Source organism: uncultured Campylobacter sp. (assembly GCF_937959485.1).
Classification (GTDB): Bacteria; Campylobacterota; Campylobacteria; order Campylobacterales; family Campylobacteraceae; genus Campylobacter_B.
In genome coordinates, this window is the sequence record NZ_CALGPY010000006.1 from 57,672 (window position 1) to 113,684 (window position 56,013).

The 56,013-nt window shown below is 46.4% G+C and carries 62 protein-coding genes, 4 tRNA genes and 3 pseudogenes (2 of these 69 running past the window's edge); 25 read left to right on the forward strand and 44 right to left on the reverse strand.

From position 1 onward, the window contains the following. The 4 genes from Q0380_RS05115 to Q0380_RS05130 all read left to right on the forward strand — a co-directional run. On the forward strand, positions 1–903 hold the 3' portion of the coding sequence (locus Q0380_RS05115; RefSeq protein ID WP_298960958.1) for a ComEC/Rec2 family competence protein. It extends 351 nt beyond the left edge of the window; only the last 903 of its 1,254 coding nucleotides appear in the window; the start codon falls outside the window, past its left edge; it ends in the stop codon at positions 901–903. 79 nt (positions 904–982) lie between these two features. Next, positions 983–1,273: a YciI family protein gene (locus Q0380_RS05120; RefSeq protein WP_298960960.1), complete on the forward strand. Its 291-nt coding sequence runs from the start codon at positions 983–985 to the stop codon at positions 1,271–1,273. Between the two features lie 173 nt (positions 1,274–1,446). Next, positions 1,447–2,211, forward strand: a complete 765-nt coding sequence (locus Q0380_RS05125) for a GNAT family N-acetyltransferase (RefSeq protein WP_298960963.1) — start codon at positions 1,447–1,449, stop codon at positions 2,209–2,211. A 15-nt stretch (positions 2,212–2,226) separates the two neighbouring features. Then, entirely contained in the window at positions 2,227–3,030 is an 804-nt protein-coding gene (locus Q0380_RS05130) for a hypothetical protein (RefSeq protein ID WP_298960966.1), read from the forward strand. Positions 3,031–3,292: 262 nt separating this feature from the next. On the opposite strand, the gene Q0380_RS05135 is transcribed toward Q0380_RS05130, so the two are convergent. From Q0380_RS05135 to Q0380_RS05230, 20 genes are all read right to left on the reverse strand, one after another. Further along, positions 3,293–3,685 carry a phytanoyl-CoA dioxygenase gene (locus Q0380_RS05135; RefSeq protein ID WP_297963224.1) on the reverse strand — a complete coding sequence of 131 codons (393 nt, stop codon included), beginning with the start codon at positions 3,683–3,685 and terminating at the stop codon, positions 3,293–3,295. Beyond that, positions 3,675–4,103 carry a hypothetical protein gene (locus Q0380_RS05140; protein ID WP_298960968.1) on the reverse strand — a complete coding sequence of 143 codons (429 nt, stop codon included), beginning with the start codon at positions 4,101–4,103 and terminating at the stop codon, positions 3,675–3,677. The genes Q0380_RS05135 and Q0380_RS05140 overlap by 11 nt, the downstream gene beginning before the upstream one ends. Positions 4,104–4,195: 92 nt before the next feature. Next, positions 4,196–4,498: a colicin immunity domain-containing protein gene (locus Q0380_RS05145; protein WP_298960970.1), complete on the reverse strand. Its 303-nt coding sequence runs from the start codon at positions 4,496–4,498 to the stop codon at positions 4,196–4,198. Beyond that, entirely contained in the window at positions 4,491–4,763 is a 273-nt protein-coding gene (locus Q0380_RS05150; RefSeq protein WP_298960973.1) for a hypothetical protein, read from the reverse strand. Before Q0380_RS05150 ends, Q0380_RS05145 begins: the two co-directional genes overlap by 8 nt. A 46-nt stretch (positions 4,764–4,809) precedes the next feature. Beyond that, on the reverse strand, positions 4,810–5,289 hold the full coding sequence (locus Q0380_RS05155) for a hypothetical protein (RefSeq protein WP_298960975.1): 480 nt from the start codon (positions 5,287–5,289) through the stop codon (positions 4,810–4,812). A 92-nt stretch (positions 5,290–5,381) separates the two neighbouring features. After that, the gene (locus Q0380_RS05160) at positions 5,382–5,942 is read right to left on the reverse strand and encodes a hypothetical protein (RefSeq protein ID WP_298960978.1); all 561 of its coding nucleotides are present in this window, start codon (positions 5,940–5,942) and stop codon (positions 5,382–5,384) included. Between the two features lie 25 nt (positions 5,943–5,967). Next, the gene (locus Q0380_RS05165) at positions 5,968–6,342 is read right to left on the reverse strand and encodes a hypothetical protein (protein WP_298960981.1); all 375 of its coding nucleotides are present in this window, start codon (positions 6,340–6,342) and stop codon (positions 5,968–5,970) included. A gap of 16 nt (positions 6,343–6,358) precedes the next feature. Then, complete coding sequence (locus Q0380_RS05170; protein ID WP_298960984.1) at positions 6,359–6,970, reverse strand: hypothetical protein; 612 nt, start codon at positions 6,968–6,970, stop codon at positions 6,359–6,361. A gap of 32 nt (positions 6,971–7,002) precedes the next feature. Next, complete coding sequence (locus Q0380_RS05175; RefSeq protein WP_298960986.1) at positions 7,003–7,341, reverse strand: hypothetical protein; 339 nt, start codon at positions 7,339–7,341, stop codon at positions 7,003–7,005. A 24-nt stretch (positions 7,342–7,365) separates the two neighbouring features. Continuing rightward, complete coding sequence (locus Q0380_RS05180) at positions 7,366–7,761, reverse strand: phytanoyl-CoA dioxygenase (RefSeq protein ID WP_298960987.1); 396 nt, start codon at positions 7,759–7,761, stop codon at positions 7,366–7,368. A gap of 33 nt (positions 7,762–7,794) precedes the next feature. After that, the gene (locus Q0380_RS05185; RefSeq protein ID WP_298960990.1) at positions 7,795–8,136 is read right to left on the reverse strand and encodes a hypothetical protein; all 342 of its coding nucleotides are present in this window, start codon (positions 8,134–8,136) and stop codon (positions 7,795–7,797) included. Positions 8,137–8,202: 66 nt separating this feature from the next. Continuing rightward, positions 8,203–9,366: a hypothetical protein gene (locus Q0380_RS05190; RefSeq protein WP_298960993.1), complete on the reverse strand. Its 1,164-nt coding sequence runs from the start codon at positions 9,364–9,366 to the stop codon at positions 8,203–8,205. Between the two features lie 68 nt (positions 9,367–9,434). After that, entirely contained in the window at positions 9,435–9,830 is a 396-nt protein-coding gene (locus Q0380_RS05195; RefSeq protein ID WP_298960996.1) for an Imm41 family immunity protein, read from the reverse strand. Between the two features lie 4 nt (positions 9,831–9,834). Further along, a complete protein-coding gene (locus Q0380_RS05200) occupies positions 9,835–10,221 on the reverse strand; it encodes an Imm41 family immunity protein (protein WP_298960998.1) in 387 nt (128 codons plus the stop codon). Between the two features lie 74 nt (positions 10,222–10,295). Beyond that, complete coding sequence (locus tag Q0380_RS05205; RefSeq protein ID WP_298961000.1) at positions 10,296–10,631, reverse strand: hypothetical protein; 336 nt, start codon at positions 10,629–10,631, stop codon at positions 10,296–10,298. 8 nt (positions 10,632–10,639) lie between these two features. Further along, entirely contained in the window at positions 10,640–11,101 is a 462-nt protein-coding gene (locus Q0380_RS05210; RefSeq protein ID WP_298961003.1) for a hypothetical protein, read from the reverse strand. A gap of 1,978 nt (positions 11,102–13,079) precedes the next feature. Beyond that, entirely contained in the window at positions 13,080–14,306 is a 1,227-nt protein-coding gene (locus tag Q0380_RS05215; protein ID WP_298961005.1) for a tyrosine-type recombinase/integrase, read from the reverse strand. A gap of 238 nt (positions 14,307–14,544) precedes the next feature. Next, positions 14,545–14,620, reverse strand: a tRNA-Lys gene (locus Q0380_RS05220). Positions 14,621–14,632: 12 nt separating this feature from the next. After that, positions 14,633–14,709, reverse strand: a tRNA-Asp gene (locus Q0380_RS05225). Between the two features lie 60 nt (positions 14,710–14,769). Beyond that, positions 14,770–14,845 (reverse strand) — tRNA-Val (locus Q0380_RS05230). Positions 14,846–14,973: 128 nt separating this feature from the next. Here Q0380_RS05230 and Q0380_RS05235 point away from each other — a divergent pair. The 5 genes and pseudogenes from Q0380_RS05235 to Q0380_RS05255 all read left to right on the forward strand — a co-directional run bounded on the left by Q0380_RS05235 (position 14,974) and on the right by Q0380_RS05255 (position 17,949). Further along, positions 14,974–15,561 carry a transglycosylase SLT domain-containing protein gene (locus Q0380_RS05235; RefSeq protein WP_298961006.1) on the forward strand — a complete coding sequence of 196 codons (588 nt, stop codon included), beginning with the start codon at positions 14,974–14,976 and terminating at the stop codon, positions 15,559–15,561. A gap of 51 nt (positions 15,562–15,612) precedes the next feature. After that, positions 15,613–16,035 (forward strand): annotated as a pseudogene (locus tag Q0380_RS05240) (3-deoxy-8-phosphooctulonate synthase); the annotation flags it as partial. Then, a complete protein-coding gene (locus Q0380_RS05245) occupies positions 16,021–16,767 on the forward strand; it encodes a hypothetical protein (protein ID WP_298961440.1) in 747 nt (248 codons plus the stop codon). The pseudogene Q0380_RS05240 and the gene Q0380_RS05245, both read left to right, overlap by 15 nt. Positions 16,768–17,275: 508 nt before the next feature. Continuing rightward, positions 17,276–17,713 (forward strand): PH domain-containing protein, encoded by a 438-nt coding sequence (locus tag Q0380_RS05250; protein WP_298961009.1) that lies wholly within the window; start codon positions 17,276–17,278, stop codon positions 17,711–17,713. A 159-nt stretch (positions 17,714–17,872) separates the two neighbouring features. Then, positions 17,873–17,949: transfer RNA gene (locus Q0380_RS05255), tRNA-Glu, on the forward strand. A gap of 55 nt (positions 17,950–18,004) precedes the next feature. On the opposite strand, the gene Q0380_RS05260 is transcribed toward Q0380_RS05255, so the two are convergent. The 6 genes from Q0380_RS05260 to Q0380_RS05285 are packed head-to-tail and all read right to left on the reverse strand — an operon-like array spanning position 18,005 to position 22,148. After that, a complete protein-coding gene (locus Q0380_RS05260; protein ID WP_298961010.1) occupies positions 18,005–18,781 on the reverse strand; it encodes an ABC transporter ATP-binding protein in 777 nt (258 codons plus the stop codon). Further along, entirely contained in the window at positions 18,778–19,425 is a 648-nt protein-coding gene (locus tag Q0380_RS05265; RefSeq protein ID WP_298961013.1) for an energy-coupling factor transporter transmembrane component T, read from the reverse strand. The genes Q0380_RS05260 and Q0380_RS05265 overlap by 4 nt, the downstream gene beginning before the upstream one ends. After that, positions 19,422–20,045 (reverse strand): hypothetical protein, encoded by a 624-nt coding sequence (locus Q0380_RS05270; protein WP_298961016.1) that lies wholly within the window; start codon positions 20,043–20,045, stop codon positions 19,422–19,424. Before Q0380_RS05270 ends, Q0380_RS05265 begins: the two co-directional genes overlap by 4 nt. Further along, positions 20,042–20,641, reverse strand: coding sequence for a cobalt transporter CbiM (gene cbiM / locus Q0380_RS05275; RefSeq protein WP_298961019.1), 600 nt, complete (start codon positions 20,639–20,641; stop codon positions 20,042–20,044). Before cbiM ends, Q0380_RS05270 begins: the two co-directional genes overlap by 4 nt. Beyond that, positions 20,631–21,386, reverse strand: a complete 756-nt coding sequence (locus Q0380_RS05280) for a hypothetical protein (protein WP_298961022.1) — start codon at positions 21,384–21,386, stop codon at positions 20,631–20,633. The genes cbiM and Q0380_RS05280 overlap by 11 nt, the downstream gene beginning before the upstream one ends. Positions 21,387–21,398: 12 nt before the next feature. Further along, complete coding sequence (locus Q0380_RS05285; protein ID WP_298961027.1) at positions 21,399–22,148, reverse strand: DUF4198 domain-containing protein; 750 nt, start codon at positions 22,146–22,148, stop codon at positions 21,399–21,401. Between the two features lie 140 nt (positions 22,149–22,288). On the opposite strand from Q0380_RS05285, the gene serS reads away from it, so the two are divergent. From serS to Q0380_RS05310, 5 genes are all read left to right on the forward strand, one after another. Beyond that, entirely contained in the window at positions 22,289–23,539 is a 1,251-nt protein-coding gene (serS, locus tag Q0380_RS05290) for a serine--tRNA ligase (RefSeq protein WP_298961029.1), read from the forward strand. Between the two features lie 7 nt (positions 23,540–23,546). Beyond that, on the forward strand, positions 23,547–23,954 hold the full coding sequence (locus Q0380_RS05295; protein WP_298961032.1) for a hypothetical protein: 408 nt from the start codon (positions 23,547–23,549) through the stop codon (positions 23,952–23,954). Next, complete coding sequence (gene rsfS, locus Q0380_RS05300; protein ID WP_298961035.1) at positions 23,951–25,315, forward strand: ribosome silencing factor; 1,365 nt, start codon at positions 23,951–23,953, stop codon at positions 25,313–25,315. The genes Q0380_RS05295 and rsfS overlap by 4 nt, the downstream gene beginning before the upstream one ends. Positions 25,316–25,324: 9 nt before the next feature. Further along, positions 25,325–26,692 carry a sodium-dependent transporter gene (locus Q0380_RS05305; RefSeq protein WP_298961038.1) on the forward strand — a complete coding sequence of 456 codons (1,368 nt, stop codon included), beginning with the start codon at positions 25,325–25,327 and terminating at the stop codon, positions 26,690–26,692. A gap of 524 nt (positions 26,693–27,216) precedes the next feature. After that, a complete protein-coding gene (locus Q0380_RS05310) occupies positions 27,217–27,798 on the forward strand; it encodes a LysE family translocator (protein WP_298961041.1) in 582 nt (193 codons plus the stop codon). Between the two features lie 306 nt (positions 27,799–28,104). On the opposite strand, the gene sodB is transcribed toward Q0380_RS05310, so the two are convergent. After that, positions 28,105–28,728 carry a superoxide dismutase [Fe] gene (gene sodB, locus Q0380_RS05315; protein WP_298961044.1) on the reverse strand — a complete coding sequence of 208 codons (624 nt, stop codon included), beginning with the start codon at positions 28,726–28,728 and terminating at the stop codon, positions 28,105–28,107. 153 nt (positions 28,729–28,881) lie between these two features. On the opposite strand from sodB, the gene Q0380_RS05320 reads away from it, so the two are divergent. The 7 genes and pseudogenes from Q0380_RS05320 (at position 28,882) to Q0380_RS05350 (ending at position 33,775) form a co-directional block, all read left to right on the forward strand. Then, on the forward strand, positions 28,882–29,193 hold the full coding sequence (locus Q0380_RS05320; protein ID WP_298961047.1) for an SMR family transporter: 312 nt from the start codon (positions 28,882–28,884) through the stop codon (positions 29,191–29,193). Between the two features lie 53 nt (positions 29,194–29,246). Next, positions 29,247–29,717 (forward strand): 6,7-dimethyl-8-ribityllumazine synthase, encoded by a 471-nt coding sequence (gene ribH, locus Q0380_RS05325; protein WP_298961058.1) that lies wholly within the window; start codon positions 29,247–29,249, stop codon positions 29,715–29,717. 1 nt (position 29,718) lies between these two features. Further along, positions 29,719–30,093, forward strand: a pseudogene (gene nusB, locus Q0380_RS05330) (transcription antitermination factor NusB); the annotation flags it as partial. 644 nt (positions 30,094–30,737) lie between these two features. Continuing rightward, positions 30,738–31,424 carry an orotidine-5'-phosphate decarboxylase gene (gene pyrF / locus Q0380_RS05335; RefSeq protein WP_366806633.1) on the forward strand — a complete coding sequence of 229 codons (687 nt, stop codon included), beginning with the start codon at positions 30,738–30,740 and terminating at the stop codon, positions 31,422–31,424. A gap of 630 nt (positions 31,425–32,054) precedes the next feature. Then, a pseudogene (locus tag Q0380_RS05340) lies at positions 32,055–32,307 on the forward strand (helix-hairpin-helix domain-containing protein). 115 nt (positions 32,308–32,422) lie between these two features. Next, positions 32,423–32,554 carry a hypothetical protein gene (locus Q0380_RS05345; RefSeq protein WP_298961061.1) on the forward strand — a complete coding sequence of 44 codons (132 nt, stop codon included), beginning with the start codon at positions 32,423–32,425 and terminating at the stop codon, positions 32,552–32,554. A gap of 363 nt (positions 32,555–32,917) precedes the next feature. Then, the gene (locus Q0380_RS05350; protein ID WP_298961064.1) at positions 32,918–33,775 is read left to right on the forward strand and encodes a DUF3108 domain-containing protein; all 858 of its coding nucleotides are present in this window, start codon (positions 32,918–32,920) and stop codon (positions 33,773–33,775) included. 28 nt (positions 33,776–33,803) lie between these two features. Here Q0380_RS05350 and Q0380_RS05355 read toward each other — a convergent pair whose 3' ends face one another. The 4 genes from Q0380_RS05355 to thiH all read right to left on the reverse strand — a co-directional run bounded on the left by Q0380_RS05355 (position 33,804) and on the right by thiH (position 37,921). Then, positions 33,804–34,820 (reverse strand): pentapeptide repeat-containing protein, encoded by a 1,017-nt coding sequence (locus Q0380_RS05355; RefSeq protein ID WP_298961067.1) that lies wholly within the window; start codon positions 34,818–34,820, stop codon positions 33,804–33,806. 178 nt (positions 34,821–34,998) lie between these two features. Further along, positions 34,999–36,225, reverse strand: coding sequence for a thiamine phosphate synthase (locus Q0380_RS05360; RefSeq protein ID WP_298961070.1), 1,227 nt, complete (start codon positions 36,223–36,225; stop codon positions 34,999–35,001). A gap of 12 nt (positions 36,226–36,237) precedes the next feature. Continuing rightward, complete coding sequence (locus Q0380_RS05365; RefSeq protein WP_298961072.1) at positions 36,238–36,795, reverse strand: hypothetical protein; 558 nt, start codon at positions 36,793–36,795, stop codon at positions 36,238–36,240. Continuing rightward, entirely contained in the window at positions 36,788–37,921 is a 1,134-nt protein-coding gene (thiH, locus tag Q0380_RS05370) for a 2-iminoacetate synthase ThiH (RefSeq protein ID WP_298961075.1), read from the reverse strand. The genes Q0380_RS05365 and thiH overlap by 8 nt, the downstream gene beginning before the upstream one ends. A gap of 300 nt (positions 37,922–38,221) precedes the next feature. Between thiH and Q0380_RS05375 the strand changes: the two genes are divergently transcribed. After that, a complete protein-coding gene (locus Q0380_RS05375; protein ID WP_298961078.1) occupies positions 38,222–38,839 on the forward strand; it encodes a tetratricopeptide repeat protein in 618 nt (205 codons plus the stop codon). A gap of 577 nt (positions 38,840–39,416) precedes the next feature. Here Q0380_RS05375 and Q0380_RS05380 read toward each other — a convergent pair. The 13 genes from Q0380_RS05380 to thiC all read right to left on the reverse strand — a co-directional run bounded on the left by Q0380_RS05380 (position 39,417) and on the right by thiC (position 52,839). Further along, positions 39,417–40,178 (reverse strand): thiazole synthase, encoded by a 762-nt coding sequence (locus Q0380_RS05380; RefSeq protein ID WP_298961080.1) that lies wholly within the window; start codon positions 40,176–40,178, stop codon positions 39,417–39,419. 274 nt (positions 40,179–40,452) lie between these two features. Further along, entirely contained in the window at positions 40,453–41,247 is a 795-nt protein-coding gene (gene thiF, locus Q0380_RS05385; protein ID WP_298961082.1) for a sulfur carrier protein ThiS adenylyltransferase ThiF, read from the reverse strand. A 980-nt stretch (positions 41,248–42,227) separates the two neighbouring features. Then, entirely contained in the window at positions 42,228–42,431 is a 204-nt protein-coding gene (gene thiS / locus Q0380_RS05390) for a sulfur carrier protein ThiS (RefSeq protein ID WP_297946360.1), read from the reverse strand. Continuing rightward, positions 42,424–44,016: an ABC-F family ATP-binding cassette domain-containing protein gene (locus tag Q0380_RS05395; RefSeq protein ID WP_298961086.1), complete on the reverse strand. Its 1,593-nt coding sequence runs from the start codon at positions 44,014–44,016 to the stop codon at positions 42,424–42,426. The genes thiS and Q0380_RS05395 overlap by 8 nt, the downstream gene beginning before the upstream one ends. A 206-nt stretch (positions 44,017–44,222) precedes the next feature. After that, positions 44,223–45,350, reverse strand: coding sequence for a cation diffusion facilitator family transporter (locus tag Q0380_RS05400; RefSeq protein ID WP_298961089.1), 1,128 nt, complete (start codon positions 45,348–45,350; stop codon positions 44,223–44,225). A 20-nt stretch (positions 45,351–45,370) separates the two neighbouring features. Beyond that, on the reverse strand, positions 45,371–45,757 hold the full coding sequence (locus tag Q0380_RS05405; RefSeq protein WP_298961092.1) for a hypothetical protein: 387 nt from the start codon (positions 45,755–45,757) through the stop codon (positions 45,371–45,373). A gap of 115 nt (positions 45,758–45,872) precedes the next feature. Then, complete coding sequence (locus tag Q0380_RS05410) at positions 45,873–46,025, reverse strand: hypothetical protein (RefSeq protein ID WP_298961097.1); 153 nt, start codon at positions 46,023–46,025, stop codon at positions 45,873–45,875. A 91-nt stretch (positions 46,026–46,116) separates the two neighbouring features. Continuing rightward, positions 46,117–47,310, reverse strand: a complete 1,194-nt coding sequence (locus tag Q0380_RS05415) for a tetrahydrodipicolinate N-succinyltransferase N-terminal domain-containing protein (protein ID WP_298961100.1) — start codon at positions 47,308–47,310, stop codon at positions 46,117–46,119. A gap of 152 nt (positions 47,311–47,462) precedes the next feature. Next, entirely contained in the window at positions 47,463–48,509 is a 1,047-nt protein-coding gene (locus Q0380_RS05420) for a hypothetical protein (protein WP_298961104.1), read from the reverse strand. 84 nt (positions 48,510–48,593) lie between these two features. Next, on the reverse strand, positions 48,594–49,619 hold the full coding sequence (locus Q0380_RS05425; protein ID WP_297901187.1) for a hypothetical protein: 1,026 nt from the start codon (positions 49,617–49,619) through the stop codon (positions 48,594–48,596). Continuing rightward, a complete protein-coding gene (locus tag Q0380_RS05430) occupies positions 49,510–49,815 on the reverse strand; it encodes a hypothetical protein (protein ID WP_298961107.1) in 306 nt (101 codons plus the stop codon). Before Q0380_RS05430 ends, Q0380_RS05425 begins: the two co-directional genes overlap by 110 nt. 625 nt (positions 49,816–50,440) lie before the next feature. After that, positions 50,441–51,535, reverse strand: a complete 1,095-nt coding sequence (locus Q0380_RS05435; protein ID WP_298961110.1) for an Mrp/NBP35 family ATP-binding protein — start codon at positions 51,533–51,535, stop codon at positions 50,441–50,443. After that, on the reverse strand, positions 51,532–52,839 hold the full coding sequence (thiC, locus tag Q0380_RS05440) for a phosphomethylpyrimidine synthase ThiC (protein WP_298961113.1): 1,308 nt from the start codon (positions 52,837–52,839) through the stop codon (positions 51,532–51,534). The genes Q0380_RS05435 and thiC overlap by 4 nt, the downstream gene beginning before the upstream one ends. 218 nt (positions 52,840–53,057) lie before the next feature. On the opposite strand from thiC, the gene ispF reads away from it, so the two are divergent. The 3 genes in view from ispF to Q0380_RS05455 are tightly spaced (each overlapping or abutting the next) and all read left to right on the forward strand, a layout consistent with a single transcriptional unit that may run on beyond the window. Then, on the forward strand, positions 53,058–54,380 hold the full coding sequence (gene ispF, locus Q0380_RS05445; RefSeq protein WP_298961116.1) for a 2-C-methyl-D-erythritol 2,4-cyclodiphosphate synthase: 1,323 nt from the start codon (positions 53,058–53,060) through the stop codon (positions 54,378–54,380). Next, a complete protein-coding gene (locus Q0380_RS05450) occupies positions 54,377–55,240 on the forward strand; it encodes a response regulator (RefSeq protein WP_298961119.1) in 864 nt (287 codons plus the stop codon). The genes ispF and Q0380_RS05450 overlap by 4 nt, the downstream gene beginning before the upstream one ends. Continuing rightward, positions 55,218–56,013: the 5' portion of a hypothetical protein gene (locus Q0380_RS05455; protein WP_298961122.1), read on the forward strand. Its footprint extends 1,094 nt past the window's final position; 796 of the gene's 1,890 nt are visible here — the first part of the coding sequence; the start codon lies at positions 55,218–55,220; the stop codon falls past the right edge of the window. The genes Q0380_RS05450 and Q0380_RS05455 overlap by 23 nt, the downstream gene beginning before the upstream one ends.

Consider the following 56,013-nt stretch of genomic DNA (forward strand, 5'->3'; position numbering starts at 1 on the left):
GGAGACGAGACCGCGCCCTCCGGGGCAAAATGGCGCGCTATAGAATTCATTCGCGCTCAACACGAAGATGAGATGACGGCAGATCTTTACTCCGCGCTGTATTTTGCGACCGAGATTTCAAAACCGCTGCGCGCTAGCGTGACAAACTGGGGCATAGCGCATATCATCTCGATCAGCGGCTTTCACCTGGGCATTATCTTTAGCACGGTCTTTCTGCTCGCGATGCCGATCTACCGCTATTTTCAGGATCGCTACTTTCCGTACCGCAGCGCTAAGCGCGATCTTAGCGTATTCGTGATCGTGCTGATGAGCGGATATCTCTTCGTGCTTGATTTTACGCCGAGCTTTCTGCGCTCGCTTGCGATGTGCTGCGTGGGGTTTTTCCTCGCGATGCGAAATTTCTACGTCGTGAAATTTGCAAATCTCTTCTTAACGATCGCGCTTCTGCTTGCGTTTTTCCCGCACTTAGCTTTTTCGATCGGACTTTATTTCTCCTGCCTAGGCGTGCTGTATATTTTCCTCTACCTGCACCACTTCGCGCCCAAATTTAAGCTCTGGCAGAACGTCGTACTTTTTAACCTCTACGTTTGGCTCAGCATGAACGTAGCGGTCTATTATTTCTTCCCGACCGCGAGCTTGCAGCAGCTTAGCGTAATGCCGCTGGGATACGTTTTCGTGATCTTTTATCCGCTAAGCATCTTTTTGCATCTATTCGGATTCGGCGGCGCGCTCGATACGCCGCTGCTTGCGTTTTTAAATTTTACTTTGCCGAGCTTTCAAGCGCAAATTCCGCCGCTTCTTTTCGCGCTCGCAAACATCTGCGCGCTCGCTGCGATAAAGCTTCGCTACGCAGCGCTTGGCTGCGCGATAATCGGAATTTCGCCGATATTTTTTATAACGTAGCGCGCGAAAATTCCAGCAGGAATTTTATCCGTTGGAATTTTATGCTAAAATCGCGCTTCAAATCTCACAAAGGATCAAAATGTTTATTGCAAACCTCACTTACGTTAAAGAAATTAGCGAAATCGATCGCTTTATCAACGAGCACAACGCGTTTTTAGACCGATTTTATGCGGCGGATAAATTTATCTGCTCTGGGCGCAAAGTCCCTCGCACGGGCGGCATCATCTTAATCAACGCCAAAGACCGCGCGGATCTTGATGAGATCATCGCGCAAGATCCGTTCTTTCAAAACGGCGTCGCAAAATACGAGATCATAGAATTTGCGCCGACGAAATTTGCGCCCGAGTTTTGGCGACTTTTCGGCGAATAGAGGGCTTGCGCGGGTTAAATTTTAAAATTTACGCGCTCAAACACCCCTCTGAAATTTAGCCGTTTTGCGCGCGAGATAAAATTCCCGCTAAATTTAAAAGCCGGTCGCGGCGGTAAATTTAGATAAGCTTAAAACCGAAATTATACAAAACGGCTAAATTTAAAGGAGATTTTATGCAGGTAAAACTGCGGCTCGCAACGCCGCAAGATGCGGAGGCGCTGCTTGAAATTTACGCGCCTTACGTAAAACAAACGGCGATCAGCTTCGAATACGACGTGCCCAGCGCCGCGGAATTTGCGGAGCGCATCGAGCAAACGCTGCAAAGATACCCCTATCTGCTCGCTTACGCAAGCGACGAGGCGGCAGGCGCAAACGATGAACGGGATGAAAATTTTAAAATTTCTGCGGGCGCAGAGAGTGAAATTTCGCCCGCAGACGAAGCGCGAGATCGCACAAACGCCGCGACGAAACAAAATGGCGCAAATTTAATCGTCGCGGCAAAGCAAAGCGGCGCAAATTTAAAACCGAATCAAATCCTCGGCTACGCCTACGCTTCGGTTTTCAAAGAGCGGGCGGCATACGATTGGTCGGCGGAAAGCTCGGTCTATGTATCGCAAAACGTGCGCGCTCTGGGTATCGGCAGGCTGCTCTACGAGACGCTACAGCGCGCGCTCAAGGCTCAAAACATCGCAGATATGAACGCTTGCATCGCTTGCGGAGATGACAAATATCTAAACGACGCTAGCGTGCGATTTCACGAGCGTATGGGCTTTCGCTTCGTCGGCAGATTCGAGCGCTGCGCCTATAAATTCGGCCGCTGGTACGATATGGCGTGGATGCAAAAGCCGATCGGCGAGCATCTGCAAAATCAGCCCGCAATGAAGCCTTTCGCGCGCTTTAGAGATGAAATTTGCGCGGGCGCGGGCATTAAAATTTAATTTAAAGGAAAAACTTTGACGCACTTTATCATAGACGACGAAAATATCGACGTCGATAATATCTTCGACGTCGTAAATCTAAAAGAGGGCGACGAGCTAAATATCGTCTCCAACACCGCTAAAAAGATCGGCGCCTTGACCCTTGCGCGCCTATCCAAGATGGGCGTTAGCATAGGCGAGGTTTTTACGATCGGTAAGCAAAGAAAGGACTTCGCCGATAAGATCATCGTGTTTTTGATGGGCAAGCTCTGCGGGCAGGAGGGCAAGATCGGCATCGTCAGCAACGACAAATTTTACGACGACGTGATAGAATTCTTTAACAATCTAAACTACCGCAAAAATCCTAAATTTGAAAAGATCAGTCTAGCCTCGCACGCCGCAGGAGCGAGCGCAAAACAAAGCAAAGCAAGCGGCGCAGCGGAGAAAAAAGCCCAAAAAGCGGAGCCGAAGGCCGTGCAACAGGAACAAAAGGCTGCAAATTCTAAAATCGCCAAAGCAGACCTCGCCGCGGCGGAGGCGCTGATCCCGCAGTGCGTGAGCCTGCAAGCCCTCTATGCCGCGTGCGTCGCAAAGCTCGGCAGAGCCAAAGGCTGCGAAGCCTACCGCGAGATCAAGGACGGCGCGCGGACGCGATACGCGAGCATCGCCTACGATAGCGACTTAAAAGACGGCGCCGTAAGGCGAAACGCGATCAAACTCTACCGCGAAAGCGGCGGCGATATGGCGGAATTTCACAATAAGCTGACGAGCGAATACAAACACGCGGGACCTGAAATTTATAAAGAATTTAAAGAAAAACTCGTCGGAAAGATGATCTAGGTGCCTCGGCGCAAGGGTTTGAGGCGCAGCGATAGTATGCGTCGCGACGTAGCGGCGAAGCGTGGCCTGGCGGCGTTAAGATGCGTCGTTGCGGCGTGCGGTATGGTACGGTGCAGCATAAGTGCGCCCGAAATAAAACTATTTGCTTGCGCGGAGTCGGTTTTATTTTGCCGTATATGACGAAGCAGAGCCCGGGCACTTAGGCATAGCAGCAGAGTAAAGATATATACGACAAATTTCATTCTGCTAGGTCTAATCCGGGCTAATCATAATTAAAGTTATATGGTTCGTAGCCGAAAATATGCAATGTCTTTAAAGCCAGCTCTCTGATCTCTATCCAGGATTTGTTCTGATAGACCAAGTAATAGCCATCTTCTTCCCCCTTTAATATACTGTCATCTTCAGTGTACTTATCTATGAGCTCCTTAAGTTCTCTTAGCGCATCCCTCTCGTATGGCAGGAAGCAAAATCTAAATTGCCCTAATAAAGCATTCTTGCATTCATCATATAGCCAATCTACTATTTCGTCTGCCAATACATAGTAGTCCTTTGTGGGATGAACGATATATTTGTCCTGATATTCCAAAGAAGCCATTCGACTTAGATGACACATAAGAGCACCTTTCTCAAATATCTCTTTTCCGTTAATTTGCATTTGGGTTTCCTTTTATTGGGATGTGGGTTTCGTTGGTTTTGGATTTTAAATCCCCGCGCTCATAAAAATCATCAAGAGTGAAACCAAGTATATTCAGTAGTTTTAATGACTTCTCCATTATCTTTTTCCAAATTTCAGACATATTATCATATATCTCATCGTAGTCATATTTGCTATAAAAATAATCGATCATTTCTTTATACTCTGCTATGGCTTTTAGTTCTGTTTCTGTAAATAGAAATTTGTATTCCGGTCTCTGGGCTATCTCTAGAGGATTATATACATATTCGACTAATTCGCCCGGTGTTGCATATTCATCGATAGTGGAATTATCTATATATCTAATCTGATGTTTTCTAGATGCAAGACAATATAAAGGCTCGACGATAAAAGCCTTTTGTGCATTATTTTTCTGCATTTGGGTTTCCTTTTATTGGGATATGAGTTTGCCCGCATTATATCGTAATATATTTTTAAAATTCTCGCAGAAATTATCATTTTATAAAACTACTATTTTAAAAGCGCAATTTGTTTTAAAGCCTTTTTCGCGCACTCCCTCAAATCCTCTTCGCTTAATGAATCACCTACCGTATCATCACCCCTCAACTCTTCGTCCGGTTTGAATTCATCGATATCGGTAAGAAGCCTGTTTAGCGGCTCATAATATTCATCGGAAAAATTTTTATCATTAATAAATTTATCCCAATATATCTCTTCAAATTCAAATACGTCGATTCTATTTTGCAAAAATCCTATATTATTTTTATATATTCCTCTATCACAATGAGCTCCTTTTGGATGTATTTTAATCACCCGCCGCTTTAATACCTAGAACCAACCATAAATTACTACCGATATTCACGCCTTCGCATAAATTTTTTATAATTGTTAAGTCGTTAGAAGAAATTTTTATATCATATTCATACATTTGAACTAAAAAATCTTCCAGCGCTATACCATATTCTCCAGCCTTAACCAGTTCTTCCAAATAAATTACAAAGTCGCGCCGACCGACTTCGGCAAATTCATCTTTGTAATTACTGAATAAATTTAAAAATATCGGATCGCTGTATCTCATTCGCTTCTTTCCTTAAATTTATTTCTCGTAGCCGCTTCATAATCTTCTAGCTTCTAATTTCTATTTGAATATCAAGCAAGTCATCGTGATCTGGGTATTTGGCAGTCTCCGAGAGCGTAAATTTTATCACGTCTAACAACTGCCTAGCCAGATCGCTGTATTTTTTCTTAAATGCATTAAAATTTAAGAAAATTAGCTTTAAATCGTCTCGAACGCCTTGCTTATTTTTTAAACCGTATCGTGAGTTTTCTTCTTTTTCCTCGATATATTCGCTATAGCTTTCCCACTCGTCTTTATCTTTATATTGCTCCCACTCTTCCTCTTTGTAGTCTTTCCATTCCTTAAATCGCAGAAACCAAAAGAAATCTGCGAATGCATCAGGGCCGATACGTAGCGGTAAAGACAGCTTTTCGGATAAATATGAGTATAACTTATGCTCTATTTCTTTGGGACAATAATCATGCCACTCATCAATATATCTTCTGTCTTTTTGCAACTCATCAAAGTCAATCACTACTTCTATCATTTTTCCTCACCCCAACTATGCTAACACATATTTTCTTAAAATTCTAAAAATCAAACAAACGCAAATTAACGCGAACTCGCCTTTATTAAATTTTAGTACAAATCAGACCAAAAAGGCACATACGGGCATTTTCTAATCGGCTCAAGAGGATTTTTACTAAATTCCCTCAAAAAGTAGTCATATAAATTTTTCCCATAATAAATGACATCGGTATAGTGTATAGATAAGACCGGTGGATCCGGTAATTTAAGACACGGCATATATCTATGGGAATATACGGGTATAATCTTAGGCGCGATTTTGGCTGCCTCTAGTATAATGGCTCGCTTGCGAGATTTGTCTTCGGGCATCGGACCCCATTTTTGCGTATTCCAATAGCTCTCATTTGGAAAAATTTCATCAATAGGATCGTTTTTTAAGTACTCAAAGACGTAGTTCATGGCCTGCTTTATCTCCTTTATATTTTCATCGCTAAAGTCTCTCCAATTATAAAATTCTACCGAAATGGGCAATGTATATGATAAAAAATCTCTTAGGCTTTTTGGAAATTTAAACTCATAAATTTGCTCTATTTTGTCTATTTCGCCCTCTTTCAAACCATCGCTCAATTCTATGCCGCTCTTTTCTAGCAGCTCTTTTATTTGCTTATACATATTCTATTTTATCCTTATAAGGCTTTTAGTCGTAATCGAAGTCATCAAGCTCATAACCAAAAATTTGGATTGTTTTTAGAGCTAATTCGCGTAGTCCGCAAAAGGTGCTATTGTGGTATATAAAATCTTCATAGTCTGTCATAGAAGCCTCTTCCTCCCAAAATTTTGAATCACACTCCGTAAATTTATCTAGCATTTTGGCTATCGCTTTACGTTCCTCCATACTGAAATAAATTTTGTTTGATTCCGCTAGGGCTATTTTGCAAGCGCTCTCACAATCTTCTATTAAATCTATGCACAACAAATACTTATCCTTTGTGGGGTTAAGCATATATTTTTCTTGGCATTTTAATGAAGCAAGGCAGCATAATTCTCTCAATAGCCTTTCTTTTATTGACATTTTATTCTCCTAAATTTTATATCCCGTACCACTTCGTTACATTTCCCTCTTCGTCGATATCGACCTCTATGTGTTCGTATTTATTGTAGAGGCTAGGAATTAAAATTTCATCATAATATTTTTTGCCGCATTCGGTGATAAATATATACATATTATGATGGCACCACCGATTAGGCTCTTCCCAAAAAGCGCAGTCTGCGTGAGTATAATTTTTTAGAGGTTCGTATGAGCGGGCTATAAATTTATCTAAATTATAAAAGAAATTTTCTCTTAAAATTTTCCATTCTTCAAATTTTATTATATTTAAATTTATATTAGCGCTAGTTTTATATTTTATGTCGGTATCTATGAAATTATTTAGATAAAACTGCCCAAAGAGCATTATTAAAATATCTTTTACATTCTCATCACATAAATTAAAATTATGAATTAATGTGCTGGCGATAGAGTCGGTTTCATAAACTTCGGTGCTTTCCATTAGGCTAAACGCCTCGAGCTCATAAAAATCTAGCGATCTTTTCCCGCTTGCAGCTTGGAAATCTTTAAAAATCTTAAACCTAAAATCTTCCGCTTCGCTAAAGAAATATACGTATGGATTTAAATTTAGATCAAGTGCTTTTACTCTCATTTTATACCGTCCAAATTATTGTTTTGCGCATTTTAGCCTTGTTTTGCATAATAAGCTCTTCCCTGCTCTGTTTCTGTTACGCAAAAATATTTGCTATTTACGCCGACCGGCTCATAATTTTTATCATCTCTTAAAATATTTAAAATTTCAGATTTATCGTGTATCTCTTTCATTTCTGTATCATAACCCCAATTTGAACTAAACAATCTTATATAACCTTGCTCGTATAAGGACAATAAAATTTCTTTCGCCACTTTAAGCGAATTGGCAACGTTAATAGAATTTAATTCCCAAACGATCTCCCATAAAGGGATATAATCGCCATCTTCAACTATTCCCGATAAAATAGTTAAAATCGTCTTTTTATTCATTTAAAACCGCATTTCCGAACCAGTCTAATCAAAGTCATAGTTGAAGTCATCTAAATCATATCCGAAAATTTGGATTGTTTTTAAGGCTAGCTCTCTGATCTCTATCCAAGATTTATTGTGATAGACCAAATATTCATAATCATCTACGTATAATGATCTATCGTCCTTAAAGTTTTTAAGAATAAGAGACTTAAGCTCTCTTAGTGCATCCCTTTCGTATGACAAGAAATAAAATTCAAATTCCTCCAATAGGGCATTAGCGCAGGAATCACATAAAAAATATACCATCTCCTTAGGATTTTCGCAATCTTCATCTGTAGTGTGCACAAGATATTTATCCTGATATTCCAAAGAAGCCATTCGCCACAGATAAAACATAAGCCCACCTTTATAGAATATCTCTTTTCCATTAATTTGCATTTGGGTTTCCTTTTATTGGGATATGGGTTTCGTCTAGCATTCTAAACTCACATATTTTAATAAAATTTTCGGTCTTATATACAGTTCTATCTGCACCATTATGTCTATAGCAAAATTTTGTCCTATTTCTATAAATTCGCCATCTTTATTTCTTCTGATGTTTAAGGACTCGATGCATTCGGCGGTAAATTCCACAGCTGTCTCCCTGCCTGCTTTTATAGTAATTTCCACCCATCCCTCGACTATACAATATGTAAATATTAGCCCGTCTATTTCGAACGTATATTTTCCAATATCGCTATCTATTTCATCCGGGTAAAAACCAAAAAAATCGCTCATCTCCATCACGTCGGGATACGTTTTTATATATGTCATTTTATGCCTTCCTTTTGGGATGATAGTTATAAATTTTATACTTTAATCATGCCGAGAAAATAAATTTCATACAATTACATACACCGAGCTTTGATTAAATTTAGCCTCTGAAAAATCTACGATCTTTTCATTATCTCTTAAAGTATAAAGCTCGAAATCTGCGCTCAGCTCATCGATATTATAGAAATCCAAACATAAAGCAAATCTACTGTTCTCAATATCCATATTTTCGATCTTTTCCTTTACCAATTTCAAAAATAAAAGGCATTCTTTAATAAAATCATCTTCCTTTAAATTTGGATTTTTGATCTCCACTTCATTGATCGACCACTCAAAATCGCTTAAGCCTTGATATATTGAAGAATTAATTAAAATGTTCTCTGTTGTGGCTATTCTTTCTCTTTTAAGATTCTTGATAAAAAATATTCCTGTGTCAAGATAGATCAGGCCTTCGCGCAATAGCTGCTTTAATTGCGATATTTTCAGATCTTTGATTGAGCCGCTAAGAGCAATAAATTTAATTAAATTCGGATCGGCATACAAAGTTCCTCTTTTTATCTCTCTTGCTTCTTGCACTCTGGAAAATAGCTCTTCATTATTTTTAGGCAGAAGAAAAACCGCTTTGTTCAAATTAACCTCTTTTTTATCTATCGTCACTTTTGCCTTGCTGTTTTTCTCGCAAAATTTTAAAAAGTTGATTCCATATTTAATCTCGTCGTTTAGCCCTATACAGCCAAAACCCTTGCTATCATGCGGATAGACGGCTAAATTTAAACTCGGAAAAACTATAAAACACCATTCGTTTATCGAATAATCATAGCACATTAAAAATTTAGCCAGCTCTTTTATGTCGTCCCATTTCAGAATGTCCATTCTTATGCACATAGCGGGCAACGGATATTCTTTATCTCTAGCTAGAGAAAAATACTCATTTTGTTCTTGCAAAATTCCAAGATCTTTAAATTTATCGTATAACGGCTTTACCTGCGAGATTGCTTTATATTTTTTGTATACTTTATCATCACACATTAGAGCGCTTACGATAAATACTTCATCGCTATATTTTCTAAAAAAGTTATCGAATAATTTTATCGCTAAATTTACTCCGCTTAGCCAGCCCTTGCTTTCGATCTCAAAGAAACCGATCCAGTTTTTAGAAGCGCTGAAGCTGCTAAAATTTATATCGCTCAGCCTTAAACTACTATTTTTCAAATTTAATAACTTTTTCATCTTTACCCACCGTAATTTTTGCTTTTGCTAAATTATACACCTTATTTGCGAAGCAAAGATCATTTATATTAATTTTCATAGAAAAATTTGATTTTATAAAAATTTTCATCCCCTGACGCAACCACTAATAATAAGCTTTTTATACGGCGAAATCTATCGAAAATATTCGGCTTTGTATCTTCTTGATATTTATACGTTTTAAAACATTCGCTTTTTGCGTCTATATCTACGTCGCGCCAACTTCCGTTTAGAAATATATCATTAGAGATAGAAATAATGCCTTGCATTATTTCTGGGTCCAACTCTTTGTTTTTATAATGCCGCAAAATCTTTTTTAAATCAGCTTCTAATTTCCAATATTCATCATCGGACCATAGATTATTATCCAAAATCATACCTATAAAGGAATTTGCATCATATCTATCATCAAATGCGGTATTTCTATAAAAATTTACAAGATTCATTGCATCAATCCTTTGGAGCATACCAAAAACCGCTATTGTCAAGCTTTTCTTTGAATACGATGCTGTTGCACAGAACCTTTAATCTTTCAAATCTATCATATATGCTAGGCACTACGCCGTCGCTGTTTTTCGCACACAATATATTGCTTACATAAATTTCCGATTTGTCCTCCACGCCGATAACATCATTAAATATCGCTAGTATTGCGATGAAAATTTCTTTTGGAAGCGTTTTGTTATGATAAAAGCTCAAAATCTGCATTAAAGTTTTATCCAACTTCCAATAGTCGCAATCCGACCAAGTTTTTTGATAGATAAATTTTCCGACAAACGAATTAATGCTGAATTTATCAGAATTCGTTGAATTTTGGTATAAAAGCTTTAAATACATTAATCACCGTCCTTTTTTCATTCTTTATTAAACATTTAGCCATCTTTATGACAAATTTATATTTATAAAATTGATTATTTTCTGCTTGGCAACTCTTTAGATAAAATTTTTGAATCAGTATACAATTTTTTCAAAAATTCTATCTCTTCTTGATCTAGCTCATCTAAAACCTCTTCTGTCGGTTTTTCGCTTAAAATTTTTCCATAAACCAAACTCAGCCTTTTATATGCGCGCGGGTTACCGTTCTTTTCAAATTGCTTTATTATAGCAATTCTGCACTCTTTTGTTATTTCAGAATTGCCCATAAAAAGATCTTTTATATCGCAAGAAGCGCTTTGCTCTTTATATAGATAAAATATCCACGCAAATAATATTATAGCGGCGGCAATAAAGTAAATTTTATTTTTCATGAAATCTCTTATTCTTTTGGTTTTTTATCCGTGTAATATAGATGTATGACTTCATCCATGTTAATCTCTTTTTCCTTTCCGATCCGCTCGGTACACAATGTGAAATTTCCCTCCCTCAAAACGCACTTTTTTAATAAACCAACTATAAAGTCGTTATTTGTGCATAGATCTAAATTTCCAGAATGAAATTTTTTAATAAAATTTAGCTCTTCTTTGTCTAATTCTTGCTGCGCCTTTTTATCTACACAATATCTATCTAAAAAATATCGCTCATAAAAATAAAAAAGTCGCCTATGCCCCCCGCTGTTGCCATTATTAGCCCGTCGTATCAATTTTAATCTGCATTTTTGCTCCATACGATTGTAGTTTTGCCTCAACATATCGTTAATATCACAAGGTGAAAAACTTAGCACCGAAAGAATAATATAAATATAAAGAAATATACTAATTATGATGAGAAAAAATTTCATTTTATATCCTTACTTATTTTTGGTTTTTTAGATATAACCGATCAATCATAGAATTTGCGATTTAATTAGTAATAAAAGTGGTGTCCTGCGTTGAATTTTTACAACCCTCAGAATTCCCCCGAACACTCGATTACAGAATATCAGTATATAGTCTTTTAAAAAACTATATAAAAATATTTGTCGTCTCTTAAGGAAACTTTAAATAATAAGCAAAAATGAGTTAAGAAGTTTCAAACCTTAAGAAATTTAGCTTAAGCCTTATAGCAGCTCAAGGTTTAAAATCTTAAAGATGTTGATTAATACATTTTCACTAAATGCCTTAAGCGCCTATCTGTAAGATGTTTGTTCTTTAAGGCAGAGAACAAATAAAAACAGATAAAAGCTTAAAGCCTTCTTCGTCCTTATGAACAAGGGGATTATATTAGAAAGATCTTAAAAGCTTCTTAGCTCAAATTTATTAATCTCTTCTTTTACTTTCATTTGCAGATAAAAAGTCTAAAGGCTTAGAGGCTTCTTTAAAAGTATAAAGGAGGCCATGCTATTTTCTTATATAGTATTAAGATAGCCAAAGGCTTTTAAAATATGGGAGAGTGTTTAAAAAATGATGGGTTGCCACCCTTAATACTTCATACCTAAATATCTTCAATATCCTTTAGATACTCAAGCATTCTATTAGAGCAAAGCCCAAAATATCAAAAGCAAGGCTACACATAAAAAATATCCTTAAAATGGATAGGCTAAGAGGTTGCTCTATCTATGATAAAAGAGCTACTTTGGTAAATAATATCCCCGCAAGCGATAAAAATATATTAAGATCAAATACTATTTATAATATAGTACTAGGCAAAAAATACTCCTAAAAGAAATAAAAAATTTATTCTATCCACTAGATATATAAAATTCCGCCTATGCAATATAATATCCCTACAAGGAATAATCGCAACGGCGGTAGCAGACGAGCAAATGCTCCGCTAGCGACGAGCGAGGCAAGCCCCGTAACCTTTAACGGAGGCGCTACCTCCACGCGGCTTTTCAGATAGCCCCCCTTTTTCAAATTTAATGCACTTAGGCAATAAATAAAACGAAGAAGAAGGCTATCTAGGGAAAAAACTCTAGGGGCAAAAAGACGTTACATCTTTAGAATTTAGTTAAAACAGAAGCTTTTTAGATTAATGTGCGAAGCTATAACGCACCTCTGCGATTTTTCTTATTACCCCAAACCGCCAGCGGGGAACTAAAGATTAAGAATGCTTGATAAGCGTTTAAGCTTATCAATAAAAACATTACCGATAACGTAACCCATCGAAAAACCATAATATATAAACTTTAAAGGCTACTTCAAAAGCCTAAAGGCTTTTTAACATATAAAACATTCTTTCTCCTTAGTAAAAACGTTATAAGATATTTCAAAAATACCTTATGAAAACAATATAGCTGAAAAAGAAAAAAAATGGTGTGAGTTGTTTTTAAAAGACGGAGGTTATTTTAATAAACTTGGGTCTAAAGGCAATGAGGCAACCTGGTAAACCGAGCATTAAAAGATATGAAAGCTAATATGCAATATGCAAGAAATTCCTAGTAAAAAGCATAAGGCCAAAAAAGAATGGGAATGCTTCAGAATTTATATAATCTATCGTGGCCCTATCCTCGCAAGCACTTACCTTCAGTATCAAAAGAAAGAAGACGAGTGCTCAAAAGGAGGCAATGCACTTAAAATTAGGGCGAGCGCTTAGGAAAGGAGTAGTGATGAAGTAATATACGAGAAGGGAGGGAAAGTAAGTGCTTTTTTAAGAGGATAAGGCGGCTCATACCCCAATTACGGTAAGCTGTAGAATGACAAACTGCGGATAGATTTGCTTTAACTCTCTATCTTACTGTTTTTCCGCTTATCCGGAAATTTCTAAAGTACATAAGCATATAGACTCAAGGACGCTATCCATAGTAGGAATAATACCTTTAGCCCTCCCCCTCTCTCCCCTTAAAATTTAAACCCCAGCCCCTTTAAATAACCTAGCCACCATGTTAGAACCCTACGAGTATTCTCAACGTTCGTAGCTTTGTTATAAATCTTTTGTATCTCTCTTTGTGCATGAAAAAGGGTACGTTCAATGCTATAAGGATCCAGCTTGTTCTCATGTATTTTTTCATATGCAAAGGTTTCTAGTATCTTTCTAAAAGAGTGAAAAACTAGTCTATTCTTAGCTATTACGGGAGCATAGGTTTTAAGCGCTTTAACTAGAGTCATATCGCTTAGTACCTCTCCTTGCGTATTGGCAAAGCATAGCAAGCAGCTGCTATTATGAGCGTGTAACCTTTGCAGCCATTGCCCTACTTCTCTAGGAAGTCCAAGATGTTCATCTCCATTGCTTTTTACCTTATTCTCATCTTGCGGGAATAGTAAGTAGTATTCTCCATCATCGCCCACTTTTAAATGCTCATGGGTTAAATTTCTTACATTTGAGCTTCTTAGCCCCGTAAGCAGTCCAAAGATCAAAGCATTCTTAACACCTATTTGATGAGGATAGTTCATGATAAATTTAATAAGTACGGTTAAATCCAAGTCATCTTTTATATATGGGTATTCGCTATGGCGAGGTATATTATAAAAGTCCTTAAACACCTCTTCTGCAAATAATGGATTTTTGGAAATATCTCTTATGCGAGCATATCTGAATAGTCTTTTAATGAGTTTGAATAAAATTTCTAAGGAAGCGTATTTTTCATTATCGTAATAATAATCCAGTATCGGCATAATATCCTTTTTGCTTATCTTGTTTATATCTTTGTCACAAATATCCCTTAAAGCTTTAAAGCTCATATCTCGTCTTTTAGAGGTTGCTAATGCAACATTGCCGTTATGTCTGCGAAACTGTCTATAAACGCTTGCCAGAGTATTTTTAGCAGGAGTCAGCTTAGCAGAATCATCTATCATTAAACCTTTAAGAGTTTCTTTGGCCTCGCTTAGGCTTATCTCATCTACATTACCTAAAGACTTAATCAGCTTGCCGCCTATGCAATAGTGATAGTGCCTATGGATTGTTTGCTCTCCCTTTTTAGTAGATGAGCGGTAAAATCTAACTGCTATATGCTCATCGATCATTTCCACCATAGTGTTTTTGCGATGAGGCAGGGAGAAATTTCTGATGACTTTATCGGGATCCGTTTTAAAAGCCGGATCGTCTTTAATTTTAGAAAAAACTTTCATAACCACTTATCCTTTAAAATTTCATATAGTTTCATAGGACAAATTATAAAAGTTTCCAAAGAGCTTAGCAAGCTTAAGAGCTACTATACATTTTTTAATATATAGTAGTTTCTCTTAAACCGCCTGTATAATCTAGCGTTTTTAACATTTGAAATTTTTTTGAAAAAATTTGAAAAAGCCGTAAAACAGGGCTTTTAAAAAAATCAAAAAACTAAAAATAGGGGGGAAATTTGATAGATGGTGTCCTGCGTTGGATTCGAACCAACGACCCCCTCATTAAAAGTGAGATGCTCTACCGACTGAGCTAGCAAGACATCGTAAGAAAGTGGCGCGACGAATGGGGCTCGAACCCACGACCTCCGCCGTGACAGGGCGGCATTCTAACCAGCTGAACTACCGTCGCACCAAAAATCACACTCGCAGCGCAAGTGCTAAAGAAGTATGAAATCCAAGGATTTCAAAATGGTGGTCGCTGTAGGGATCGAACCTGCGACATCCACCTTGTAAGGGTGGCGCTCTACCAGCTGAGCTAAGCGACCGTTTGGGTTTAAAAAAGAAATGTGATTATATATCCAATACGATTAATTTTCACTTAAACAATGATGAAAAGACTGAAATTGTGCTATACTTGCGACATAAAATTTTATCAAAGGCTCGGTAAATTTAGATGAAAAAGTTGGTTTTCGCCCTGTTTTTAGCGCTTCAAGCCCCCGCTTACTCGCCGAACGAGATCGTAAACGCCATCGCCGCAGTAGCGCAAAACGAAGGCGTAAAGCCCGAGATCCTCTACACCATCGTCAAAATCGAAAGCGACTTCGAGCCCTTTACGATTTCGTTTTTGACGAACAAAGCAAACGCCGATTATTTCGCCGGCCTGCGCAATCAAAACGTGCAGATCAAAACGAGCAACTACAGCCTAAATTCCAGCAAATGGGTCGTTACGATAATACCGGCAAACGAAATTTACGCAGTACAGATCGCCAAGTACCTGTATGAGGACGGATTTAGCATTGACGTAGGACTCGGGCAGCTAAACGCCGTAAATTTCAGCCAAAATGAGATAGATTATATATTCAACCCGATGTATAACCTCACCAAATGCGCCAAAATCCTACGCAAATGCTGGAACGCTAAAGACAAAAATATCAAAGATACGATCGAGTGCTACAACTACGGCATGCGCAAGCGCTACTCAAACCCCTACTACAAGCGCTTTTACGAGCATTACGAAAAATTTTTCGGCAAGCCCTATTAAGAGTTAGTAAAATTTCGCTAAAATCACGCAAATTTTAAAAAAGGATACTTCATGATACTGATCGCAGGACCCTGCGTGATCGAAAGCCGCGAGCTGATAATGCAAGTCGCGGAAAGTTTGCGCAAATTTAACGAAATAAGCGGGGTGGAATTTTACTTCAAAAGTAGCTTCGATAAAGCCAACCGCACCAGCATCTCAAGCTTCCGCGGCCCGGGGCTTGAGCGCGGCTGTGAAATTTTAGCCGAAGTAAAGGAAAAGTTCGGCTATAAAATTTTAACCGACATCCACGAAAGCTACCAAGCAGAGCCCGCCGCGCGCGTCGCCGACGTGTTGCAAATACCTGCGTTTTTGTGCCGCCAAACCGACCTACTCGTCGCTGCAGCCAGCACGCAAGCGGTAGTAAACATCAAAAAAGGTCAGTTTTTATCGCCACAGGTGATGAAACACAGCGTCGAAAAGGTGCTGCAAACCCGCAGCGCACGGGCTTATACTCCGCAAAGCGGCGCGGCATCTAGCGATACAAAGGCCGCTCAAAACAGCGCCTGCTCCGACGATGCCAAAATTTGCGGTGCGCCGAGCGACGCTCGAAGCAGTACAGATAGCGGATCTTTGGCGTTAGACGCGCAAAATTCTTGCGGCGCACAGTCGGGCGCACAAAATTTTATTCATACTTGCGGCACTAAAAGTGGTGCCGAAAATGCTGCTAAAGGTACGGCGACACCTTGTGCCGCGCAAAGCGATAACGAAGCGCAAAACACGCCGCAGCCAAACTTATCTCATACTTGCAACGCGCAAGACAGCTCGATAAGTGCTGCACAAAATGCCCCACAGCCAAGCGGCGAAGAGATGCACGATCTGGCACGCCGCCACGGCGTTTGGCTCACCGAGCGTGGCAGCACCTTCGGCTACGGAAATTTGATCGTCGATATGCGCTCGCTGCCGATTATGCGCGAGTTTGCGCCGGTCATTTTCGACGCTACGCACAGCGTGCAGATGCCTAGTATCGGCGCTACGAGCGGCGGCGACTCGCGCTTCGTGCCGTACCTTGCACGAGCGGCGGCGGCCGTGGGCGTGGACGGCTTTTTTTACGAAACGCACCCAGATCCCGCCCACGCGCTTTCTGATGGACCGAATATGCTAAATTTGCAGCAGCTAGAGCGCGTCGTAGCGCAGACGCTCGCAATTCAAAAAGCGCTCGGATTTTAGAGCGAGCGGCTGTAAAATTTCAAATTTAGGCTATCAAGTTTAAATTTTAATTTCGCTTCGTTGCGCACGCTAGCCGATTTTCGTACTTTGCGCTAATAAATTCTATATGCAAGGGCGTGCTTCAAGCGCAGCGAGTTTGCATATCGAGCGCTAAAAATTTAAAACGTATTGCACGGCTATAAAATTTAGCGCATTTATAAATTTACCCCGCAAGCTTCATTAAGCCTTAGGGCTTTGATAAAATTTATGCGGCACAGGGCGATCGCCAGGCCGCGAGCGGAGCAGTTTCGCGCCGCTAAATTTAAAATTTTAAAAGCCTCGTTCGCAGAATTTTGCTATAAATTTTGCGCTGAATTTCGCAGCCGCCCGCGTAAAATTTAATGTAAATTTACGCGCAAATCCCAATCGTCCAATCCGCCATTGCACAAGCCGCTGCCGCATAAAATTTAAGTCGAGATTAATGGGGCGGGGATATAATTCAAGCCTAAAATTCTTTTAAAGGATATTTATGGGTTACGTAGAGTCTAACCTTCTAAATGGCGAAAATGTGATTGCTAAAGCCAAAATTCACCGGGCGGTTTTTATCTCCGCTATCATCATATTAATTCCCGCGATAGTTGGAATCATAAATAAAGACGATAGACTTTCATTCATATGCTTTGGCGGTTTTATAGCGGCGCTAATTCACGGGTTTATTGTTTTAAAAACAAACGAGCTCGCTATCACAAATCAGCGTATAATCGGCAAAAAGGGTCTTATTAGTCGTGAAACGGTGGAACTGAAATATGAAAAAATCGAAAGCATATCCGTAATGCAGAGTATCTTGGGACGAATTTTAAAATTCGGCACCATAGTGGTGCGAGGTACCGGCGGCACTGCGGTTAGTTTCCAATTTATCGCTAATCCCGTAGCGTTTAAAAACAAGGCGATGGAAAAGATCGGCTAGACTTTTTTCATATATAAAATTTCAGCCAAATCATAAAATTTTACGTTGCAAATTTTACTCTATGCCGCGCCGGCTTTTAAATTTATAAGCGATTTGCGCTTGCACCGCCGCCGGCATTTTATCTAAAATTTTGTTTTTGTCGCTATAATGCGGTTTCTTGACCTTTTCGTCTAGTGGCTCAGGACGTTGCATTCTCAGTGCGAAAACGCGTGGTTCAAATCCCGCAAGGGTCGCCATTATGGACTTGTACAAGCCTCTTGATTTTAAACGATAAATTTATCTATGATTTTATCATGGGCTTTCATATAGCCCGTTAGATTTTAAATAATAGATTTTATCCGCGATTTTATCGATGAAATTTTTATCGTGCGAAACGATGATTTCGCTTACGTCAAGCCCCGCCAAGATCCCCGCCACGCGCTCCTGCATCGCCTCATCAAGTGCCGTCGTAGGCTCGTCCAGTAGCAGTATCCTAGGCTCGCACACCAGCGCACCCGCAAGCGCCACCAGTTTTTTCTCGCCGCCGCTTAGATGAAAGGGCACTCGCTCGCGCAGATGTTCGATGCCCAAGCGCCACAGCGTCTCCAGCACCTTGCGCTCGATCTGCTCTTCACTTAAAATTTCAAGCTTTTTTAGATGATCGTTTTCGCTGCCCTGCCTTAAAATTTCCGCCTTACGACTAAAAAATTTAGAAAAAATTCCACGCCTTTGCTCCACATTTCGTGCTCGTTTTAACCGCTCATTTTGCGCACGCAGGCTAAATGCGACGTCCTCAAACACGCTCGCGCACAAAAATTGATCGTCGCTGTTTTGAAATAAAAACCCGATCTCGTGGCGAAATTTTGCAAAATCCTCCACACACTCAAGCTTCTCGCTGAAAAGCTCGATCTCACCCTCGCCCCATTGCCTTAGGCCGCCTAAAATTTGAAGCAGGCTCGTCTTGCCCTGCCCGTTCGCGCCCAAGATCGCTACTTTTTCCTTATGCCCTACGCTCAAATTTACGCCGCGAAAAATTTCTCGCTCGCCGTTTTTAGCGCTTATTCCATACGCCTTAAGCGAGCAACTCATAAGATAGCTCCGATTTTAATAGATACGCACGCCAGCACGAACGCCAAAAATGACGCCTCCGAGATGCTCAAGCCCTCGCGACGTTCGTAAAATAGCCTACCGCAAAACCCTCGCGCGCTCATCACCAAGCTTAAATTCCTTGCTTGCTCAAGTGCCGAAATCGCTAAAATCCCGATCAAATTCGCATAAATTTTATAAGTGAAAATTCCGCTCGTCCCTACAAATCCGCGCATGCGCAAAAGTACTTGCAGTCTCGCGAGATCCGAGCGTAAAAAATTTACGAATCGCCCACAGCAATACACCAAAGAGCTTAGCTTTTCGCCGAGCCCGAGCCCGTAAAATCCGCGCGCGAAAAAATATTCGTCCTTGCCGTAAAATAGCAAAATCGCAAACGCCATTATCAAATTAGCGCGCAAAAATATCACGCCCGCAAGCTCGTAGTTGCTGACTATGGCGGGGCTTAACGCGCTTAAAATAGCAAAGATATTTAATACCGCAAGCCTTGTGCAGACCGCGCGTGCAATCGAAATTTTAAGCGCAAAAAGAAGTAGCGGCGGGGCAAAAAACGCCGCATAAAGCTGCCCGCTAAGTCCGACGCCGAAGCTGAAGATGAAAAACACGAGCAGCGATACGGCAGGGCTCATTTGCGCGCTCTTTTCGCTAGCCACATTAAGCCAAAAAAGCCGAAAATCAAGGCCAAACAAAGCGCGATTTTAGGCGCCTCGGCGGACTGGCTTTGAAACGCCATGCTCCTAATATCGCTCTTAGGGCTTTCTTTCGGCGAGATGCTTTGCGAGGCTGAATTTTGCAAAGGTTTGGAAACACTTGAAATTTTATTTTCAGGCGTACTGGCTTTTGGCGCGATATTTTCGGGCGCGCTGCCTTCGGGCGCGGAATTTTTAGCGGCGTCTAAATTTTGAGGTTCAGAATTTTGCGGCGTGGAATTTTCAGGATCACCGGAATTCTGCAGCGCAAAGTCCTCGGTGCTAAATTCCATCTGCGCGCCGTGTCCTGCACCCCCGTAAATTTGAATAGTAAAATTTTTAGCTGGAATCTTTATGCTCGCAAGTCCCTCTTTATCGGTCCTAGTGCGCAAAATTTCACGCCCGTCCGCACTGATTAAAACTTCGCACTCTATGCAAGGGGAATTTTTATAAAAATAGCTATAAATCGCTACCCTATCGCCCTCTTGCGTCGCGAAAAGATGAAGCGCATGCGAAAATGCAAAAGAGCTCAAAATCGCTAAGAAAAATAGCGCTCTCATTGTCTCTGTCCGCCGTAAAATTTCGCAATAAAGCTAAGCGCAAAAAGAGTGATAATACCTTCCAAAACAGCTAGAATCGCGCCTTCGAGCGAGATAAGCGTCGCGATAGCAAAAAACTCCCGCCCGCTGATGAAAAGCACGAGATCAAGAAGCAGCATCGAGCAGACGATCGGCACGAAGCCCGCCAAAAATAGATAAATTTTTTGCGTGCGCGCTTTTAGCTCTTGCGCTTTTGAGGCGGCGGCAAAGAGCCCGCCCAAAACCGCTGGAAAGCCGATGACTGCGGTATTTACGCCGAGCACGCTAAGCCCTCCGAAGCCGAAAAACACCCCTTGCAAAAAAAGCGCGACGAAAATCGCCAAGATCGCGCGCGAGCCCAAAAACGCGCCCACGAACCCGCTTAGCATCAGGTGCATGGAGCTGACGCCCACGGGCAGGTGCACGAAAGAGGCGACGAAAAACAGCGCGCTAAAACATGCGATCCTAGGGATCTCAGACTGCCTTACGCGCCATAAAATCGCCGCTACCGCGGGCGCCGTAACCGCCCAGCCTGCGAGCAGCACGGGCGCGCTCAAAACTCCTTCGCTAATGTGCACGGCTCGCCTCCTTTAAATAGCCCCCGTTTTTCAGATGCGCAAAAACGCGGGATCTAGCTAAATTTGAGGCATTTGCGACCTTTGTGATAATCGCTTTGATTACTACAGGTCTTGCTTTTACGGCTTTAATCGCGGCAAAATTTGCGGCTGTAAAACTCGCGGCTTGCGTCCTATTTGCGGCGGCTATTAGCGCAAAACTCGGAGCGGTCTCGGAACCGCTTACGGAACTGGTAAATTTGATAAATTTTACGGCTCGCACGGCGCAAGAATTTTTAATTGCCGTATTTGCGGAAGCGGCAAGTAGATTTCTCGACGTAAAATTTGAGGCTCCGATCGATCTCGGTGCAACGCTCCCGCGGTAAAACAGAGCCTGCAAAATTTCAAAAAACGAAATTTTACGTGCTGGTATTTTACGCTCGTAAATCCATGGATATGAAATTTTACGACTCGAAGCTACTAAGAGCGGATTCCTACCAAGCAAAATTCCACGCAGCAGAGCTCCGTTACTTAAAATTTTACTCGGCGAAATTTTGCTCCGTAAAGTTTTAACCAAACCCCGAGACGCAGACTGTGCGCGGGTGCAAAACGACAAAATTCTACCCCGTAAAATTTCAGCCGCAGAATTCGCTGGAAATTTTACACCCAAAAGCAAAACGCGCGAAAATAAAATTTCAAAGCCCTGCCAAAGCGTAAATTTAAATTTATCCGCAGCGACGCAAATTTCGCCAGAAAAAAGAGATCTCACCGAGCCGCTCCCCTATTTTTTCAGCTCGTCTGCTTTGATCCAAAGCACGGCGCCCAGCTCATTTACGGGCTGCTCGCTTCCTTTGGCGGCTTCCTCCTCGCTAAGAGCCGCAAAGCCCCACCAGCCGGCAACCGGCATCACGAAGCTAAACTCGCCCGCGCCGTTGGTTTTAACGACCTGCGTGACATGCGCCTCGCTAGGGGCTTTGTAGCCCTTATCGTTATATAGCTCGATCTCCACGTCCGCGCCCGGAACGGGCCTTCCGTGCAGTAAAAAAACTCCGCTAAATATCTCTCCCGCATACAGCGCATAAGGCCGCACTAGCGGCACGATCTCCGCCTCTAGCCCGAGCGGCTTATCCCAGCCTTCGCCCGCGCCGTAAGCATCGACGTAGGTTTTGGTGATATGGCGGATCATCTTGCGCTCGGCCGGCTCGGCATAGGGTTTCGGATCGAAATAAAACGCCAAAAGCGATGGCTTGTCAGCTTTAAATTCCGCCGCGAAATAGGAATTTTCACCCTTTTTCTGCTCTTTTAGGCTGCCTAGGAGCGATTTTTTCTCGCCGTCAATAAAAACGCCGAATTCTGTGGGCTTTTGTAGATTCATAGACTCCTGTAAAAACGGATGGGAGAATTCCAAATTTAGCTTTAAAGTAGCATCTTTTTGATCCTCTACGACATTTTTATCCGTCGTAAGAACGCCAAAATGCGCGAATGCAAGGCTCGCCGCGAAAATTCCTAAAAAAGCAAATTTTGCCTTCATGTAATACCTTTCATAATAAAATATTACGGAATTGTATCACTTTTTTTCATCCGTATTGCTTAAATGTGGGTTTATTTTGAGTATTTAAAGCAAACTTTGGTTAAAATGTCGCAATTTAAATTACCAAAAAGAGGCAGAAAATGATAAATTTAAAACTTATCGAGACGAATTTTGACGAATTTAATAAAAAACTCATCGCCAAAAAAGTCCCGCCGCAAACTCTGCAATCGCTACTGGATGCCTACAACGAGCTAAAATCTAAAAAGACGGAGTTAGAGAATCTTCAAGCCGTGCAAAATGCAAAGAGTAAGGAGCTCGGCCTCGCCGCGCGCGAGGGCAAGGACGTAGGCACGCTAAAATCGCAGCTTGAGGAAAACAAGCAAAAGATCCAAAGCCTAAGCGAGCTCGTAAATGAGCGCGGGCAGAGCCTAGAAGCGATCGCCGCGTGCGTGCCGAATATCATCGACGACGACGTGCCGATTGGCGCGGATGAGAGCGAAAACGTCTGTATCAAAAAGGTGCTTGATCCGCGCACGTTCGACTTCGCGCCCAAGCAGCACTTCGAGCTCGGCGAGGGGCTGAGATGGCTTGATTTCGAGCGCGGCGTCAAACTCAGCGGCAGCCGCTTTACCGCGATCCGCGGGTTGGGCGCAAAACTGAATATGGCTCTCATCAATTACATGATCGAATTTAACAACTCGCGCGGCTTCGAGCTCGTAAATATGCCGTTTTTGGTGCGCGATCAGATCCTCTACGGCACGGGTCAGCTGCCTAAATTTAAAGACGACCTCTACCGCGTTGACGACGAGGAGCAAAACCTCTACCTCATCCCTACGAGCGAGGTTACGGCGACGAATCTCTTCAACGATGAAATTTTACGCAGCGAGGAGCTGCCGATCAAGCTCACCAGCTACAGCCACTGCTTTCGCAAGGAAGCGGGCTCGGCGGGGCGCGATACGCGCGGCATGATCCGCCAACACCAGTTCGAAAAGGTCGAGCTCGTCGCAATCACGCGCCCAGAGGATAGCGCAAAGATGCTTGAGGAGATGATTTCATGCGCGAGTGATCTGCTAGCTAGCCTTGGCCTTCCACACAGACACATGCTGCTTTGCAGCGGCGATCTTGGCTTTAGCGCCGCAAAGACCGTGGATTTGGAGGTTTGGCTGCCAGGGCAGAACCAATACAGAGAGATCAGCTCGATCAGCAACTGTCGCGATTTTCAGGCGCGCAGAGCCAAGATTCGCTTCAAGGACGGCAAGAAAAATAGCCTCGTTCACACGCTAAACGGCTCCTCGCTCGCGGTCGGTCGCACGCTGATCGCGGTGATGGAAAACTACCAGCGCAAGGACGGCAGCATCGAAATCCCACGCGTTTTAGAAAAATATATGTAGGCGGCCCGTGCGAAAGCCTTACAAAAACCCAAATTCTAACGCCCGCTTCGCAACCGCTGGATTTTGCGCGATAAAATTTAGAAAGCGCGGCGTTAAATTTTATGAAGCTAGATTGCGCGAGACGGATTTTTTAACTCGCGCGGCAGAATTGTACGGCACGAAATTTCACGAGATAAAGCTCCAGACGCCAAATTCAGAGCTTAAAATGAAATTTAGCAAAGTGAAATTTGGCGGGGTAAAATTCCGCGGCGGCGCGCTTTTAAAATTTGCCGCCGCAAAAGGGCTACGACGCAGTCATAGCCTTTACGCCGCCACGCCCTTTAAATTTATCGCGCTGCAAAACGCAGGATTTTTTGCAACAAAATTTGGCGAAGCGGAATTTTGCGGCGCGAAACGGCGCGGAGCGGGCGCGTGAAGATCGCGCTTTTCGGCGGCAGTTTCGATCCGCCGCATGCAGGACACGACGCCGCGGTGAAGGCGATCTTATCCAGCCTGAAGCCCGACTTGCTGATCATAATGCCGTCGTTTCTAAACCCGTTTAAAAAGAGTTTTTCGGCGCCTCCGCAGCTGCGGCTCAGATGGTGCCGCGCGCTGTGGAACGACGCCCCGGGCGTGGAGATAAGCGATTATGAAATTTCGCAAAACCGCCCGGTACCCACGATACAAAGCGTGAAATTTCTGCTCGAAAAATACGGCGGAAACAGCAAAATCGCGGCAGAGACGGCAGCCGCGACGAGCGAAACCCAAAGCGCGGATAAAATTTCAAGCGCCGCTTCAAGCAGAGCGTCCGGCGCCGTCATGAGAGAAATTTCAAACTCCGTCGGGGATAAAATTTCGAGCGCAAGCAAAATTCCGAGCGCTGCCCGAAATGAAATTTCAAATGCAAGCGAAATTACAGTAACAGATGAAATTTCATGTGCTGTCAGGAACGAAATTTCAGACGTTGTCAAAATTCCAGGTGCTGTCGAGAGTGAAATTTTAAACGCCGTCACAGGCAAAATTTCAAGCTTCGTCAAAGCCTCAAGTGCCGTTGGAGACGAAATTTCAAATGTAAACAAAATTCCAAGCGGTAATGCAAATTGCATGGCTGATACAGATGACGCGAATTTCGTGGGTAGCGCAAATAGTGCCGGTGACACAGGCGGCGTAAATGACGCGGATAATGCGAGCGGCGCAGACACCGCACCAAAGCTCTACATCGTCGTGGGTGCCGACAACATGGCCGAGCTTCATAAATGGCGAGATTTTAGCGAACTGCAGAAATTGGCGGAGTTTATCGTGCTTACGAGGCCCGGCTACGAGATCCCGCGGCAGTGGGCGGGCCTAAGGCGGATCGAGATTGCCGTAGATGCGAGCTCAAGCGGTTTTAGGCGAGATTTCAAAGGCGAAATCCCGCCCAAGATCGCAGCAGAGGTCATAAAATTTTATAAAAGGAAAGATATGCAAGATCCAAAGCAAAGGGCAGAAAAGATCGCCGAAATTTTAAACGAAAAGAAAGCCGAAGACGTCCAGATCATCGATATGGAGGGGCGCGAATATATCGCGAAATTCGTAGTTATCGCCACTATGCTGACCGCCCGCCACGCAGCCTCGCTCATCGAGGAGCTAAAAAGCGTGCTCAAGCCGCTCGGCGAGGAGTTTTTGGCTATCGAAAGCGGCGATGAGTGGAGCGTCGTCGATCTCGGCGACATCATAGTCCATCTCATCAGCGAGGCTTACCGCGCCAAATACAATATCGAGGACTTCCTCGACAAGCTCAAAAAAGAGCAATTTTAAGGAGGGAGCGTGCCGAGACAGACCTGGAGCAGCAAGCTCACATATATCTTAACCGTCGCAGGCGCCACGATCGGCTTTGGCTGCACGTGGCGGTTTCCGTATTTAGTCGGGCAAAACGGCGGCGGCGCCTACGTGCTCATATTTTGCATCGCGATGATCGTGCTTGGAATCCCGATGATCTTGGTAGAAAACGTCATCGGACGCCGCGCGCTAAGAAACTGCGTCGATGCCTTCGCAGCGCCTAAAAAGGACGGCTCGCGCATAAAGCCGGCATGGAAGATCGTAGGCATCATGGGCGTAATCGGTGCGTTTGGAATTTTAGCCTACTATATGGTTCTCGGCGGCTGGGTGCTAACCTATATCGTAAACATCGTAAGCGGCAACTTCGACCTCTCCGCGCGGATCACCGACCCCGCATTTACGCAGAAATTCTACGCAGATCACATCGAAAATAGCCCGCTTAGCGTCGGCGGCTACACGATCGTTTTCATAGCGATCAACTGGTACATTTTGAAAAACGGCATCATCGAGGGGATTGAAAAATTCGTAAAATTTCTAATGCCCGCGCTATTTTTATGCTTCATCGCAGTGATCCTTACAAATTTAACGCTTGAAGGGGCAAAGGAGGGCGTGAAATTTTACCTCAGCGTTGATTTTGCAAAGATCACGCCTAAGCTTTTGATCGACGTTTTGGGACAGGTCTTTTTCGCGCTCTCGCTCGGATTCGGCGTGATGATCACGCTGTCGAGCTTCCTTAATAAAGACGAGAAGCTGATGCAAACAGCCACCATCACCGCAGTCGTAAACACCCTCATCGCCGTGCTTGCGGGCTTTATGATCTTCCCATCGCTCTTTAGCGCAGGGCTTGAGCCGAGCAGCGGCTCGTCGCTGGTTTTTAAAAGCCTTCCGATCGCGTTTTCGCATATGCCGTTCGGCAACGCCGTCGCGGTGGTCTTTCTCTCGATTTTACTCATCGCCGCACTTACGACATCGATCACGATCTATCAGGTCATCATAAATTTCGTCGAGGAGCGCTTCGGCTTTTCAACGTTAAAGGCGGTAAATTTAACGCTCGGCGGCGTCTTCGTGCTCGGCAACCTGCCCTGCATACTCTCAAGCAGCGTGCTTGCGGACGTTAAAATTCTAGGGCGCTCGGTTTTCGATGCCTTCGACTTCGTAAGCGCGAACGTCTTTTTCGTGCTAACGGCGCTTCTGTGCTGCATCTACGTGGGCTGGGTGCTGAAAAAGGATGCGATCTACGAGCTCACCAACGAAGGCGATCTAAGCGCGCGGCTCGCGGGAGTTTGGTTTTTGTACGTCAAATTTATCCTGCCGCTGATCATCGCGGTGATCTTCGGATACGGGATTTTCGGCTAAATTTAAAACCGCGAGAGTTTTAAATTTTAAATTTGCCCGCGGCGGTGCGGCTCACTTCGCCGCAATATATTTTATGCCAAGGCGCGATAGAATTTTAAAATTTCATTCGTTCCGTTGCATACGCTGCGGCGTGAGCTTTTACGCAGTGCGGCACATTGTATTGAAACTTGCGGCACGGCGGTCCTGCGACTAGGTGCGAGACACTGCACCGCAGTTATAATATAAATTCAGCGCAGGCGTAGCCTGCCCCTTGTAAAGCGTCGTCGGGGGTTAGGTGGGGTTTGGGGCGGGAAGGGGAGCGACCTCGCAATTCAAGCCCCCTTCCCGCCCCATAGAAAGCTTTGACGCGTCTAGCGAAGCGGACGTCAGAATTTTAAAATTTTATCTACGCGCGCCGTGCAAGCGTGATGACAAGCGCAAAAGTGCGCGGCGGAATTTTAAAATTTCACTCGCCGCGGCACCTTAAAATTTCCGCGACAGGCGCGCGATAAATTTAAAATTTAGCCGCAATTTAGAGGTTTGCAATGCTTTTGTTTTTCCTTACGATCTTTCCGATATCGCTGATGCCAGGCATCAACATGACCTATGCGCTAAATCTCGGCATCGCGCGCGGCTATCTTGGGGCGCTGCCTGCGTTGCTGGCGCAGGTGCTGGGCGTTGCAGCCGTGGCGCTTGCGTGTGTATTCGGCGTCGCGGGTATTCTGCTTGCGCACCCTGCGGCGCTTAGCGCGATTAAAATTTTAGGCGGCGCGTATATTTTCTATCTGGGCGTCGCGACCTTTTTAGCGCGCGGAAATTTTAAGCTGCAAAAACAAAAACGCAGCGAAAATATCTTCTTCCAAGGCCTCGTAGTCGCGGTCTCAAACCCCAAGGCGTGGATATTTTTTACCGCGCTCTTTCCGCCGTTTTTGGACGCGGACAATCTTTTCGGCGCGCGCACCTTCGCCCTCGTCGCTACGCTGTGCGTAAGCGAAAGCATCTGCCTTAGCATCTACGCGCTAGGCGGAGCGGTGCTAAAAAATCTTCTGAAAACCCACCTGAAATACCTCGAAATTTTCTGCTCGGTGCTGATGTGTGCGATCGGGCTTTGGATGATTTTGGGCTAAAATTTTGATTAAATTTAGCGCTCGAGTTTTGATGAAATTTTAAATTTAAAAGATAGATTGAAAAGCGGTATTGCTACGGCTAAATCTCAAGAAAAGCTCTTAAAATTTAGCCGCTAGCTCTGAATTAAAATTTTAAGCGATCGGTTGCGTGCAGTAAGCGCCGCAGCGATTATCGTCTAGGGTCGCTTGCGGTGCGTCTAAGCGATTTGCGGGCGATGATTCTTATCCGCAAGCGAACGGACGTCGCGTTGGCTTTGTGAAGCATCACCGCATCCGTTCGCGCCGCATCCGCTTAAATTTTAAAATTTAATCTCTGCCGTGAAGCTCGTCTATATAAAATTTCACAGAGCCGAGACCCTCTTTTTTAGCCCATTCGTAGGCGCTTGAGACGAACTCCCAGTTGATGCCTGCGTAGAATTTCTCCAGATATTTCGGGCGCGCATTGTACTCGTCGATGTAATACGCGTGCTCCCAAACGTCCACGACTAGAAGCGGCACGAGCCCTTCGGTCACCGGCGTAGCGGCATTTTGGGTCGCTTTGATGCAAAGCTTGCCCGATTTCGGATCGTAAGCGAGCCACACCCAGCCCGAGCCGAAATGCGCCGTAGCGGCAGCCAAAAACTCGCTTTTAAAATCCGCAAAATTTTCCGCTAGCGCCGATTTTAGCTCCGCAGACGGCTCGCTAGGCTTTGCGATGCAATCCCAGTAAAAATCGTGGTTGTAAACCTGCGCTGCGTTGTTAAAAAGCCCGCCGTTAGCCGCCGTTACGATCTCGTAAAGCCCCTTGCCTGCAAACTCGCCCGATTCGGTAAGTTTATTTAAATTTGCCACGTAAGTAGCGTGGTGCTTGCCATGGTGATAATCACAGGTTTGCTTGCTTACGACCGCGTTGTGCGCCGCATCGAACGGCAACTCTCTAAGTTTAAACATCTTTCTCTCCTTGAAATGAATTTTTAAGCGATTATAACCTAAAATTTCTAAATGATTAATAAAATTTATTATTTAGGATTAATTTTAAGATGAATTTCAATCTAAGCTCGCTCCTGTTATAATAGCGCTTCAAATTTAAAATTTAGGCGGTTTATGAACACCAAAGGCTTTGTTTTCATCCTCATCGGAGCGTTTTTTGAATGCGGCTGGGCTTACGGACTTAAGCACGCTGCTAGTGCGTACGATTGGATACTAACCGCCACCTGCGTAATTGCGAGCTTTTTTATATTTATGCTTGCTTTAAAATACGTCGGCGCGGCGCTCGCATACATCCTATACACGGGGCTCGGCACGATCGGCGCTGTGATCCTAGGCGTATTCATCCACCGCGAGAAAATTTCTGCGCACAAAGCGCCCCTCTTATTTCTCATAATTTCAAGCGCCGTGATGTTTAAATTAATTTAGAATTTTGGCGAATTTAGCTAAGCTTAGCGCTAAATTTAACGCAAAGGAAAATCATGAAAATCATCGAAGGCTCGCTTGCTCTTAAAGGCAGCGAAAAAATTCTAATCATCAACGCCCGCTTCAACCACATCATCACCGATCGCCTAGTCGAAGGGGCGCACGATGCGTTTTTGCGCCACGGCGGCAAGGAGGAAAATTTAAGCCTGATGCTTGTTCCTGGCGCTTTTGAGATCCCGATCGCGCTTGAAAAGGCGCTATCTTCCAAGCTCTACGACGCCGTCGTCTGCCTAGGCGCGGTTATCCGCGGCTCTACACCACATTTTGACTACGTAAGCGCCGAGGTAAGCAAAGGCATCGCGAGCACCATGCTAAAATACGGCGCTCCCGTAACTTTCGGCGTGCTGACTACTGATAATATCGAGCAAGCGATCGAGCGAGCAGGCGCAAAGGCCGGTAACAAGGGCTTTGAAGCGATGAGTGGCGCGATCGAGCTTCTAAGTCTATTTCGCAACATAAAGGCTTAAAATGGCCACTAGACACCAAGCCAGGCTCGCTGCGATCTCGCTGCTTTACTCCCGGGATATGAACGGCGGCGGCGAGGACTTTGCGGACGAATATCTGGAGGAAAAGCGCATTCGCAACGAGCAGCGCAACTGGACGCTGGCGCTTCTGCGCGGCGCTAGCGAAAATCTCGCCACGGTCGATGCGCTGATAGACGAAAATTTAAAGGAATTCAAGCTCGCCGAAATTTCGGCTCTGGAGCGCGCGATACTGCGGCTCGGGGCGTATGAGTTGCGCTTTACAGACACGGACGCGGGCATCGTCATCAACGAAGCGATCAACTCCGCCAAGGAGCTTGGCATCTCGCCAAGATTTATAAACGGCGTGCTGGACGCGCTAAAAGATAGCCCCGTAAACATCGCGGCGGATAAAATTTCCAAGCCGAATACGGCGACAAGCGTAAATTCCGAGCTATCCACAGCGACAAGCGAAAATTTCAAGCCCGCTGCGGCGAAAAACTCCGCTATTTCAGACAGCAACGTTGCGGCGAAAAATTTCATCCCCGCAGATATGGACGACGAGACGAAAAATTTTACCAAGGCAAAGAGGAGCAGCACGCCGAAAAATTCTACGGCAAGCAGAAGCAGACCGTCTAAAAAGCCCGCTAATTTGAAAACTCGCAGTGCGCCCGCCAAAAAATCCGCCGCGAGCAAAAAATTTAAAACGGAGGGAAATTTCAAGACCGGAGATAAATTCAAGACGGAGAAAACGGGCAAAAATTTCAAAACGGGCAAGCGAAGTAAAAATTTTAAGGCGAGCGAACGAGGAAAAGACGCCGCGCCGAAAAGAGAGGGCGCTGATAGAAATTTCAAGGTAAGCAAAAATGCGGCGCCGAAAAAGAGTGCTTCGGGTAAAAATACTGCGCCCAAAAGTAGCGCGGGGCGCAAAAGCTCTATCGCGCCGAAAAAATCTGCGGGCGGCAGAGGCGCCGTCTCAAAAAGACCTGCGGGCAACAAAGGCGCGGTACGCAGTAAGGATAAACGGTGAAGCTCTGCGTCGCGCTTGATCTGGGCTCGAAGCAGCAGTGCTTACAGTTAGCGGAGGGACTTGCGGATTTTGCGGATAAAATTTGGCTAAAAGTGGGCTTGCGAGCCTATTTGCGTGACGGAGCGGGTTTTATAGGGGAGCTAAAAAAGCTTGGAAATTTTAAAATTTTTCTCGATCTAAAGCTCTACGACATCCCAAATACGATGGCTGATGCCGCCGAGGAGATCGCCAGACTCAGCGTCGACATGATAAATGTGCATGCAAGCAGCGGCAAGCGCGCGATGGCTACCGTGATGGAGCGACTGGACAGGCTAGCTTCGCGTCCGCTGGTGCTTGCAGTCTCTGCGCTAACTAGCTTTGACGAGATGGAATTTAGTGCGGTTTACGAGCAAAATTTAAGCGACGCCGTGCGAAAATTTGGCGTGATGAGCTACGAAGCGGGGCTTGACGGCATGGTCTGCTCGGCGTTCGAGAGCCGCCTGATAAAGGACGCCACGAGTGCAAATTTTATCACGCTCTGCCCGGGCGTACGGCCGTTTGGCGAGAGTGCGGCAGATCAAAAGCGAGTGGCGGATCTGGGCGTCGCGCGCGAGGCGGGAGCTGATTTTATCGTGGTAGGTCGGCCGATCTATCAAAGCGCCGATCCTCGCGAAATTTGCGAACGGATTTTAGGTCAAATTTAGCGCTCGAGCCTGCGTAGAATTTGGTGAAAAATTATTTTAAACATGGTTTTAGCGCGAAAGAAATTTTAATTAAATCATCGCACAAAGGCGGCTCGGATGACGTCGAAGCGCCGTCGTCATCTTTTTACAAAATCCGTTGGGAATTGAAACATCTGTACCGCAAATTCTTGCCCTTTTACGGCGGCAAGTAGAATTCCATCCCGTTGGGAATTGAAACGCTTTTTTGAGCTCATTTTGGGCGAAAGCGGCATGAGTAGAATTCCATCCCGTTGAAGTTCGAAACAAACGCATCAGATTTTTGCATTTGGCGCAAGGCGGAAGCGTAAATTTACTCCGTTTGGGATTAAAAACGTTTAAACTTTACCGCGCCCAAGCTCCCTGCTAGCTTGCGGATAAAATTTCCGATAATGAGCGCGGCGGCGGACGTCTTAACACTAAAAAGCGGCGCGCATAAGCGCAGCGGTGGCCCGGCGGCGAGATAAAATTTTAAAAATTTTTCGCACCGCGTGGATAAAATTTTAAAATTTGCCTCACAAGAGTGAAATTTTGAAATTCCGCACTCTCAAGGGGTTTTAAAATTTTATCCAAATGGCGAGCCTGGCGAAATTTGAATGAAGATCGGAGTAAAATTTGAGTAAAGGCGCGAGTGATTTTAAGAAAATCCCATATGTCGGCGAGGCGACCGAATCAGATCTGTTGGCGCTAGGCTACGAGGGCATCGCTTCGCTAAAGGGCGCGGATCCGGACGAGATGTTTGAACGCACAAAGGCCCTCGGGCGCGGCAACGACAGGTGCATCCTCTATGTTTACCGAGGCCAGCTACTACGCCAGCACGCCTCGTCCCGACAAAGCCAAGCTGAAATGGTGGCTTTGGAAGGACTAAATTTTCAAATTTAACCCGCGCGAGCCGTTTGAATTTGGGCGGATTTGCTAACGATCGACGTGCTGTATTTGCGGCACGAAACGGCGCCTCACGGAAGCGCAAGCTAGCAAGCGCAATGAACGGCGTAAATTTTATGCGCGAGCTTTACGAACACAATGCGATAAAGCGGCGCGCAGAGCGTAAATTTAACGGGCGCGGCGTAGCAGCTAGCGCAAAGTACAAACATAGCCGCAATATGAAATTTTGATTTTATTCACAGGCACGCTTTGCGACTAAGCGGCCTGTACGAAATATAAAATCGTCCGATTTCTGGCAAGCGCGCGCCGAGCCGTATATGCGTCGTAAATATAAAAGCGGCGACAGTCGGTGTCTTTAGGCGGGCACGGCGCGGCCTTTCACGACGGCAAGGAGTGGCAGTTGATATTCAATAATCACGCTATGGAGAAAATGAAATAGGCGGCGCGAGTTTTGCTTTTTATGGTAAATTTTACAAACGCGGCGCAGATTCCCGCGCGAGCTTTGCGAGCACAATGCGATAAAGCGGCGCAAAGAGCGTAAATTTAACGGGCGTCATATAATTGGAGCGCCGCAAAGCGAAAGGACGATAGGGATGAAATTTTTTGCTACTTTGATTTTGTGCGCGAGCGCGCTTTTGGGCGAGACGATCAGCGCGAAATATGAGATTTCGTTTGGCGTTTTCGGCGCAGTCGGCAGCGCAAATACGCGGCTCGTGCGGCAGGGCGATCGCTACGAGATCGTGATGGACGCCGTTGCGCAGGGCGTCGCAGGCAGCCTGAGCGGACAAAGGCGCGAGAGCTTCCGCTCGAAGGGGCGCGTCGTGGCGGGGCTTTTGATGCCCGATCTCTATGTCCACGAGGTTTCGCGCAAAAAGGGCAAAACGACGAAAAACGAGCGCAAAACTTACGCCTTCGACTATGCGCGCAAAACGATAAAATTTCAAAAGTTCAAGGGCGCGGGCGGCGAGCTGCAGCTCGTAAGCGATGAAATTTTGCCCTATTTTGCGACGAATGACCTGCTGAGTTTGTTTTTCAATTTCTCTAAAATCCCGCACTCGGGCGATAAATTTTTCGTCCGAGCCGCGGGCGCAAAAGGCGCCGACGGAAGGATCGACATCGAAAGGCCGCGCGGAAGCGCCGCCGCAAATATCGCGAGCGAGCTTGGCGTCGCGCTGCCTAGCGAGACGGATACAAACTCCGGCGCAGCAGCAAGCGCAAGCTCTAGCGGAGCAGATACGAAAACCGGCACAACGGACGTAAATTTTAAAGGGCACGGCGCGGGCGCAGATAAGCAGGCTGCAGCGATCTACGTGGTTTTCATCAACCAGCCGATATTCTCGAGCAGCCGAGGCGAGCTGCACCTGAGCCTAAACGAGCGTGGTTACGCCGATCGCGCCGTTTTGAAGGACGTGCTGCTCTTCGGCGACATCCGCGCGCGGCTCGTGGAATGAGACTTCGTAAATTCGAAAAATGCCTGAGTTAAAAATTTTTAACTCTTAAAAGATAATTCGGCGCGTCTAGGTCTTTATTAAATTTTGATTTCATATATTTTTTAAGCTCGTTATATTCTTTATTAGTGGGTATAAATATAAAAAATTTATTGTAAAGCGCGTCTATAATTAAAGCATCGACAAACCTACATGAAAATAAGCCGCCCTTAAATAGATGAAAAATCATTTGCGGTATAAAAAGAAAGATGACCGCTCCCATGCAGCAGAATAACATTATGAAAACTATCATGGAGTCATCAAATATCGCACCATAAATATAAGCGAGTATGTATATGGCAAGACAGGTTTTTCCTATAATTCTTTCCGTTTCCGTATATTTTCGTGTCTCGCTTTCATAAACAAGTGCGAAAGTCTTTTTAAAATATAAAATATCATCAAATTTCATTACAAGCTGCTCGCCTGATTTTATACATTTTATGCTTGAGTTTAAAAATATAAATTTCCTTCCGTAATGCTGCGAAAAACCCTTAAGAGCCCTAGCAACCAAAGGTGCAGTGAGCAAAATATTTGCAACTTTTCTATCATAGGGGATGTTAGATACTAAATTTATAAACATGGCAAAACAAAGCAACGCTACTATAGCTATAATATTTACGATCGGCATATAGTCTTTGATGACCAACGGCTCTTTATCGTAATCTCGAGTTTTAGCGCCCCGCGATGAAACACCGCCCGGGTTTAAATTTTGAAATTTTACCTCGGCTTGTGAGTTTAAATTCGTGCTTTTTAAATTTGTATCTCGAAAATTTGCGCCGCAAAGATAATCGGCTTGCGGTTTGGGATCTGTTTGATCAAAATTCGTATTTTTAAAGTTTTTGCTACTCAAATTTGCATCGTTTAAATTTAATGATCTGCGATCCGTTGCATCGCTTAAATCCGCATTGTCAAAGATGTCGGCGCTAGCGCCTTTTCGAAGCTTTTGCTTGAAAGCCCGACGTCGTTCATTTAGAGGCTTTTTAGATTCCTCAAGCAGCACTTTATCCAAAAAATATCCTTAAGCTTAAACGCTCGTATTTTATAACTTTAGGCTTAAATCGCAATAAATCGCGCTTGTTTCGCGCATTTTTGATTTTATTTAAAATGTGTTTTGCATCGCGCCGCATACAGTGCAATTACGGCAGCAATGGCGCGGCAACGGAAACAAACCGCGTTTTTGGATCGATTCATTTCTTAAATTTTCTTATGAAATCGCTCGCGTCCCGCGCAGCCATCGCAGAGCTCATAACGGCGATCCTGTCGGCTCCCGCGCGTAGAACGACGGCAAAATTGCGCAGCGTTATGCCGCCGAGCGCGTAAATCTCGCCGTCGTAAAACCCACGCACGGCGCGGATCAAATTTAGCCCCTTCGGCGCGAGCCCCGCCTTGCAATCGGTCGCGAAGATGTGGCTCAGGCAGATCGCGTTCGCGCCCAGCTCCAGCGCCTCGCGCGCCTCCGCCTCGCTGTGGCAGGAAGCGACCAATTTTTTGAAATTTGCGCGCAAAAACTCCGTGCCGCGCACCGCGCTGAAGCTCCGCAAAACCCCGAGCGGCAGCCATAAATTTCTCTCGCCCGCCCGCAGTGCAAAATCTGCAAAATTATGCACAAAGATCGCAGGCAGACGCCTTGCACTCTCTGTGCTCTGCGCGCCCTTCGCACTCTGCGAGTTTTCCGCCTCTTTCACGCTCTGTGAATTTTCTACGCCCTCTATACTTTCCGAGCTTTCCGTGTACTGCGCGCTCCACGCACTCCCCGCATTTTTTGCACTATGCACATCATTCGCATTTTCTTTACTTTGCGCACTCCGCATACTTTCCGCATTTTCTGCGCTCCGTACGCTTTCTGCCGCTAGTTTTGTTTCGCTTGCAGCGCCGCGAAGCGAAATTTCACTAGGCGCGCTATCATTCGCGCGATTTGCAGCGCCGGTAAAATTTTTAGATGAAATTTCCTCTAAAACACAAGCTAAATTTTTAGACTGGATTTTATCCGTAGCGGCGTGCTTGCAGGCCGTATCCGCGCAAAGCTCGCTTTTGCTTCCGCCTAAATGGAGCTTTTTTAATAAAATTTTGTCCTCGTTGCGCTCGTAGAGCGAAATTTTATCCGCGTAGGCCGCGCTTACGTCTAATCCGTCCGCAAAAGCTTGGGTTTCACTAAATTTAGCGGCACGAGCCTCATCTGCAAAAATCCCGCCCGCACAAGCTGTATCCGCACAAAACCCGCTCTTGCAGGCGAGTAAAATTTTACCAAACAGCGTCGCATAGGCCGCTTCGTCTAAATCCTTTTCGCGCACGACGATCTCGCCTACGCCTGCCGCAGCAAAATCCGCTATGCGCGCAAGCAGCGCCGCCTCGCCACCGCAGAGCGCGCGATTTGTGATGATCGTAATGCGCGAAGCAAGCTCTAAATCTAGCATCCGCCCGCTCCTTTAGGCCCAATATCCGTGCGCCGCGCTCAAATTTAAAATTTTGCCTGCGATACTAGGGATTAAAATTTTACTTGCTAGGGCGAGCGCCGAAATCCCCGCCGTCACGCCATATTTCAAAATTTCGCCCGCCGAAACAAGGACTGAAATTTCCGCCGCAGCGCTAAGGCTCAAAGCATTCGCCCAGCTTCTCGATTTTAGCAACCTCGCGTTGCCGCCGCATAGGAACCCGAAGCTCGCGCCGTTTTTAAATTTAGAATTTAAGTCGCCCTCGGGCTTGGAATTTGCGCTGCCCTTAAATTTTAAATCCGCGTATGTGTTCCAAGGTCTTAAATTTACACGCGCATTTTGTAACTCAAAATTTCCCGCACCCGCTAACGCGGTGCCAAAAATTTTATCACGGCGTGCGGCGCTGTAAAATTCGGCGTCGTATTTTACGCTACAAATTTTACTTCTGCGCCGAGTAGCGCGAAATCCGCCCTCGAGCCTGACGCTGCAAATCTCGCGTCTAACGCCGCAAATTTCATCCACACACGCGGCAAAATTTCGCGCCTCACACATAGATATACTCGCTCATCAACGGCTGCAGCCCGCCTGCACGGATCGCCTCGCAGACCTCGCTTACGCTGCGCGCATCGCTGATCTCGAACTGCTCGTCGCCCCTCTGCTCGCTGTGCCCGCCGATACCGACGCTTACGCCTGCCGAAATTTTGCTCGCCGCGATCCTAATCGCATTGTCGCGGAAGCCCGCCCTCTCGCGCGTTGAAATCGTGATCTGCGCACTTGGCAGCAGCAGCCGATACGCACACATCACCTGCAGCAGCTCGCGCTCACCGACGTCCTTCGGGTTTATTTTGTCGTTATTGATGATCGGGCGCAGGCGCGGCACCGAAAAGGCAATCTCGGCGCGCGGGTACTTGCGCTGAAGCAGCCACGCGTGCACGCCCGTGGCAAAGGCATCGCGGCGGAAATCCCCGAGCCCCAAAAGCGCCGCAAAGCCCACGCCGCGCATACCGCCTCTAATAGCGCGCTCTTGAGCTGCGAAGCGATACGCAAAAACGCGCTTGTTGCCCGCAAGATGCAGCTGCGCGTAGCGCGTGGGATCGTAGGTTTCTTGAAAAACGGTGACGAAATCGACGCCACAAGCGTGCAGATAGGCGTAATCGGCGGAGTTTAGCGGATAAATTTCGACGCCGATCACCTTAAAATACTGCCGTGCGAGCTCGCAGGCGCGCCCGATGTAGCGCACAGGGCTGTTTTTCTCGCTCTCGCCCGTGAGGATTAAGATTTCTTCTAGTCCGCTCTCCGCTATCGCCTCAAACTCCGCCTTTAGCTGCGCTTCATCAAGCCTTGCGCGCGCGATTTTGTTTTTGCAGTTAAAGCCGCAGTAAACACAGAGATTGTCGCAGTAGTTTGAAATGTAAATCGGCGTGAAAACGGCAACGTTGCTGCCGAAATGCGCCGCCTTCTCGCGCGCTGCGGCTTGCGCGATCTGCTCCAAATGCTCGCCTGCGCGCACGCTTAGTAGCGCCGCAAAATCGCGCAGACCTCTGTTTTTCGCGCTGATCGCCCTTTGCACGTCAGCCTCGCTCGCCTCCTCGCAAAAGCCCTCGCGCAGGGCAAGCGTGCCCTGCATTATCTCGCTTCCGATATCTTCCATGCCCGCTAGATAGCCGGTTCCCATCATCTTTAAAATTTTCCTTTTAAATTTTCATTTAAATTCCACGCGGCGCGTTTTTGCGTGTAAATTTAGGCGTCGCAAAGTTTCTTTTCGTTTGGTTTAGAAGCGCATTTTAGCAGGATTTAGGTAAAAAATTGCAAAATGAGGGGTGTCTATTTGCATTTTAAATTTTAGTGATTGTTAAGGGGGGGATATAATTCTGCGAAATTTCTTAAATCGAGGAGGCGAATAAAATTTTAGCTATGTAAATTGACAATATCTGACTACGAAAAATGAGGTAATACGAAAAATTTTAAAGGAGAAAAAATGAAAAAAATTATCTTAGGTTTGGCTCTGTTGGGATCTTTGGCTTTCGGCGAAACGCAATTTCAATCGCTAAGAAAACAATATGAGCAAAAATGCAAAGCAGGCAATCTTGAAGCTTGCGGTGACGCCGGCGCTTTTTATAAACTTCCGACCAAATTTGGGGGGAACTCATCCGATAGGGACTATAAAAAAGTGCTTTATTATTACAAAAAAGCTTGCGATGGAAATGTTTATATGATTTGCTCGGATTTGGGAGCAATGTATGAAGATGGCGAAGGGGTAAAAAAAGACTATAAAAAGGCTATCGAACTATATAATAAAGCTTGCGACGGCGGGGTTGTAGACGGCTGCAGCAATTTAGGTTATATGTATACACATGACAAAGGGGTAAAAAGAGATATGACGCGGGCTATGGGATATTTTAGGAGAGCTTGCGATGCGGGAAGCTGGGTAGCGTGCGGGAATTTCGCTTCAGTCCTTGAAGCAGGTGGCGACAGAGTAAGAGCGGCGCAATACTATCAAAAAGCCTACGAGCTGGGCAAAAAGGACTCGCCGTCATTAGACCATGAAAAAGACTATTTACGGAAATACTGCGACAAATACGACATACTAAAATAGCCCGCTGATCGATCGGGTTTCTCTCGATCAGGCTACTTGGCGCGATGAAATTTTAAAATTTCATCGCCTTGCACGCTAAATTTAATGCGCCCGCTTTGCCTAAAAAGCGCGGGTGTGCGGATCGCACCGAAAATTTATTCGCGTGCTAAAGCGCCGAAGCTACAATGAGCTTGCACTATAATAAATTTCATCTGCGTAAAATTTAAAATTCTTCGCTAATTGCGGTGGCACTTTTGCGCCAAGAGCGGGCGCGATTTCAAGCTCGTTCAAGCTCGCGAGCTCTACGTTACCGCCTTTCGTGCAAAACGGCGCGCTGTGTATCTTGCGACGACGCGCTACATTGCAAGCGGGATTTGTAAAATCTACGCGCTACTAGTAGCGGTATCGCAAGCCGCGCAGCACGCTCTACATGCCTTTTGTACGCAAATTTGCACGACGTGAAATTTTAAAATTTCACGTCGTGTCTATCGGCTGCCACGCCGAGCTTGCGCGATATGTATCCGTACAAATCCAAGAAATACAAATTCCACGCAAAAAACACGGCTCGCGCAACCAAGCGCGTTTAAAATCTTAACTGCTACCTCAAAAATCCCGTTAGCGGCGAGCTTGCGCAGGCTGTTTCGCAAACGGCACCGAGCCCCGCCAGATAGGCATCGCGCCCTGCCTGCACGCCGAGCGCAAACGCCCGCGCCATCAGCGCCAGATCCCCGCTCGTGGCGATCGCCGTATTTACCATCACCGCGGCGCAGCCCATCTGCATCGCCTCGCAGGCCTCGCTAGGCGCGCCGAGCCCCGCATCTACGATGATCGGCACGTCGATTTCGCCAAGCAAAATTTCGATCATCCCGCGCATCATCAGCCCGCGGTTGGAGCCGATCGGCGCTGCTAGCGGCATCACGGCGGCAGCCCCTGCGCTTACCAGATCGCGCGCGACGCACAGATCGGCGTGCATATAGGCAAGCGGCACGAAATCCTCGCGCGCTAGGGCCTCGCAGGCCTTGATCGTCTCAGCGTTGTCGGGCAGAAGGTATTTGCTGTCGCCTATGATCTCGATCTTTACGAAGTCGCCGCAGCCCAGCTCACGCGCAAGCCGTGCGATCCGCAGCGCTTCCTCTGCGTTTCGCGCGCCGCTGGTGTTCGGCAGCAGCGTGACGCCGCCGGGGATGAAATCCAAGATATTGCGGCTCTTGCTTTCGTTCACGCGGCGCAGCGCGAGCGTGACGATCTCGCAGCCCGCGTGCCGCACGCAGGCGTCTATCATCGCGTGATCAAACTTGCCAGAGCCCATTATCAGGCGCGAGCTAAACTCCTTGCCGCCTAAGATCAGTTTATCGTCCATTCTATCCTCTTTAGTTTAAATTTTCGTTTTCACATACGGTGCAAAATTTCAAAGTGCTGTTTAAAATTTTATGCCGGAGCAACGACTTTAAATTTATACGACGCGGCTAAATTTACGCGGCGCGTGGTAAATTTCACGCCGTCTTAAAAACGCGCTGTATGCCGCCGAAACGCTCTATACTTTTCAAAAATAATCGCGCAAAGCCTAAATTTAGCAGCGAAATAAATAAAAGCGCGTAAATTTAGAAATGCAGGCGCGCGATAAGCGACCTAGCCTAGCCCTCCTCGCCCAAAATCAGCCTAAGCGCGACGTTTGCCTGATGTGCCGCGCAGATCGCCACGCGCGGAGCGAGCAGCCCCACGCCCTGAGCTGCGGCGCTTTTGCGGTCGCCGCAGACGAAGACGTTTTTGCCGAACCGCATCGTGCGGATCTCGTTGGCATCGCCGCTACCCGCCATACCGCTAGCGCAGATCAAAAAGCGATCCGTACCGCCGAATGCGCCAAAAATCATCGCTTTCGCCGCCGCGTCGTCGAAGCACTCGCAAATTATACGCTCGTTTTTTAAAATTTCGGCTACGTTGTGCGCGGTAAGTCGCTCGTTTAAGGTTCGCACGCGCACAAACGGGTTTATGCGCGCGATTTTTTCGCGCAGAGCGGCCGTTTTGGGCTTGTAAAGATCGCCGATCTCGTACTGCTGGCGGTTCAGGTTGGTCGGCTCGACGACGTCGAAGTCGATCAAAAAGAGCTCGCCCACGCCCGCGCGCGCAAGCAGGATCGCGACGTTGGAGCCGAGCCCACCGAGCCCGCAGATCGCCACGCGCGAGCCTTGCAGCGCCTCGTTTACGGCGGGAGCGTTACGAGCAAGCATCAGCTCGCGAAGCTCCTGCGGCGATAGCTCCGCGCCGCGCGCGAGCAAAAAGAGATCATCTCCCGCCTTTAGCGCGCAGTTTTGCGCGCTCGCATAGCCGTTTATCACGGCGATCTCGCCGCTAAATTTAACTTCGCGCTTCAGCCCCTCAAGATCGCTCGCGCCCGTTTCGTAAGCTTTGCCGTTTAGTTTTATCTGCATTTTGATCCTAAATTTTATCTTTTTGCCGTCTAAATTTATCGCGCAAATTCGGATTTAGCGCGCGGCGCCTCATATCTGCGCGAACATAGCGCGCATTTGCGGTATTGCGACGCGATCGCGGTAGAGATCTACGCAGCTAAGACGCGCTGCGCAAACGCTTGGCGCGAGTTGCGATGCACGCGGGGCGTACCGAGCGCATCGCACGTGATTTTGATCTAAAAATTTTATCGTGCTTTTAACGCGTAATATTTAGCCTCATGCACGCATTGCATTCGGCTAATACGGGAGGCGCTGTATGAACTCCGTACAGAACGCGCAGCGCAAGCTAAATCCGCCAAATTTAGCGCATTAATCCCCCGCTTATCGGTTAAATTTAAAGTCGCAAAGCGCTAAAGCGATCCGCCGAACTTGAAAGCCGCTAAACGCCTGAATAAACCCGCGCTGCGGCTAAATTTAAAATTTCAAGCCCAACCGACGAAAAAGCGGTACGTCGTAGCATGCGTCGCAATGTGCATGGCGGCAGAGATCTCGGGATAAATTTTAAAACCTCGCGCTCAAAGCCCGCAACTTCGGCGTAAATTTTAATTCCCACGCTCAAACCTACGGCGCCGATGCAGTTTTAAAGCCACGTCCTGCCGCCGCGGCTGGCGACGCAAATTAACGTTTCGCCGCAGCAATAAAAATTTAAACTATATCGTCGCGGAGCGAATTTTAAAACTCCTGCGTTAGGCTACCGCGCCTCAATTCGCTTACAAAATTTAAAAGCTCGCCGCAGGCACCAGACCACCGCGGCTTCCTCATAAATTGAAAAACCCAAACGCCGCTATGTCTCCGCTCCGCAGTATCGCCTAAAATTCTAACGACGCGCATGCAAATTTTAAGTCCCAGCCGCTGTGTTGCCATACCGATTAAAATTTAGCGACCTTCGCGCAGATTTAAACCTAGGCTGCCGTAATTTAACATAACCCGAAGCTCCGACCTCAGCCGCCGCCTACGAACTCGACGATCTCATATTTTTTGCCGCTTGAGATCTGCGTGCGCTCCCACGCCTCTTTTTTTAAAATTTCGCCGTCGCGCTCGAGCGCTACTAGGCGTAGATCGTGTCCGCGCCGGCGCAAAAACTCGCTCACGCTCATATCCTGCGCCAGTTGCAGCCGCTCGCCGTTTACGCAGATCTCAATCATCGCTCGCTCCCAAGCTCTCGCGATATTCCTCGTAAGTGCCCCTAAAATCGACGATTTCACCGTCTCCTTTGAGGTGCAAAATTCTATTTGCAAACGCGTCGATGAGCTCGCGGTCGTGGCTCACGCAGATCGCGCAGCCCGCGAAGTTATACAGCGCCTCGCCAAGCGCGATGATCGCTTCAAGATCAAGGTGGTTGTTGGGCTCATCTAGCACCAGCAGGTTCGGGCGTTGCAGCATTAGCTTGCTTAGCATCACGCGGTGTTTCTCGCCGCCGCTTAGGCTGCCCACGCTTTTCTCCTGCTCCGCGCCGCTAAAAAGCATACGTCCAAGGCATTTGCGAATTTCATCCAGATCCCTATTCTGCGGACTTTGTAGATATTCGTAGAGCTTGAGCTCGCCTGAAATTTTATTATTCGTATCCTGCGCGAAGTACCCAGGCTCGATCGTGGCGCCCATGTGTACCTTGCCGCGCTGCGGCGCGAGCTCGCCCATGATGATCTTGCAAAGCGTGCTTTTGCCCACGCCGTTTCGCCCGATGATGCCGATCTTATCGCCGTGAGCGAGCTTGAGGTTAAAATTTTTCAGAATTTCAATCTCGCCGAAGCTCATATCCACGCCGCTTAGCTCTAAAATTTCATTGCCGATCTCGCGCGCGGGCTTGAATAAAATGCTAGGCTCTCTGCGCGAAGAGGTCGCAAGCTCGCTAAGATCGAGTTTGTCGAGCTGTTTTTGACGGCTCGTGGCCTGCTTTGCTTTGCTTGCGTTGGCGCTAAAACGAGCGATAAATTTTTCAAGCTCCGCCTTCTCTTTGAGCTTTTTCTCGCGCTCGAACTGCGCCTGTTTGAGGGTGAGATTGGACGCTATGAACCAGTCGTCGTAATTACCGCTAAATTCGCGTACCCGCCTAAAATCGACGTCGAGGATGTCCGTGCAGACGCGGTTTAAGAAGTGGCGGTCGTGGCTGATGACTACGAGCGTGCCGGTGTGGCGATTTAGCTCAAACTCAAGCCACGAAATGGCGTCGATATCGAGGTTATTGGTCGGCTCGTCCAAAAACAGCACGTCGGGGCGCGGGAAGAGCACCTGCGCGAGCAGAACCTTAAATTTATTGCTCGTCTCGATCTCGCTCATCTTTTTATCGAAGTCGTTCAGCCCCAGCGAACTTAAAATTTTCTCGATCCGCGTTTCGTATTCGTAGGCGGGATCCTCCTCCGCACAGATCATCTCAAGCTCGCCGAGGCGCTCGTTTATCTCGTCGTTAAACTCGCCCGCCTCGTAAAGCTGCGTCTTTTCGCGCACGGCGTCATAAAGGCGCTTGTTACCGTAAAGCACGGCGTCTTTGACGCTGAAACTTTCGAAGGCGAACTGATCCTGCCCCAAAACGCCGATTTTAAGCCCGCTTTGGATCAAAATTTCGCCGCTGCTTGCTTCAATCTGCCCGCTTAAAATTTTAAGCAGCGTCGATTTGCCCGCGCCGTTTGCGCCGATGAGACCGTAGCGCCTGCCCTTATCGAGGCTTAAATTTACGTTTTCAAAAAGCAGTTGTTTGCCGAAGCGCATCGTTAGATCTTTGATTTCAACCATATTTTTCCTTTTAAATTTCTATTTGCATTGCCTTGCGCGCGGGCTTTTGCCAGGTTTTGCGCGCAAATTTTATCTCGCGGTTTATTGCGGCATTTGCGCCGCGCGGAACTGCGATAAATTTCTCCTATTGTAGCTTAAAATTCTGAAATTTCGCCGAAGGGGCGAGCCGGCGCGATTAAATTTAAACCGCTAGAGCAATTTAAATTTTAGCCGCTGTAATCGCTATCGCGAGTGATGATGAGCGTGTAGTTCGGATACGCGGCGCGTACCTGCTTACAGACCGCGCGAAACGTCGCCTCCATGTCTGGCGCTGCGAAATCGACGATGACGTCGAAGCTAATCGAGTGTTTCGGCTCATCGAGATAAAATCCATGTATCTGCGAAACGAACTCGTGCGATAGCGCCATCTGCTTGATATGTTCGCGGATCTCGGCGGCGCGCGGATCGTTTTTATTAAACGCGTAAATTCCTACGGTGTCTAGGATGATATTAAATTTCGCAAAAACGGCGTTTTGGATGCGGCGCGTAAGAGCGTCGATCTGCGCCGCGGTCGTATCGCTTGCGACCTCGATATGGATGCTGCCGACCATCTTGTCGGGCCCGTAGTCATGAAACATCAGATCATACGCGCCTATGACGCCCTCAAAGCCGCGCACGACGTCGTAAATTTCATTCGTCAGCTCCAGGCTCGGACGCGAACCCAAAAGCTTGCTGATCGTATCGCGTAGAATTTCGTACGCCGTTTTAATTAGAAGTGCCGAAATTATCGCGCCCAGATACGCTTCCAAGCTCAGCCCGAAAATAAGCGAAATCAAAGCCGCTACGAGGGTGGCTAACGACACGAGCGCATCGTATTTGGCGTCCACGCCGCTAGCGATGAGCGAGTCGGAATTTACGCGCTCGCCCGTCTTTTGCGTATAGAGCCCCAGGCTAAATTTCGCCGCGACGGCTACGGCGATGATGACGAGCGAAACCGCATTATAATTCGCCGCTTGCGGATGAATGATCTTTTTGATCGATTCAACGAGCGAGACGCCGCCGGTGTAGAGGATGATGACGGCGATTACGATCGCGCTTAGATACTCGATCCTGCCGTGCCCGAAGGGATGCGCGCGATCGGGTTGCTTGCTAGCAAGATGCACGCCCACGATCGTAATGACGGACGAAAGCGCGTCGCTTAGGTTATTTACGGCATCAAGCACGATCGCGATCGAGCCAGAAATCAGCCCCACGACGCCCTTAAATGCCGCTAAAATTACATTTGAAACGATACCGATCGCACCGGTGCGAACGATGATTTTATCTCTGCTATACGCCGCTTGAGGTACTTCCATTACTTATTTCCTTTGAAATTTTACTCTAAGCCGCAATCGCTGCGCGTGTAGGTCAGATCGGCGATTTTTTCGCCGCTTTGCAGAAATTCTCGTACGCCTATGCGATTTAGACCGCCCGCTTTCATCGTCGCGCATACGTCCTTTTGCCTGTCAGCGCACAAAACTCTCTCAAAATTTTGCTTGATCTTAGGATCTACTTTATCCCAAATTACGTTTTTTAGGGTCATGGAAACTATAAATTTATCGCCTTCGCACGTAGCCGCGCCTAACTTTATATCTTCAGTCTCTGGGTGACTGCGCCCATTTACGGCGTCCGCCAAAGCCTTGCAGCGCTCGGCATCGGCATCTTCCGCAAGCGCTGCGCTACAGATAAATACGCCGAACAGGACGAGTATAAATTTTTTCATTTTCATCTCCTTATTTTTATTTGAAATCTATCATATTAAAATTTTAAATTCAATCTATTTTTTGAAATTTAAAGACCTATTTGCGCGGCGCAAATCCGCGAGCCGCCAAAATTACTTACGTTAAAATAGCGGCGTAAATTCCATAAATCACCGCTAGAAATTTTCTAAATCGCGGCAAAAATTCTTTAAATTCCGCGCGAAATTCTATGAGTAGAAATTTTGCGACGGATCGCATGCGCTCGCTCGAATCGACGTATGGCGAGGTCATCCAAATCTTTTTTAACTCGCCGTTTAAGTTATAGATTTAACGCAGCTTAAAAAAGCTCCGGCCAATCCGCCTCGCGTTTAAATTTATAAATTTAATGCAGTTCCGCGTTGAGTTTGATCGCGCGCTTGCTAACGCTTGCCGTAATCTGCCCGCTTTGGCTGTTTTGGCGGAAGTGCAGACCGCTAAGCCCAGCAAGCTCAAGCCCTTTATAAATTTCACGATCGAACGCAAAGCCTGGATTTAGCGCTGCTAGCGCCTCGCGATCCTTTTGCGCGATGAAAACCTTCGTGCCCTCAAGTATCGCGATGTCGGCATCCACGATGCAGCGGTCGCCTAGCGGAATGCCCGTTACGGAGTTTGCGCCCAGCAAGCAGTGCTTGCCGATGCTCACGGCATTGCCGTTGGTACCGCTTAGCACGCCCAAAATCGATGCGCCGCCGCCTATGTCGCTGCCCTCGCCCACGACGACCGAGCTGCTGACACGCCCCTCGATCATAACGCTGCCGATCGTGCCTGCGTTGAAATTCACATACGCAGCACCCGGCATCACGGTCGTACCTGCGGCGATATGCGCACCCAAACGCACCTTCGCATCGTCTAAAATCCGAACGTTTTGCGGCGGTACGACGTGACTTAGATAGCGCGGAAATTTATCGACGCTGATTATGCGTGGATAGCGGCCTTGCATTTTTAAATGAATTTCGTTTTCACGCAGCCACCAAAGCTCGATCGGGCGAGCGTTTTCGTCCCATGCGACATTCGGAAGCACGCTAAATGCGCCATCTAGATTGAGCGTGCGCGGCTCGCAGAGATTTAGCGAAAGCGCATAAAGCTTAAGATAGACGCTCTCGACGCTTTTTGGCGCGGCATCCTCAAAGATAAAACTAGCACAAAAGTTCGCGTGCTCGTCTGATTTCATCGCCTCTTTAACCGCAAGCAGCACCTGTAGGTTTTTGTGCGCGCCCTCTTTGGCGTCTGGCTGCAGAAATTTTAAAGCCTCGATCGCCTTTTTTAGGGCTTTGTGCGTCAGCGTCAAAATGCACTCACTACCGCTAAAATCCATGACCTCTCCGCATTCGGTTAGAGCATGGATTAGCACTGCTGCGCTTACTAGCCCATCTTTAAAATTTACGTGCGCGTAATTCACGCTTAAGCTTTTATGCCCCTCCGCGCGCCCCTTAAATACACGCCCGACCGCCCACATCATCGGATCGCGATAGCCCTTTTTGGCGCGAACTTTATCCGCAAAAGCCTGAAGCTCGCTTAGGCTTTTAATCTCTTTCATATTTAATCCTTAATCGCAAAATTGCGCGGGAGTATAGCTAAATTTAATTTAAAAGGGGATTTGAAAATGCGCATGAATGGAATTTAAAGGCGAAAACACGCACTTTTAAATTCTTGATTATTTTGTTTTAGATTGTTTGGCTTCTTGTAATTTTACTTCGAAACACTCGCTTTGGTATCTTTTTTAACTTTGGTAATAATGCTAACATCCTCGCTAGGAACTTTCTTTTTTATAGTTTTAATGCAAGAATCGCCGACATCGCCGCAATTGCTAATCGTGCGATTAAATTCCACATAAGCATATTTACCATCATCAAAAATTAACTTACCGCTAATAACAGATTCATTTTTATCTTTTAGATAAATTTCAGCATGATCGGAAGCTAAATTTATAGACTTTAAAAATTTTTTGCAAATAAAATTGAAGCTATAGTATTGTGATTCCTTAAAAAATTGCGAAAAAATAGGCACACTCAGTGATAAAAATAATATATGAAACGCAATAAACATTATACCAAGCGCCTCAAAAAATCTTTCTATAGTGATAGCTGCACACGAAATAAAAATTATTAATGCTTCAAATAAAAAGAAGAAAATGGCAAATACTATAAAAGAAGGATCAACCCCTTGCAATCCTTCGAAACAAAAAAAAGTGATAAAAATGACTATATATATTATTTCAGTAGCCCAAGGAATTTTTTTCATACATTCTTGCTTTTTACGGCAACAAGTGCAATATATGATAAATAAAATTATCGATACGATAAAACAAAAAATTATTAAATAAATAAAAACGACATTATTATACAACATACAACAACACCCTAAAAAAACAAAAACTTTTAAAGTTATATTTATAAAAATACAGGTAATGTATGCAGCTTCATCGTCAGTTTTTTTAGTTATACGTAGATGCGCACCCAAAATATAAAATCCGTGAATGGCTATTAACAACATACCCACAAGCAAGAAAACCCACATAAAATTTATGCTAAAGATTTCATAACTAAAAAATCCATTATCTCTCATATAAGTCATAGCAAACACAAAGCCTATAATAATAGAGAATGCGGGCATTATTAAGGAAATCAATTTTAAAATCGATAAAATTCCTTCACAAATCTCTTTTAGCTTATTAAAAATATTTTCTGGATTTTTCTGGATTTTTCTGATTTTCTGATTTTCTGGATTTTCAGACATTTATTTCTCCCACCACACAATATAAACTAATCAAAGAATTATATAAAAATTTTACCAATTTTCAAACGCTTATAAAATTCCATCTCACCTAAACACATCATCCATCGGTGTGCTTTCGCATTTCTTGCGGTCCGCTTCTACCGAGAGTAGGCGAGCTTTGCTTTCGTCTAAAATTTTTGGAGTGATAACAAGCCCCGGTAGGTCTAAGGAATTTACGGCGTGCTTGCCGGCAAACGCCCCCAGGCCTCTGCCAAATATCCCGTTTACGCGCCCGTTCATATCATAAATCTCGCTGCCGTCGCAGTGAAAGACATTGCCCGAGATGCACTCGCATTTAAGCCCATCCGCAGCCTCCGTGTATCTGTAGTCCTCGACGTAAAGCGCACCGCTTACGCCACGGACGCTACTTATGGGGTTGTAAATTAACACGGCTAGAATTTCATTCTTTTGCGGATTTGAGATCTCCCACTCCACGGCGCGATATGAGCTAAGCAGTAGCACAATGGGCTTATCGGATTTGGCTAAATTTAGCTTGACGCGATTATTCATCTGCGCGCTTTCGTAGATCGCGCCCAGCCACAGGTCGTAGTCCTTATCCGCAGGGATCTTGGCTACGGCGTCCTTTTGACGATAAAAGGGCTCTACATCTTTAAAATCCACGAAAAGCTCGCTGGAATGCGCGTCATTTAAAAACCACGCTTCGATCTTGTGCTTGCCCTTGCTAAATTTATACGTAAGCGGGCGCTTTTGATTGCTCGATGTCCCACCTAGCACGTCCGTGCCGTCCACGGCGATTACCAGCGTAGACCAGCCGTAATCTCCTAGCACCATCTTTTCGACATCTGCGTCGAAATTAAACTCGCCGACCCAATACGCCATAAGATTTGGAGATGGAATTTCATGGAAGGAATTTCCTTCATAATTGACGCTGATGCGATCGACGTTTTCAGAGAAAACCACTTTCTTAGGCTCATCTTTATTCAGATAAAACGCCAAAAACTTATCCTGCGGGATCTGCGCATCCGCAGTAATCTCTTTCGCCCATTTTTGCATATTGCTCTCTTGCGCGAACGCCGCAAATGCAAGCACCAAAATAATCAAAAACCTCATTACCGACCTTTCTTATTTCGTATAAAAGTAAAATCCCTAAACCTAAAAGCCCTAGGCTTAGGGATTTTGCCGCTTTAGCTTCCTGCCTATACGAATGAAATTTCAGCTGCTTAAATTTCAGCTGCGCGAGAAATTTCTTTGCCGCGACCGCTACAGATAAAATTCCATCCCAAATAAACTCTACAGAGGCTTTCACAGATAAACTCCACCGCCATAAAGCCCGGCGAAATAAAATTTAAACTAGCGCAATGCTGTGGCTACCCCTAAAAAGCTAGATGCGATAAATTTCAAGCCAGAAATTCATCGCTAAAGCCCATCTTAAAATTTTAAAACAAAGTTTTAGCGATAAATTTTGCATTTTGAAATTCTGCGGCAAAGCTTTATGCTTAAAATTTTACATTTAAAACTCCGAAGCGGAATTCTAAAGCAAATTTTACCTCGCTGAATTGCGCGTTTGGAATTTAATTTTCGCCGTAAAATTCTGCGCTTAGAATTTTATCTAAAATCTCACGCAACGGAGCTTGGTAAAATTTTAGCTCGAAATTTCAAACTACGAAATTTCGTGGCGGAATTTTAACGCAGAATTTCGAGCCACAAAACTCAGCGTGAAATTCCGCGCCGCGAAACCCGCGTGAAATTTTACCCGCTAAATTTACGGGCAAAATTCTATGACGGATTGCATACCGAAATTTTGCGAGCATTATAAAATTTGCAGCGAAATTAGGCGTGAAATTTCAAACTATGAAATTCCGCGTTGAATTTCAATCTGCAAAATTCAAGAGAAATTCCACGCAAAATTTGACGCCGCGCCCGCCAAAGCCCTAATTCGAGCAGGCGCTCTTGCCGTCCATCACCGGCTGGATTGCGGAGTTGTCCGCCAGCTCCTCGCGGTCGATCTTCTCGATCTTTTCCCACAGCTTGCGCGCGGCATCTTCGTAGCGCTTCGCGCTTAAAGAATCCGGCGCATAGAAGCTTACCGGCTTGCCGCTGTCGCCGCCCTCGCGGATAGCGATCTCGATCGGGATCTCGCCGATTACTTCGGTATTGTATCGCTGCGCCAGCTTTTGCGCGCCGCCGCGACCGAAGATGTCGTACTCCTTGCCGTTATCTGGGCAGATGAAGCCGCTCATATTCTCGATCAGGCCCGCGATCGGGATGTGGAGCTTTTCGAACATATCAAGCCCGCGCGCGCTGTCGTCCAGCGCGACCGTCTGCGGCGTCGTGACGCACACGCCCGCCGTCACCGGCACGCTCTGAGCGAGCGTAAGCTGCGCATCGCCGGTGCCCGGAGGCATGTCCAAAAATAGCACGTCCAGGTCGCTCCACGCCACGTCTTTTAGCAGCTGCTCGATCGCTTTCATTATCATCGAGCCGCGCCAGATGAGGCTCGCGCCCTCCTCCATCAGCACGCCCATGCTCATCATCTCCACGCCGTGGCTTAAGATCGGCTTTAGCTTCTGCCCCACGACGCTTGCTTGCGTCTTATCCTCGCCCAGCATTCGCGGCAAATTCGGCCCGTAAATATCGGCATCCAAAATCCCTACTCTCTTGCCGAGCTTTGCCGTGCTGATGGCTAAATTTAGCGTCGTCGTGCTCTTGCCTACGCCGCCTTTGCCGCTGCTAATCATCACGAAATGTTTGATCTGCGGTGCGATATTTTTGCCGCTGCGAGAGTTGCTCTTTTCCTCGGCGATCTTGGGCTGTTTGATTAAAATTTCCACGTCCCCGCCGAGCGCCTTTTGCGCCGCCGATCTAAGCTCTGCTGCGATCTCCGGCTTGGCGCTAGGGATTTCGATCCCTACGAAAATTCTATCGCCGATCTCGATCTCTTTTACAAATCCAAAATCCACGATGCTTTTAGAAAAGCCCGGATAGATCACGCTTTTAAGCAAATTTAAGACTTCGTCTTTACTCATTCCTTCTCCTTATTTTCGGTTAAATTTCTACTGATTTTATATGCGCAAAATTTCGGCCCGCACATCGAGCAAAACTCCGCGCCCTTGTAAATTTCATCGCCCAGGCTCTCGTCGTGTAGCTCGCGCGCATGATCTAGATCGAAGCTAAGCTCAAACTGCCTGTTCCAATCAAAACCATACCTCGCATCGCTCATCGCGTGATCGCGCTCTATCGCGCCCGCTTTGCCTAGCGCGACGTCTGCGGCATGAGCGGCGATTTTGTGCGCGATGATACCCTCTCTGACGTCTTTTGCATTAGGAAGCCCCAGATGCTCCTTCGGCGTTACGTAGCAGAGCATGCTTGCGCCGCAATACGCAGCCATCGTCCCGCCGATAGCCGAGCTGATGTGATCGTAGCCTGCACCGATGTCGGTCGGAAGCGGCCCCAGCACGTAAAACGGCGCGTCGCGGCAGAGCTTGCGCTCTAGCTGCATATTTAGCTCGATCTCGTTAAACGGAATGTGCCCCGGACCCTCGATCATCACCTGCACGTTTTTTTCATTCGCGCGCAGGGCCAGCTCGCCTAAAATTTCAAGCTCGCTAAGCTGCGCTTTATCGGTCGCGTCGTATAAGCAGCCCGGGCGCAAGCCGTCGCCTAGAGATAGCGATACGTCGTAAGCGGCGCAGATATCGCAAATTTCATCAAACGCTTCGTAAAAGGGGTTTTGCTTATGAAATTTCATCATCCACGACGCTATCAGCGAGCCTCCTCTGCTTACGATACCCATCTTGCGACGGGACAGCAGCGGCATAAACTCGAGCTTAAAGCCCGCGTGGATCGTGAAATAATCCACTCCCTGCCGCGCCTGCTTCTCGATCGTGCTAAGAATAGCGCTCGTTTTTAAATTTTTAATATCGCCCAGCTCATGGACCATCTGATAGACCGGCACCGTGCCTATGGGTACGGGCGAGCGCTCGATTATCGCGGCGCGGATCTCGTCCAGATCGCCGCCCGTACTAAGATCCATCACCGTATCGGCGCCGTACTTTAAGCAAGCCTCAAGCTTTTCCAGCTCGCCCTCAATATCGCTCGTCGTGCCAGAAGAGCCGATGTTGGCGTTGATCTTGCACCGCAGCGCGCGCCCGATACCGATAGGCTTTAAGCTTTTGTGATTAACGTTTGCGGGGATGATCGCTCTTCCTTGCGCGATGAGATCGCACAAGGCCCGCACGTCCATGCGCTCGCTTTGCGCGACCTCTCTCATCTGCGGCGTCACTTCGCCTCTTTTTGCAAAATAGATCTGCGTTACGCAGCTTTCGGTCATTTTCGCCTCGCTTACTTAAAAATGCGCGTATAATATAACAAATTTCATTAATCCTTACTTTTCTTTTGCCGTTTATTTTCGTAACGTAAGCTGAAATTTCGCCGCCGCGCCGCGTAAATTTACGCCTAAGCTTAAGATATTTTAGCGCGCAAGCCGCGATTAATTTTGCTTTCATTTTTAATACGTATAATTTCGTAACAAAATTTCAAGGATAAAATTTGAAAGATATATCGCTGATTTTGCTCGCCGCGGGCGATTCGAGCAGGTTTGAGCTCCCCGTCAAAAAGCAGTGGTTGCGCGTGGGCGAGCTGCCGCTTTGGCAATACGTCGCGCAGAGCATTGCGCGGGCGCATCCATTTAAAAAAATCATAATCGCCATGAACGAAGAGGACGTGAGCTATTGCGAGCGCCTCTATGTGTGCAGCTCGGCTTCGGCGCGCGGCAAAAGTGCAGAGTGCGGCACGAGCGATTATAAATTTCAAAGCAAGCGAGGCAGGATCGAATGCGGCGCAGATGATCTAAACGACGCAAGCAAGCCGCGGAGCGCGGAAAATTTTAAAGCTCAAGTCGAATGCAACGCGTATGAATGCGGCTCTGCAAATTTAAAATTTCACTTCGTCCCAGGCGGTGCAAATCGCCAAAGCTCGCTAAAAAACGCGCTAAAGCTCGTAGAGAGCGAGCTCGTGCTCGTAAGCGACGTGGCGCGCGCGCAAATTTCGCCCGAGCTGATCTCCTCGCTGATACGAAATTTAGGCAGCGCGGACTGCATCAGCCCCTATCTTGGCGTAAACGACACGACCTACCTTGGCGAGGACGTAGTGAAGAGGGAGGAGCTGCGCCTCATCCAAACGCCGCAGCTTTCGCGCACAGCGCTACTTAAAAAGGCGCTTGAGGGAAGCGAAATTTTTACCGACGATAGCGCGGCGATCGGCAGCGCGGGCGGACGGTTGGAATTTATAAAAGGCGAAGCGGGCGCGCTTAAGATCACGCGCGCAAGCGATCTAGCGGCGCTAAATTTAAAACCCTGCTCGCGCGATATTTTTTGCGGTACGGGTTACGACGTGCATGCACTTGAAAAAGGCGCGGGCATCGTGCTCAGCGGCGTGAAAATTCCGTGCGAGTTCGCGCTGATCGCACACAGCGACGGCGACGTAGCGATCCATGCCCTAATCGACGCTATTTGCGGCGCGGCGATGCTAGGCGATATCGGCGAGCTCTTCCCCGACAGCGACGCCAAATTTAAAGGCGCGGATAGCAAGGAGCTGTTACGAAATGTAATGCGGCGCATCAGAGGCTACGGCTATGAGCTCGTAAACGCCGATATTACGATCATCGCGCAGCGCCCGAAGATCGGAGCCTACAAAGCGCAGATGCAAGAGGTTTTAAGCGAAATTCTAAACTGCGCCCGCGTCAATGTCAAAGCGACCACGACCGAAGGGCTGGGATTTACGGGCAGAAGCGAAGGCATCGCCGCACAGGCTGCGGTAAACTTGAAATTCTACGACTGGCAAAAGCACGCAGCAAAGGCGTGGGGCGTATGAAAATTTTAATAATCGAGAGCGAAAGCTATCTTGCCCAAAGTATCGCAAACAAGCTCGGCGCACTGGGGCATGAATGCACTAACGCGGCGAGTTTGACGGCCGCGGCAGCTCTTGCGGAGGAGTTTGAGGCGGTGCTACTCTCTACGAGCTGGAGCGGCGCGAGCTTTTATCCGCTGATCGAGAAATTTAGGCGCTCGATCATAATTTTGATGGTCGCCTACGTCGATAGCGAAACGGTGCTAAACCCCGTAAAAGCGGGCGCGACGGATTATATCCAAAAGCCCTTTATGATAGAGGAGCTCATAAAAAAGATCGAGCACTACGCGCAGTTTCGCTCGCTAAAATCACAAAACGAAGCCTACGAAGTGTTGCTTAAAGAGATCTCTCTTTCGTGCGAAATACCGCCCGCGCGTTTAGCGCAGATAAAATTCCCGCTTCTTTTGCGCGGCGATGCGGCAGTGCGAGCTGCGGCGGTATTTAAGATCGCACTCACGCTAAAATCGCGCCTTAAAATTCTATCCGCGCAAAGCCCTGAGCCGCTAGAACGCGGCGCGGAGATTTTTTACGCACCAGATTTCGACAGCCTAAGTGGCGCGCAGAAGGAAAAATTTCTAAGCAAAACCAAATCCATGCGTATAATCGCCGGATCCATCGGCGCGCAAAAGGGCTTTAACTACGAAATTACGCTTGGCAGCAGCAAAGAACGCAGTGAAATTTTAAGCATCGAAGAATACGTAAAGCTCACGATCGTAGCGCACCAAGACGAGTATTTCGACTCCGATCTGGCGGCGGCACTTGGGATTTCTCGAAAATCGCTTTGGGAGAAAAGGAAAAAATATGGCATCGCAAGAAAAAAATAGCCGCGCGCGCTCGGCATGGATCGCAGACGGGACAGAAATTTCACGCGATACCGGCAATTTAAACGAAATAAAATCGCTTGAAAGCGAAGGAATTTTAAGCGGCACAAAAACTCTAAACGTCGCAATATCTTCGAGTGACGCGGCGCAAAATTTAAAAGCATCACAGAACTCAAAAGCAAAGCGCGATTTAAAAACGGTGCGGAATTTAGAAGCGTCAAGGGCTGGCGATGCTAGAAAAGACGAGGCGCGAGCTAAGGACGCGGCAAGAAATTTAAAGGCAGAGCAAGCCGGAAGCGAGAGCAAAGGCGCAAATAATAGCGCAACGCAAATCCGCAAGATAGAGATCTCGCGCTCCGACCTAAACGTCCTGAGTCTGCTCGCAAACGGCGCTTTCGGCAAGAACTGCGAGCTACTGCGCCCAAGCAAGCTTAGCATCTGCGGTATAAATTTCGTTTTTTCCTGCGCGGACGCAAAAAAAGGCGATATTTTGGAGCTTTATCTCCGCAAGGACGGCATATCCGAATGCGCCGACAATTCGCTTAGCGGCAGTAGCGGCGCGTATTTGCCAGCTAAAGGATCGCTCAACTTGCAGTATGGAGTTTCTGCCGCGGCGCAAAATGAGCAGAGTTTTGCGAAAAGCGGCGCAGGTTTCGCGCGCACTGCAAGTGCGCAAAGCGCTATAAACGCCACAAGCGAGGGCTTAGACCATATAGAAAGCCTTACTGCGAGCTATGATCAAACTTTTACTTGCAGCGCAGATACAAAATCTGCGA

What these genes read in the sequence shown, in the direction of transcription:
- Q0380_RS05310 (WP_298961041.1), top strand. Translation starts at nt 27,217, where the DNA reads ATGCTTTTGTTTTTCCTTACGATCTTTCCGATATCGCTGATGCCAGGC.
- Q0380_RS05150 (WP_298960973.1), bottom strand. Translation starts at nt 4,763, where the DNA reads ATGAGATACAGCGATCCGATATTTTTAAATTTATTCAGTAATTACAAA.
- Q0380_RS05320 (WP_298961047.1), top strand. Translation starts at nt 28,882, where the DNA reads ATGAACACCAAAGGCTTTGTTTTCATCCTCATCGGAGCGTTTTTTGAA.
- Q0380_RS05350 (WP_298961064.1), top strand. Translation starts at nt 32,918, where the DNA reads ATGAAATTTTTTGCTACTTTGATTTTGTGCGCGAGCGCGCTTTTGGGC.
- Q0380_RS05215 (WP_298961005.1), bottom strand. Translation starts at nt 14,306, where the DNA reads ATGAAAGTTTTTTCTAAAATTAAAGACGATCCGGCTTTTAAAACGGAT.
- thiH (WP_298961075.1), bottom strand. Translation starts at nt 37,921, where the DNA reads ATGATGGGAACCGGCTATCTAGCGGGCATGGAAGATATCGGAAGCGAG.
- thiS (WP_297946360.1), bottom strand. Translation starts at nt 42,431, where the DNA reads ATGATTGAGATCTGCGTAAACGGCGAGCGGCTGCAACTGGCGCAGGAT.
- Q0380_RS05250 (WP_298961009.1), top strand. Translation starts at nt 17,276, where the DNA reads ATGGGTTACGTAGAGTCTAACCTTCTAAATGGCGAAAATGTGATTGCT.
- serS (WP_298961029.1), top strand. Translation starts at nt 22,289, where the DNA reads ATGATAAATTTAAAACTTATCGAGACGAATTTTGACGAATTTAATAAA.
- ribH (WP_298961058.1), top strand. Translation starts at nt 29,247, where the DNA reads ATGAAAATCATCGAAGGCTCGCTTGCTCTTAAAGGCAGCGAAAAAATT.
- Q0380_RS05360 (WP_298961070.1), bottom strand. Translation starts at nt 36,225, where the DNA reads ATGCTAGATTTAGAGCTTGCTTCGCGCATTACGATCATCACAAATCGC.
- Q0380_RS05265 (WP_298961013.1), bottom strand. Translation starts at nt 19,425, where the DNA reads ATGAGCCCTGCCGTATCGCTGCTCGTGTTTTTCATCTTCAGCTTCGGC.
- Q0380_RS05270 (WP_298961016.1), bottom strand. Translation starts at nt 20,045, where the DNA reads ATGAGAGCGCTATTTTTCTTAGCGATTTTGAGCTCTTTTGCATTTTCG.
- Q0380_RS05195 (WP_298960996.1), bottom strand. Translation starts at nt 9,830, where the DNA reads ATGAATCTTGTAAATTTTTATAGAAATACCGCATTTGATGATAGATAT.
- thiF (WP_298961082.1), bottom strand. Translation starts at nt 41,247, where the DNA reads ATGCAGATAAAACTAAACGGCAAAGCTTACGAAACGGGCGCGAGCGAT.
- Q0380_RS05260 (WP_298961010.1), bottom strand. Translation starts at nt 18,781, where the DNA reads ATGAGTTGCTCGCTTAAGGCGTATGGAATAAGCGCTAAAAACGGCGAG.
- Q0380_RS05365 (WP_298961072.1), bottom strand. Translation starts at nt 36,795, where the DNA reads ATGTGTGAGGCGCGAAATTTTGCCGCGTGTGTGGATGAAATTTGCGGC.
- Q0380_RS05235 (WP_298961006.1), top strand. Translation starts at nt 14,974, where the DNA reads ATGAAAAAGTTGGTTTTCGCCCTGTTTTTAGCGCTTCAAGCCCCCGCT.
- Q0380_RS05405 (WP_298961092.1), bottom strand. Translation starts at nt 45,757, where the DNA reads ATGAAAAAATTTATACTCGTCCTGTTCGGCGTATTTATCTGTAGCGCA.
- Q0380_RS05160 (WP_298960978.1), bottom strand. Translation starts at nt 5,942, where the DNA reads ATGTATAAGCAAATAAAAGAGCTGCTAGAAAAGAGCGGCATAGAATTG.
- Q0380_RS05435 (WP_298961110.1), bottom strand. Translation starts at nt 51,535, where the DNA reads ATGAGTAAAGACGAAGTCTTAAATTTGCTTAAAAGCGTGATCTATCCG.
- Q0380_RS05410 (WP_298961097.1), bottom strand. Translation starts at nt 46,025, where the DNA reads ATGACCTCGCCATACGTCGATTCGAGCGAGCGCATGCGATCCGTCGCA.
- sodB (WP_298961044.1), bottom strand. Translation starts at nt 28,728, where the DNA reads ATGTTTAAACTTAGAGAGTTGCCGTTCGATGCGGCGCACAACGCGGTC.
- Q0380_RS05200 (WP_298960998.1), bottom strand. Translation starts at nt 10,221, where the DNA reads ATGTATTTAAAGCTTTTATACCAAAATTCAACGAATTCTGATAAATTC.
- Q0380_RS05285 (WP_298961027.1), bottom strand. Translation starts at nt 22,148, where the DNA reads ATGAAGGCAAAATTTGCTTTTTTAGGAATTTTCGCGGCGAGCCTTGCA.
- Q0380_RS05155 (WP_298960975.1), bottom strand. Translation starts at nt 5,289, where the DNA reads ATGATAGAAGTAGTGATTGACTTTGATGAGTTGCAAAAAGACAGAAGA.
- Q0380_RS05210 (WP_298961003.1), bottom strand. Translation starts at nt 11,101, where the DNA reads ATGAAATTTTTTCTCATCATAATTAGTATATTTCTTTATATTTATATT.
- Q0380_RS05170 (WP_298960984.1), bottom strand. Translation starts at nt 6,970, where the DNA reads ATGAGAGTAAAAGCACTTGATCTAAATTTAAATCCATACGTATATTTC.
- Q0380_RS05425 (WP_297901187.1), bottom strand. Translation starts at nt 49,619, where the DNA reads ATGAGGTTTTTGATTATTTTGGTGCTTGCATTTGCGGCGTTCGCGCAA.
- Q0380_RS05420 (WP_298961104.1), bottom strand. Translation starts at nt 48,509, where the DNA reads ATGTCTGAAAATCCAGAAAATCAGAAAATCAGAAAAATCCAGAAAAAT.
- thiC (WP_298961113.1), bottom strand. Translation starts at nt 52,839, where the DNA reads ATGACCGAAAGCTGCGTAACGCAGATCTATTTTGCAAAAAGAGGCGAA.
- Q0380_RS05190 (WP_298960993.1), bottom strand. Translation starts at nt 9,366, where the DNA reads ATGAAAAAGTTATTAAATTTGAAAAATAGTAGTTTAAGGCTGAGCGAT.
- Q0380_RS05125 (WP_298960963.1), top strand. Translation starts at nt 1,447, where the DNA reads ATGCAGGTAAAACTGCGGCTCGCAACGCCGCAAGATGCGGAGGCGCTG.
- Q0380_RS05180 (WP_298960987.1), bottom strand. Translation starts at nt 7,761, where the DNA reads ATGCAAATTAATGGAAAAGAGATATTCTATAAAGGTGGGCTTATGTTT.
- Q0380_RS05175 (WP_298960986.1), bottom strand. Translation starts at nt 7,341, where the DNA reads ATGAATAAAAAGACGATTTTAACTATTTTATCGGGAATAGTTGAAGAT.
- Q0380_RS05400 (WP_298961089.1), bottom strand. Translation starts at nt 45,350, where the DNA reads ATGGAAGTACCTCAAGCGGCGTATAGCAGAGATAAAATCATCGTTCGC.
- Q0380_RS05345 (WP_298961061.1), top strand. Translation starts at nt 32,423, where the DNA reads ATGAACGGCGTAAATTTTATGCGCGAGCTTTACGAACACAATGCGATA.
- Q0380_RS05375 (WP_298961078.1), top strand. Translation starts at nt 38,222, where the DNA reads ATGAAAAAAATTATCTTAGGTTTGGCTCTGTTGGGATCTTTGGCTTTC.
- Q0380_RS05135 (WP_297963224.1), bottom strand. Translation starts at nt 3,685, where the DNA reads ATGCAAATTAACGGAAAAGAGATATTTGAGAAAGGTGCTCTTATGTGT.
- Q0380_RS05205 (WP_298961000.1), bottom strand. Translation starts at nt 10,631, where the DNA reads ATGAAAAATAAAATTTACTTTATTGCCGCCGCTATAATATTATTTGCG.
- Q0380_RS05120 (WP_298960960.1), top strand. Translation starts at nt 983, where the DNA reads ATGTTTATTGCAAACCTCACTTACGTTAAAGAAATTAGCGAAATCGAT.
- Q0380_RS05140 (WP_298960968.1), bottom strand. Translation starts at nt 4,103, where the DNA reads ATGCAGAAAAATAATGCACAAAAGGCTTTTATCGTCGAGCCTTTATAT.
- Q0380_RS05415 (WP_298961100.1), bottom strand. Translation starts at nt 47,310, where the DNA reads ATGAAAGAGATTAAAAGCCTAAGCGAGCTTCAGGCTTTTGCGGATAAA.
- Q0380_RS05395 (WP_298961086.1), bottom strand. Translation starts at nt 44,016, where the DNA reads ATGGTTGAAATCAAAGATCTAACGATGCGCTTCGGCAAACAACTGCTT.
- Q0380_RS05380 (WP_298961080.1), bottom strand. Translation starts at nt 40,178, where the DNA reads ATGGACGATAAACTGATCTTAGGCGGCAAGGAGTTTAGCTCGCGCCTG.
- Q0380_RS05165 (WP_298960981.1), bottom strand. Translation starts at nt 6,342, where the DNA reads ATGTCAATAAAAGAAAGGCTATTGAGAGAATTATGCTGCCTTGCTTCA.
- Q0380_RS05185 (WP_298960990.1), bottom strand. Translation starts at nt 8,136, where the DNA reads ATGACATATATAAAAACGTATCCCGACGTGATGGAGATGAGCGATTTT.
- Q0380_RS05450 (WP_298961119.1), top strand. Translation starts at nt 54,377, where the DNA reads ATGAAAATTTTAATAATCGAGAGCGAAAGCTATCTTGCCCAAAGTATC.